Origin of the sequence: Mycobacterium sp. DBP42 (assembly GCF_005924235.1) — a bacterium.
Lineage (GTDB): Bacteria > Actinomycetota > Actinomycetes > Mycobacteriales > Mycobacteriaceae > Mycobacterium > Mycobacterium syngnathidarum.
The window spans coordinates 282,323-339,509 of record NZ_VCMY01000003.1 but is presented as its reverse complement, the minus strand read 5'-3'; the positions used below and the strand labels follow the sequence as shown (position 1 = coordinate 339,509).

Annotated in this window: 54 protein-coding genes and 1 pseudogene (2 of these 55 cut by a window edge); 15 read left to right on the top strand and 40 right to left on the bottom strand. The window is 67.7% G+C overall.

Features of this window, described 5'->3' with window-relative positions; genetic code table 11:
- Positions 1-1,003 carry the 5' portion of a chaperonin GroEL gene (groL, locus tag E0T84_RS05860; RefSeq protein ID WP_070184706.1) on the bottom strand. It extends 617 nt beyond the left edge of the window, so the window shows 1,003 of its 1,620 coding nt (coding positions 1-1,003); the start codon lies at positions 1,001-1,003; its stop codon lies off the left edge, out of view.
- Between the two features lie 86 nt (positions 1,004-1,089).
- Positions 1,090-1,392 carry a co-chaperone GroES gene (gene groES / locus E0T84_RS05855; RefSeq protein WP_036390082.1) on the bottom strand — a complete coding sequence of 101 codons (303 nt, stop codon included), beginning with the start codon at positions 1,390-1,392 and terminating at the stop codon, positions 1,090-1,092.
- A gap of 256 nt (positions 1,393-1,648) precedes the next feature.
- Between groES and E0T84_RS05850 the strand changes: the two genes are divergently transcribed.
- Complete coding sequence (locus E0T84_RS05850; RefSeq protein ID WP_070184705.1) at positions 1,649-2,938, top strand: HNH endonuclease signature motif containing protein; 1,290 nt, start codon at positions 1,649-1,651, stop codon at positions 2,936-2,938.
- Between the two features lie 36 nt (positions 2,939-2,974).
- Here E0T84_RS05850 and E0T84_RS05845 read toward each other — a convergent pair whose 3' ends face one another.
- The 11 genes from E0T84_RS05845 to E0T84_RS05795 form a co-directional block, all read right to left on the bottom strand.
- Complete coding sequence (locus tag E0T84_RS05845; RefSeq protein ID WP_138744010.1) at positions 2,975-3,400, bottom strand: nuclear transport factor 2 family protein; 426 nt, start codon at positions 3,398-3,400, stop codon at positions 2,975-2,977.
- On the bottom strand, positions 3,397-4,419 hold the full coding sequence (gene tsaD, locus E0T84_RS05840; RefSeq protein WP_070187126.1) for a tRNA (adenosine(37)-N6)-threonylcarbamoyltransferase complex transferase subunit TsaD: 1,023 nt from the start codon (positions 4,417-4,419) through the stop codon (positions 3,397-3,399). Before tsaD ends, E0T84_RS05845 begins: the two co-directional genes overlap by 4 nt.
- Entirely contained in the window at positions 4,416-4,877 is a 462-nt protein-coding gene (rimI, locus tag E0T84_RS05835) for a ribosomal protein S18-alanine N-acetyltransferase (protein ID WP_070187125.1), read from the bottom strand. The genes tsaD and rimI overlap by 4 nt, the downstream gene beginning before the upstream one ends.
- Entirely contained in the window at positions 4,874-5,512 is a 639-nt protein-coding gene (gene tsaB / locus E0T84_RS05830; RefSeq protein WP_070187134.1) for a tRNA (adenosine(37)-N6)-threonylcarbamoyltransferase complex dimerization subunit type 1 TsaB, read from the bottom strand. The genes rimI and tsaB overlap by 4 nt, the downstream gene beginning before the upstream one ends.
- Positions 5,509-5,976: a tRNA (adenosine(37)-N6)-threonylcarbamoyltransferase complex ATPase subunit type 1 TsaE gene (gene tsaE / locus E0T84_RS05825; RefSeq protein WP_070187124.1), complete on the bottom strand. Its 468-nt coding sequence runs from the start codon at positions 5,974-5,976 to the stop codon at positions 5,509-5,511. Before tsaE ends, tsaB begins: the two co-directional genes overlap by 4 nt.
- Complete coding sequence (locus E0T84_RS05820; RefSeq protein WP_070187123.1) at positions 5,969-7,057, bottom strand: alpha/beta fold hydrolase; 1,089 nt, start codon at positions 7,055-7,057, stop codon at positions 5,969-5,971. The genes tsaE and E0T84_RS05820 overlap by 8 nt, the downstream gene beginning before the upstream one ends.
- A complete protein-coding gene (alr, locus tag E0T84_RS05815; protein ID WP_070187122.1) occupies positions 7,054-8,223 on the bottom strand; it encodes an alanine racemase in 1,170 nt (389 codons plus the stop codon). Before alr ends, E0T84_RS05820 begins: the two co-directional genes overlap by 4 nt.
- Positions 8,224-8,396: 173 nt before the next feature.
- Positions 8,397-8,645, bottom strand: coding sequence for a hypothetical protein (locus E0T84_RS05810; RefSeq protein ID WP_131823131.1), 249 nt, complete (start codon positions 8,643-8,645; stop codon positions 8,397-8,399).
- Positions 8,646-8,846: 201 nt separating this feature from the next.
- Positions 8,847-10,241, bottom strand: coding sequence for a glutamate decarboxylase (locus tag E0T84_RS05805; protein ID WP_070187121.1), 1,395 nt, complete (start codon positions 10,239-10,241; stop codon positions 8,847-8,849).
- A gap of 14 nt (positions 10,242-10,255) precedes the next feature.
- On the bottom strand, positions 10,256-11,668 hold the full coding sequence (locus E0T84_RS05800) for an NAD(P)H-hydrate dehydratase (RefSeq protein WP_138744009.1): 1,413 nt from the start codon (positions 11,666-11,668) through the stop codon (positions 10,256-10,258).
- A gap of 50 nt (positions 11,669-11,718) precedes the next feature.
- Positions 11,719-12,378: a TetR/AcrR family transcriptional regulator C-terminal domain-containing protein gene (locus E0T84_RS05795; RefSeq protein WP_138744008.1), complete on the bottom strand. Its 660-nt coding sequence runs from the start codon at positions 12,376-12,378 to the stop codon at positions 11,719-11,721.
- Positions 12,379-12,443: 65 nt separating this feature from the next.
- On the opposite strand from E0T84_RS05795, the gene E0T84_RS05790 reads away from it, so the two are divergent.
- Together E0T84_RS05790 and E0T84_RS05785 are read left to right on the top strand one after the other, a co-directional pair.
- Positions 12,444-13,403: a PDR/VanB family oxidoreductase gene (locus E0T84_RS05790; RefSeq protein ID WP_138744007.1), complete on the top strand. Its 960-nt coding sequence runs from the start codon at positions 12,444-12,446 to the stop codon at positions 13,401-13,403.
- 7 nt (positions 13,404-13,410) lie between these two features.
- The gene (locus tag E0T84_RS05785) at positions 13,411-14,082 is read left to right on the top strand and encodes an MSMEG_1061 family FMN-dependent PPOX-type flavoprotein (protein ID WP_249383581.1); all 672 of its coding nucleotides are present in this window, start codon (positions 13,411-13,413) and stop codon (positions 14,080-14,082) included.
- Between the two features lie 2 nt (positions 14,083-14,084).
- On the opposite strand, the gene E0T84_RS05780 is transcribed toward E0T84_RS05785, so the two are convergent.
- Positions 14,085-15,164, bottom strand: a complete 1,080-nt coding sequence (locus E0T84_RS05780) for a zinc-dependent dehydrogenase (RefSeq protein ID WP_138744006.1) — start codon at positions 15,162-15,164, stop codon at positions 14,085-14,087.
- Positions 15,165-15,357: 193 nt separating this feature from the next.
- Between E0T84_RS05780 and E0T84_RS05775 the strand changes: the two genes are divergently transcribed.
- Together E0T84_RS05775 and E0T84_RS05770 are read left to right on the top strand one after the other, a co-directional pair.
- Positions 15,358-17,313, top strand: a complete 1,956-nt coding sequence (locus tag E0T84_RS05775; RefSeq protein WP_070187115.1) for a PTS mannitol transporter subunit IICBA — start codon at positions 15,358-15,360, stop codon at positions 17,311-17,313.
- A gap of 35 nt (positions 17,314-17,348) precedes the next feature.
- Positions 17,349-18,107 (top strand): DeoR/GlpR family DNA-binding transcription regulator, encoded by a 759-nt coding sequence (locus E0T84_RS05770; RefSeq protein ID WP_070187133.1) that lies wholly within the window; start codon positions 17,349-17,351, stop codon positions 18,105-18,107.
- Positions 18,108-18,116: 9 nt separating this feature from the next.
- Here the strand turns inward: E0T84_RS05770 and E0T84_RS05765 are convergent, their stop codons facing one another.
- Both E0T84_RS05765 and cynS read right to left on the bottom strand, forming a co-directional pair.
- Complete coding sequence (locus E0T84_RS05765) at positions 18,117-18,974, bottom strand: formate/nitrite transporter family protein (protein ID WP_138744005.1); 858 nt, start codon at positions 18,972-18,974, stop codon at positions 18,117-18,119.
- Positions 18,975-18,997: 23 nt separating this feature from the next.
- Positions 18,998-19,435, bottom strand: coding sequence for a cyanase (gene cynS / locus E0T84_RS05760; RefSeq protein ID WP_070187113.1), 438 nt, complete (start codon positions 19,433-19,435; stop codon positions 18,998-19,000).
- Positions 19,436-19,653: 218 nt separating this feature from the next.
- Here cynS and E0T84_RS05755 point away from each other — a divergent pair, with 218 nt between their 5' ends.
- Positions 19,654-20,430 (top strand): helix-turn-helix domain-containing protein, encoded by a 777-nt coding sequence (locus tag E0T84_RS05755; protein ID WP_138744004.1) that lies wholly within the window; start codon positions 19,654-19,656, stop codon positions 20,428-20,430.
- Positions 20,431-20,443: 13 nt separating this feature from the next.
- Here the strand turns inward: E0T84_RS05755 and E0T84_RS05750 are convergent, their stop codons facing one another.
- Both E0T84_RS05750 and glmS read right to left on the bottom strand, forming a co-directional pair.
- Entirely contained in the window at positions 20,444-21,361 is a 918-nt protein-coding gene (locus E0T84_RS05750; protein WP_138744003.1) for an alpha/beta fold hydrolase, read from the bottom strand.
- 28 nt (positions 21,362-21,389) lie between these two features.
- Positions 21,390-23,267 (bottom strand): glutamine--fructose-6-phosphate transaminase (isomerizing), encoded by a 1,878-nt coding sequence (glmS, locus tag E0T84_RS05745; RefSeq protein ID WP_070187110.1) that lies wholly within the window; start codon positions 23,265-23,267, stop codon positions 21,390-21,392.
- Between the two features lie 100 nt (positions 23,268-23,367).
- Between glmS and E0T84_RS05740 the strand changes: the two genes are divergently transcribed.
- The gene (locus E0T84_RS05740) at positions 23,368-24,219 is read left to right on the top strand and encodes a dienelactone hydrolase family protein (protein WP_070944356.1); all 852 of its coding nucleotides are present in this window, start codon (positions 23,368-23,370) and stop codon (positions 24,217-24,219) included.
- 7 nt (positions 24,220-24,226) lie between these two features.
- On the opposite strand, the gene E0T84_RS05735 is transcribed toward E0T84_RS05740, so the two are convergent.
- Entirely contained in the window at positions 24,227-24,943 is a 717-nt protein-coding gene (locus tag E0T84_RS05735; RefSeq protein WP_070187109.1) for an SDR family oxidoreductase, read from the bottom strand.
- A 71-nt stretch (positions 24,944-25,014) separates the two neighbouring features.
- Between E0T84_RS05735 and E0T84_RS05730 the strand changes: the two genes are divergently transcribed.
- Together E0T84_RS05730 and E0T84_RS05725 are read left to right on the top strand one after the other, a co-directional pair.
- Positions 25,015-25,899, top strand: coding sequence for a LysR family transcriptional regulator (locus E0T84_RS05730; RefSeq protein WP_070187108.1), 885 nt, complete (start codon positions 25,015-25,017; stop codon positions 25,897-25,899).
- 93 nt (positions 25,900-25,992) lie between these two features.
- Positions 25,993-27,033 (top strand): LLM class F420-dependent oxidoreductase, encoded by a 1,041-nt coding sequence (locus tag E0T84_RS05725; protein WP_138744002.1) that lies wholly within the window; start codon positions 25,993-25,995, stop codon positions 27,031-27,033.
- Here the strand turns inward: E0T84_RS05725 and E0T84_RS05720 are convergent.
- From E0T84_RS05720 to E0T84_RS05650, 15 genes and pseudogenes are all read right to left on the bottom strand, one after another.
- The gene (locus E0T84_RS05720; RefSeq protein WP_070187106.1) at positions 27,023-27,688 is read right to left on the bottom strand and encodes a TetR/AcrR family transcriptional regulator; all 666 of its coding nucleotides are present in this window, start codon (positions 27,686-27,688) and stop codon (positions 27,023-27,025) included. The genes E0T84_RS05725 and E0T84_RS05720 overlap by 11 nt on opposite strands.
- Positions 27,689-27,737: 49 nt before the next feature.
- Positions 27,738-28,016, bottom strand: a pseudogene (locus E0T84_RS32205) (ferredoxin).
- The gene (locus tag E0T84_RS05710) at positions 28,013-29,152 is read right to left on the bottom strand and encodes a Rieske 2Fe-2S domain-containing protein (protein WP_070187104.1); all 1,140 of its coding nucleotides are present in this window, start codon (positions 29,150-29,152) and stop codon (positions 28,013-28,015) included. Before E0T84_RS05710 ends, E0T84_RS32205 begins: the two are co-directional and overlap by 4 nt.
- Before the next feature lie 136 nt (positions 29,153-29,288).
- The gene (locus E0T84_RS05705) at positions 29,289-30,758 is read right to left on the bottom strand and encodes a hypothetical protein (RefSeq protein ID WP_070187103.1); all 1,470 of its coding nucleotides are present in this window, start codon (positions 30,756-30,758) and stop codon (positions 29,289-29,291) included.
- Positions 30,759-30,761: 3 nt separating this feature from the next.
- Positions 30,762-31,058, bottom strand: coding sequence for a type VII secretion target (locus E0T84_RS05700; protein WP_070187102.1), 297 nt, complete (start codon positions 31,056-31,058; stop codon positions 30,762-30,764).
- Between the two features lie 69 nt (positions 31,059-31,127).
- Positions 31,128-32,468 (bottom strand): phosphoglucosamine mutase, encoded by a 1,341-nt coding sequence (gene glmM, locus E0T84_RS05695; protein WP_138744034.1) that lies wholly within the window; start codon positions 32,466-32,468, stop codon positions 31,128-31,130.
- 140 nt (positions 32,469-32,608) lie between these two features.
- Positions 32,609-33,022: a hypothetical protein gene (locus E0T84_RS05690; RefSeq protein WP_239251639.1), complete on the bottom strand. Its 414-nt coding sequence runs from the start codon at positions 33,020-33,022 to the stop codon at positions 32,609-32,611.
- A gap of 330 nt (positions 33,023-33,352) precedes the next feature.
- Positions 33,353-33,790 carry a 30S ribosomal protein S9 gene (gene rpsI / locus E0T84_RS05685; RefSeq protein WP_110765051.1) on the bottom strand — a complete coding sequence of 146 codons (438 nt, stop codon included), beginning with the start codon at positions 33,788-33,790 and terminating at the stop codon, positions 33,353-33,355.
- A gap of 47 nt (positions 33,791-33,837) precedes the next feature.
- The gene (rplM, locus tag E0T84_RS05680) at positions 33,838-34,281 is read right to left on the bottom strand and encodes a 50S ribosomal protein L13 (RefSeq protein ID WP_070187101.1); all 444 of its coding nucleotides are present in this window, start codon (positions 34,279-34,281) and stop codon (positions 33,838-33,840) included.
- Positions 34,282-34,471: 190 nt separating this feature from the next.
- Positions 34,472-35,758, bottom strand: coding sequence for an HAD family phosphatase (locus E0T84_RS05675; RefSeq protein ID WP_070187100.1), 1,287 nt, complete (start codon positions 35,756-35,758; stop codon positions 34,472-34,474).
- Positions 35,759-35,769: 11 nt separating this feature from the next.
- Positions 35,770-36,543 carry an ethanolamine ammonia-lyase subunit EutC gene (gene eutC / locus E0T84_RS05670; protein WP_070187099.1) on the bottom strand — a complete coding sequence of 258 codons (774 nt, stop codon included), beginning with the start codon at positions 36,541-36,543 and terminating at the stop codon, positions 35,770-35,772.
- Positions 36,540-37,955 (bottom strand): ethanolamine ammonia-lyase subunit EutB, encoded by a 1,416-nt coding sequence (locus E0T84_RS05665; protein WP_070187098.1) that lies wholly within the window; start codon positions 37,953-37,955, stop codon positions 36,540-36,542. Before E0T84_RS05665 ends, eutC begins: the two co-directional genes overlap by 4 nt.
- On the bottom strand, positions 37,952-39,367 hold the full coding sequence (eat, locus tag E0T84_RS05660; protein WP_070187097.1) for an ethanolamine permease: 1,416 nt from the start codon (positions 39,365-39,367) through the stop codon (positions 37,952-37,954). The genes E0T84_RS05665 and eat overlap by 4 nt, the downstream gene beginning before the upstream one ends.
- A gap of 379 nt (positions 39,368-39,746) precedes the next feature.
- The gene (gene adh, locus E0T84_RS05655) at positions 39,747-41,270 is read right to left on the bottom strand and encodes an aldehyde dehydrogenase (RefSeq protein ID WP_070187129.1); all 1,524 of its coding nucleotides are present in this window, start codon (positions 41,268-41,270) and stop codon (positions 39,747-39,749) included.
- Positions 41,271-41,386: 116 nt separating this feature from the next.
- Positions 41,387-42,691 carry a GAF domain-containing protein gene (locus E0T84_RS05650; protein WP_110765048.1) on the bottom strand — a complete coding sequence of 435 codons (1,305 nt, stop codon included), beginning with the start codon at positions 42,689-42,691 and terminating at the stop codon, positions 41,387-41,389.
- 244 nt (positions 42,692-42,935) lie between these two features.
- On the opposite strand from E0T84_RS05650, the gene E0T84_RS05645 reads away from it, so the two are divergent.
- A complete protein-coding gene (locus tag E0T84_RS05645) occupies positions 42,936-44,342 on the top strand; it encodes a DEAD/DEAH box helicase (protein ID WP_070187096.1) in 1,407 nt (468 codons plus the stop codon).
- Positions 44,343-44,409: 67 nt separating this feature from the next.
- Here E0T84_RS05645 and E0T84_RS05640 read toward each other — a convergent pair whose 3' ends face one another.
- From E0T84_RS05640 to eccCb, 4 genes are all read right to left on the bottom strand, one after another.
- Positions 44,410-44,706: a WXG100 family type VII secretion target gene (locus tag E0T84_RS05640; RefSeq protein ID WP_070187095.1), complete on the bottom strand. Its 297-nt coding sequence runs from the start codon at positions 44,704-44,706 to the stop codon at positions 44,410-44,412.
- Positions 44,707-44,718: 12 nt separating this feature from the next.
- Positions 44,719-45,042 (bottom strand): WXG100 family type VII secretion target, encoded by a 324-nt coding sequence (locus tag E0T84_RS05635; protein ID WP_070187094.1) that lies wholly within the window; start codon positions 45,040-45,042, stop codon positions 44,719-44,721.
- A 78-nt stretch (positions 45,043-45,120) separates the two neighbouring features.
- Positions 45,121-46,275 carry a type VII secretion-associated protein gene (locus E0T84_RS05630; RefSeq protein ID WP_138744001.1) on the bottom strand — a complete coding sequence of 385 codons (1,155 nt, stop codon included), beginning with the start codon at positions 46,273-46,275 and terminating at the stop codon, positions 45,121-45,123.
- Complete coding sequence (eccCb, locus tag E0T84_RS05625) at positions 46,272-50,000, bottom strand: type VII secretion protein EccCb (protein WP_138744033.1); 3,729 nt, start codon at positions 49,998-50,000, stop codon at positions 46,272-46,274. Before eccCb ends, E0T84_RS05630 begins: the two co-directional genes overlap by 4 nt.
- 192 nt (positions 50,001-50,192) lie before the next feature.
- Between eccCb and eccD the strand changes: the two genes are divergently transcribed.
- On the top strand, positions 50,193-51,470 hold the full coding sequence (eccD, locus tag E0T84_RS05620) for a type VII secretion integral membrane protein EccD (protein WP_159437531.1): 1,278 nt from the start codon (positions 50,193-50,195) through the stop codon (positions 51,468-51,470).
- Complete coding sequence (gene mycP, locus E0T84_RS05615) at positions 51,467-52,807, top strand: type VII secretion-associated serine protease mycosin (protein WP_138744000.1); 1,341 nt, start codon at positions 51,467-51,469, stop codon at positions 52,805-52,807. Before eccD ends, mycP begins: the two co-directional genes overlap by 4 nt.
- Here the strand turns inward: mycP and eccB are convergent.
- Together eccB and E0T84_RS05605 are read right to left on the bottom strand one after the other, a co-directional pair.
- Complete coding sequence (gene eccB / locus E0T84_RS05610; RefSeq protein ID WP_138743999.1) at positions 52,760-54,163, bottom strand: type VII secretion protein EccB; 1,404 nt, start codon at positions 54,161-54,163, stop codon at positions 52,760-52,762. The two genes, mycP and eccB, sit on opposite strands and share 48 nt — an antisense overlap.
- Positions 54,164-54,228: 65 nt before the next feature.
- Positions 54,229-54,780 carry a CGNR zinc finger domain-containing protein gene (locus tag E0T84_RS05605; RefSeq protein WP_070944242.1) on the bottom strand — a complete coding sequence of 184 codons (552 nt, stop codon included), beginning with the start codon at positions 54,778-54,780 and terminating at the stop codon, positions 54,229-54,231.
- Positions 54,781-54,872: 92 nt separating this feature from the next.
- On the opposite strand from E0T84_RS05605, the gene E0T84_RS05600 reads away from it, so the two are divergent.
- The 3 genes in view from E0T84_RS05600 to E0T84_RS05590 are tightly spaced (at most 25 nt apart) and all read left to right on the top strand, a layout consistent with a single transcriptional unit that may run on beyond the window.
- Positions 54,873-55,916, top strand: a complete 1,044-nt coding sequence (locus E0T84_RS05600) for a DMT family transporter (RefSeq protein WP_138743998.1) — start codon at positions 54,873-54,875, stop codon at positions 55,914-55,916.
- 25 nt (positions 55,917-55,941) lie between these two features.
- Positions 55,942-56,610 (top strand): cutinase family protein, encoded by a 669-nt coding sequence (locus E0T84_RS05595; RefSeq protein ID WP_083284096.1) that lies wholly within the window; start codon positions 55,942-55,944, stop codon positions 56,608-56,610.
- 24 nt (positions 56,611-56,634) lie between these two features.
- Positions 56,635-57,187, top strand: partial view of a cutinase family protein gene (locus tag E0T84_RS05590; RefSeq protein WP_070186123.1) — the 5' portion only. It continues 113 nt past the right edge of the window; 553 of the gene's 666 nt are visible here — the first part of the coding sequence; its start codon is at positions 56,635-56,637; its stop codon lies beyond the right edge, outside the window.

Here is a 57,187-nt window from a genome sequence, read left to right as displayed (position 1 = left end):
CGCCGCCGTCGACGATCACGGTGCTGTCCTTGTTGACCACCACGCGACGCGCGGTACCCAGCACCTCCAGGCCGGCCTCACGCAGCACCAGGCCCACGTCGGGGTTGACGACCTGGCCGCCGGTGACGATGGCGAGATCGTCGAGGAACGCCTTGCGACGATCGCCGAAGAACGGCGCCTTGACGGCGACGGCCTTGAGCGTCTTGCGGATGGCGTTGACGACGAGCGTGGACAGGGCCTCGCCCTCGACGTCCTCGGCGATGATCAGCAGCGGCTTGCCGCTCTCGGCGACCTTTTCCAGCAACGGCAACAGGTCGGGCAATGAGCTGATCTTGTCGCGGTGCAGCAGCACCACGGCATCCTCGAGGACCGCTTCCTGGGAGTCGAAGTCGTTGACGAAGTAGGCCGAGATGAAGCCCTTGTCGAAGCCCACACCCTCGGTGACCTCCAGTTCGGTGCTCAGCGTCGAGGACTCCTCGATGGTGACCACACCGTCGTGACCGACCTTGGTCATGGCCTCGCCGACGAGCTCACCGATCTGCTCGTCGCGTGAGGACACCGTGGCGACCTGGGCGATGGCCGTCTTGTCCGACACCGGGGTGGCGGCGGCCAGTAGGGCCTCGGACACCGCGTCGGCGGCCTTGCCGATGCCCTGACCCAGCGCGATCGGGTTGGCACCGGCGGCCACGTTGCGCAGGCCGGCCTTGACCAGCGCCTGCGCCAACACCGTGGCGGTGGTGGTGCCGTCGCCTGCGACGTCGTTCGTCTTGGTGGCGACCGACTTCACCAGCTGGGCACCGAGGTTCTCGAACGGGTCTTCCAGGTCGATCTCACGGGCGATCGTGACGCCGTCGTTGGTGACCTGCGGTCCGCCGAAGGCCTTGGCCAGCACCACGTTCCGACCGCGCGGACCCAGCGTTACCTTGACCGCATCGGCGAGCTTGTCGACGCCGGCCTCCATGGCGCGGCGCGCAGTCTCGTTGAACTCAATCTGCTTGCTCATAAGTCTCTTTCATGACTCCTGACGCATACCGCCCCGGAAACCACCCGTGCTGAACACGGGGATCTCCGGGGCGGATGCACGAGTACTTACTTGGCGACGACAGCCAGCACGTCGCGAGCGGACAGGATCAGGTACTCCTCGCCGTTGTACTTGATCTCGGTGCCGCCGTACTTGCTGTAGATGACGGTGTCACCCTCGGCAACGTCCAGGGGGATCCGCTTCTCGCCGTCCTCATCCCAGCGGCCGGGGCCAACTGCGACGACGGTGCCTTCCTGCGGCTTTTCCTTGGCGGTGTCGGGGATGACCAGGCCGGAAGCGGTCGTGGTCTCGGCCGCGTTGGCCTGAACGAGGATCTTGTCCTCGAGTGGCTTGATGTTGACTGCCACGATGGAAGCCCTCCACTTGTTTGGGTATCGAGTCCCGGTGTTCTCCGGGGCCCTCGGGTTAACCAGGTGTTCGGCAGGCGTCCGTGCCCTTCGCTCCGTCGTCGCGGGTGCCGGCGCTGGGGGGTTGGCCGCGTGCCACCTAGCACTCTATACATGCGAGTGCTAGCACTCAAGGGTGGGTTGTGCCTGCCGCCCACTCCTTCGCGACGAAGACGGTCCACGGTTGCACCGCAAGCCCATTCCCACTACACTCGAACATGTGTTCGAACCGAGCTTCGCGATCGATCTCGACGCCACCGAGGAGGCGTTGGTCGATCAGCTCGCCGCGATGAACCGTGCCGCCGCGGGCATCGCGGCCGGGCAGGCACGAGTGACGGCAATGCTGGAAGCCAAGCGTCATGCCCGCAAGGCCGCCGAGGGCGTCCCTGCCGACCAGCGCGGCAGAGGTCTGGCCTCCGAGGTCGGCCTGGCCCGCAAGGCCTCGCCATGGCACGGAGCCAGGTATCTGAAGTGCTCCCGGATCCTGGTCGACCACATGCCTTTCACCCTTGCCGCGCTGGAGTCTGGGGTACTCACCGAGGTCCGGGCGATGATCATCGCGGACCAGGCCGCCTGCCTGACGCCGGCAGATCGACACGCGATGGACGCCGCACTGTGTGCCGACCCTGATGTGCTGGATGGCCTGGGAGACAGGAAGGTGGAGGCTGAGGCCGGGCGGGTGGCGTTTCGGCTCGACCAGGACGCGGTGATGGCGCGCATCAGCCGCCATCAGTGCGATCGCACCGTCACCGCACGGCCGGCCCCGCACGGCATGATGTACCTCACGGCGCTGCTGACCGCGGCCGAAGGCGTCACCGCTTATCAGGCGTTGCAGGCGGAGGCCGCCGCGGCCGCGGCCGCCTCGATCTCCGCCGGAGATGGATGCAAGGGTCGGGGCCCGTTGATGGCTGATGCCTTCTATCGACGCGTCACTGGGCGTGAGGTCGGGGCGGCGGTCCCCGTCGCGCTCAATCTGGTGGTCTCGGACGAGAGCTTGTTGGCCCACGGTCCCGACCCGGCGGTGCTGCAGGGATACGGCCCCATTCCGGCGGCGGTGGCCCGGCAGATGGCCTTGGCGGCGCTGCTGGATCCCCAGGTCGAATCCGCGGTGCGCAAGCTCTACGCCGATCCGGCCACCGGCAACCTGGTCGCGCTGGAGTCCACCGCCCGGGCGTTCCCCAAGGGGCTGCGCTGGTTGATCGCCTTGCGTGACCAGCGCTGCCGCACCCCGTACTGCGACGCGCCGGTTCGCCACATCGACCACATCACCCGGCATGCAGAGGGCGGCCCGACCAGCGCCGTCAACGGACAAGGGCTGTGTGAACGCTGCAATTACACCAAGGAATACGCGGGATGGCGCACCGCGACCGCCTACGACCGGCACGGCCGCCACACCACAGAACTCACGACCCCGACCGGGCGCACCTATCGAAGTACCGCCCCACCGCTACCCATCGGCGCGCGGGTGTTCACCAGCGACATCCACGTCGTAAAACTTCGCGCCGCATAGCGCCCAGCAGGTGACCGGTCGACCTGGACACCGGTGTTATATCGGGATGCTCAGATGTTCGGACACATCTCCCACCATCTCCACATCGACGGTGCGCTCGGTGAAGTACCACCCGTGGTCGTCACGGGCGAACACGTCGGCATAGCGCCCGACGACGATCGGCTGCAGCGGCACGCTGTCGGTCTTCTGCACCACACAGAACGTCGAGCGGGCCGTGGCATGGTCACCATCGACGTCGACGATCGGATTGAGCACCAGATGGCGGGTGCGCGGGGTGTTGCCGTGTTCGGGGAACCGACGGGTCGTCGACACGAACAGCTTGGCAATCGCCGACGGCCCCGACACCCCCATGAACGAGCCCCGGCCCAGCAGCTCCCCGACCCCGTCGAAGTCACCGGCGTCGATCAACTCGGCGTAGCGGTACAGCAGCTCGGTGACCTCCAGCTTGTCCACAGCGCTCACGCCACCTGCCCCTTGACCACCGGCAGCCCGGGATCGCTGGCCGCATCCAGCGGCGACGGCGCGGCGCCGGCCGCGATCAGGTGCGCGGCGAAGGAGGCGATCATCGCCCCGTTGTCGGTGCACAACCGCGGCCGTGGCACCCGCAGGGTCAGCCCCGCCGCCGCGCAGCGCTGCTCGGCGAGTTCGCGCAGCCGGGAGTTGGCCGCCACCCCGCCGGCGATCAGCAGGGTGGACACCCCCAGATCGGTGGCCGCCCGTACGGCCTTGGCGGTCAGCACGTCGGCGACGGCCTCCTGGAAGCCGGCCGCCACGTCGGCCTGCGACGCCTCCGGATGGGCTTCCACATAGCGGGCCACCGCGGTCTTGAGCCCGGAGAAGCTGAACACGTACGGATCGTCGCGCGGTCCGGTCATACCCCGCGGGAAGACGATGGCGCTGGGGTCCCCAGTGCGGGCCAGTTCATCGAGCACTCGTCCGCCCGGATAGCCCAAGCCGAGCAGCCGGGCCACCTTGTCGTAGGCCTCCCCGGCGGCGTCGTCGACGGTGCTGCCCAACTCGACGATGGGCTCGCCCAGCGACCGGACATGCAGTAGGTGGGTGTGCCCGCCGGAGACCAGCAGCCCCACGCTCTCGGGCAGCGGCCCGTGGTCGTAGACGTCGGCGGCCAGATGCCCGCCCAGGTGGTTGACCCCGTAGAACGGTACGTCCCAGCCGGCTGCGTACGCCTTGGCGGCGGCCACACCGACCAGCAGCGCCCCGGCCAGTCCGGGCCCGATGGTCGCGGCGACGACGTCGGGCCGCTCGATACCGGCCGCGTCCAGGGCCCGGCGCATGGTCGGCCCCAACGCTTCCAGGTGTGCGCGCGAGGCGATCTCGGGGACGACGCCGCCATAGCGGGCGTGCTCGTCCACGCTGGAGGCGACCTCGTCGGCCAATAGCGTGACGGTCCCGTCCTCGGCAAGCTCGGCGATGCCGACTCCGGTTTCGTCACAAGAACTTTCGATGGCAAGGATGATCATGTCGAGTTCCCTTGGGGAAGGCGTTGCATGGTGTAGGCGTCAGCCCCACTCGCGCGGTAGTACCGCTTGCGCAGGCCGATGTTGACGAATCCGAAGCTCTCGTACAGGCCGATGGCCGGCTCGTTGTCGGTGCGGACCTCCAGGAAAACCGTTCCGCCCGAGGCATAGTCGAGCAGGTCGCCGAGCAGCCGACGTCCTATCCCCTGCCCCTGGAAGTCGGGATCGACACCGATGGTGTGGATCTCGTACTCGTACGGACGCATTCGGCCCAGCCGCGAGATCCCGGCGTAGCCGACCAGCACCCCGTCGCTGCGGGCCGCGATGTACCGATTGTGCTTGGCGTCGAGTTCGGCCAGAAACGCCCGGGCCGGCCAGGGATCGTCACCGGCGAACAGCTTGGCTTCCAACTCCGCGCACCGCGCGGCATCGGCCCGGGTCAGCGCATCGAACACGGTCATTTCGGTGCCGCTGCAGAGGGTTTGGCGTCGGGCCGGCGCAGGTACAGCGGGACCAGCGGTTGCGGGTCAGCCCAATCGGCGACGGCGCGCACCAGCCCCGCGGGCGATGGAGACACCACGTCGAGCCTGGGCAGAGCGAACAGCGCGGCATGCTCGGGTGAACCGGCGACGGCTGCGACCGAGCTGGCCAGCACGGTCGCCACGTCGGCGGGAGCGTTGACCGACGGACCGTCCACCCGGACTCCGTCGCGGTAATGCGCCCAGTACACCTCGCGGCGACGTGCATCGGTGACCACCAATACGTCGCCATCGGTGTGGATCCCGATGCCGTCCAGGCTGCACACCCCGTGCACCGGAACGCCCAGCGCATGCCCGAACGCCGCAGCACTGGCCATCCCCACCCGCAGTCCGGTGAAGGGCCCCGGTCCGCACCCGACGACCACCGCATCGAGATCGGCCATCGTGATCCCGGCATCGGACAGCGCGCCGAGCACGTTCGGCGTGAGCTGTTCGGCGTGTGCCCGGGCATCGACGGTGACGCGTTCGGCGAGGGCGTGCACCGAACCGTCCTCGGCGCGACGGACCACACCGGCGCTGACCGCCGGGGTCGCGGTGTCGATGGTCAACACGTTCATGGGGTGCTCCACTGCCAGATCACCGTGCGTGTCTCGGTTTCGGTGTCCCGCTCGATGCGGATGTCCAGGTGGTGGTCGGAGAGGCGCTCCGCCAGACCCTCACCCCACTCCACCACGACCACGGCGTCGTCCAGGTCGGTGTCGAGATCGAGCGCGTCGAGCTCGCCCAGCAGGTCGACACCGGGGTGATCGAGCAGCCGGTACATGTCCACGTGCACCATCGCCGGCCGTCCGGCCTGTCGGGGGCGATGCACCCGGGCCAGCACGAACGTCGGCGAGACCACCGGACCGTCGACGTCCATGGCCTGGGCGATGCCCTTGGCCATCACGGTCTTGCCCGCACCCAACGGGCCCGACAGCACCACCACGTCACCGGCCGTGAGCCCGGCACCCAGCGTGGCGCCCAGCGCGATGGTGTCCTCGGCGGTGGTCGGCTGGGCCGTGCCGGCGCCGCGCTCAGCCACGGAACCGGACCCGATCGCGGACCCGACGGCTCAAGGTGACCAACTTGGACGGGGTGGCCCGCTCCACCAGGCGGACCAGTGCGTCATCGATCACCACGGGCTCCTCAAGCTGGACCAGATGACCCGCGCCCCCGACGATGACCAGTTCGGAGCGGGGTAGCTGTGCGGCCATGGCCTTTGAGTATTCCATTGGTGTGAGCAGATCCCGGTCACCGCAGGCAATCAGCGTCGGTACTTTCGCCAGCACCCGCAACGCTGCGGCTTCGTCGTGGACTTCCAGGGCGTGCAGGAACTCGACGAGCGTGGTGATCGAGGTGCCGTGCATCATCCGCTGGGAGAACTCGACCACGCTCGGGCTGACCGCCTCATCGCCGTAGGACGCCGCGCGCAGTACCGGCCCGATCACCGACCGGGCCGCACCGCGGGTGCGATGCACCGCGCCAGGCGCATAGCGGGCCACGAACCGCACCGCCTCCAGCGCCGGGTTACGCAGGATCTCCCCCAGGGGTGAGCGGGCCACGCCTTCGACCGCCGAGGAGATCACGGCGGCACCCACAACCTGCTTGGGATAGCGGTGCGGGAACTGCCGCGCATGCGACAGCACCGTCATGCCGCCCATGGAGTGGCCGACGAGCACCGCAGGTCCGCGCGGAACCGTAACGGCCAGAACAGCTTCCAGATCACGACCGAGTTGCTCGACGGTGTAGGTATCCGGCGACGCCGCTCCGGACTGACCGTGGCCACGCTGGTCGTAGAACACCATCCGCACCTGTGGGCCCCATTGCTCGGCCAGTCGGGTGCGCTGAAAGTAGAAGGCGCCCATACGCAGACAGAAACCGTGCGCAAACACCACCGTCAGCGGTGCGTCGTTGGGACCGACCTCACGCACTGCCAGAGGCACCCCGTCCTCGGTGGTCACCACTGAGCTGCGGTCTGCATCGAGGCGTTCGAAATCCTCACCCAGATAAGGATCATCGCCGGCTGCGCGGCGCGTCAGTGACCGCGCCACCGACCGGCCCGCCACCGTGCCCACGGCGGTCAGCCCGGCGGCACCGGCCAACCACTGAGCATTGCGACTCAACGCCCGCGACCTGCCTGCAGATAGGTCCGGGTGATCCGGCCGCGCGGGCTGGTCACCACCTCATAGTTGATGGTGCCCAGCAGTTCCGCCCAATCCTGGGCGGTCTCTTCGCCCTGAGTGCCGGGACCGAACAGGATCGCGTCATCGCCTTCGGTGACATCGGTGCGGTCCGGACCGAGGTCGACGACGAACTGGTCCATGCAGATCCGCCCGACCGCCGGGCAACGCCGACCGTTGATCAGCACCTCGATCTTGCCGCTCAACGAACGGAAGATGCCGTCGGCGTAGCCCACCGGCAAGAGTGCCAGCGTGGTGTCCCGGTCGGCGATCCATCGGTGGCCATAGGACACCCCGTCCCCGGCATGTACCGAACGCACCAGCGCCACAGGGCATTTCAAAGTCATGGCGGGAATCAGTCCCATGTCGCCACGCTCGGGGATGGGGGTCTGTCCGTAGATCGCGATCCCGGGCCGCACCATGTCGAAGGCCAGGTCCGGACGGGTCATCGCCGCAGGCGAATTGGACAGGTGTGCCAGTTCGAATACCACGCCCTGGGCTGCGGCCTGCTCTCGCATCGCGGTGAGGCGCTTGCCCTGCAGGTCGTTGAACGGATTTTCGGGCTCGTCACCGTGCACGAGGTGACTCATGATGCCGCGCGGCCGGATCGCGCCATCAGCCTGGGCCCGGCCGAGGGCGTCGATCAACGCCGGGAAATCAGCCGGGCTGACACCGTTGCGGCTCAGCCCGGTGTCGGCCTTGACCGTGACGGTCGCGGTGCGCCCGGTCCGATGCACCGCCGCCACCACATCGCCGACTTGGCGTACCGATGACACCGCGATCTGCAGATCGGCCTCAAGTGCCGGGGCGAAGTCCGTACCCGGCGGATGCAGCCAGCACAGCACGGGCGCGGTGATCCCCCCGGCGCGCACTGCCAGCCCCTCGGCGATCGTCACCACCCCGAGTTCGGCGGCCCCGGCGGCCAGGGCGGCCCGGCTCACCTCGACCGCACCGTGCCCGTAGCCGTCGGCCTTGACCACGGCCATCACCTGGGCGTTGCCGGCATGTTCGCGCAGCAGGCGCACGTTGTGGTCGATCGCGCCGAGGTCCACCATCGCGTGCGGCGATGCGTCCGGGCTCAGCGGTGTCACGAGTTCGGTCGTCTGCATGTCATATCACCGCCGACCATTGTCCCAGAGGTAGGTGGTGGTGCCTTGATGTGTCCGGCGCGGACGTCAGGCGCGGCCCGGTATTTCCCGCAATACGACGGGCAACCCGCGAAGGTGAGTTCGGTCACTGCTCCTTCGTACAGAGCCATAGCTACCGCGGGCCCGTCGAACCTCTACCCGAGAGGTGGCACATTGCCCCACGGTCCATAGGGGCCGTTGCTGCCGACACCCGCGTCGGGCGCCGTCGGCTGATCCGGATATACCTCGGCATTGCCCGGCGTCTGACATACCACCGTCCCGCCGCCATTCGAACAGTCCTGACCCGGCGTAGCAACAGCGCTTGGTGCGCCAACCCACGCCAGCATGATTCCGGCCGCAGCCGTACCGGCCAGCATCGAAACCTGCTTGGACCTCCTATTCATGTGCCTCACACTCCTTCACTTTGTGCTCCGACCCATCGGCCGTCATGCGAAGACCGAAGGTCATCAGCGCGAACCCCCTCCTGTACGGAGTAGCCGGGAAAGGCAGAGGCAAACATTCCCCACGGCATCGCCGGCTGTTCCGATCCGGCTGGGGAACATCGCCTTTCTGCGCGCAAGTCGCGAGGCGCCGATCAGGCGGGTCTAATGCGCAAATGGCTGCAGGTCGTTGAACGCTCCCCGCGGCTTGAGCGCGTCGAGCCGCCCGAGGACCGTGATCATGTCGTCTTTGAGTGCGCGGGCCAGGTCGGCCGAGAAGCCCTCGCGCACCACGACCCGCAACACCACGACATCGGCGGCGTCCTCGGGCATCGTGTAGGCCGGCACCTGCCAGCCGAAGGAGCGCAGCCCCTCCGACACGTCGAACTCGGTGTAGCCCGGGTTGCCCTTGAGCCGGAAGCTGACCACCGGGATGGCCGAGCCGTCGGTGATCAGCTCGAAGTGCTCGCTGTCGCGCAGCTCGTCGCCCAGCCATCGCGCCGTCTGCGCCAGGCACTGCATCACCTGGGTGTATCCGGCGCGGCCCAGGCGCAGGAAGTTGTAGTATTGACCGACCACCTGGTTACCGGGCCGCGAGAAGTTCAGGGTGAATGTGGGCATGTCCCCGCCGAGATAATTGACCCGGAACACCAGGTCCTCGGGTAGATACTCCTTGCTGCGCCACACCACGAAGCCGATCCCCGGGTAGGTCAGCCCGTACTTGTGCCCGCTGACGTTGATCGACACCACGCGCGGCAACCGGAAATCCCACTCCAGGTCGGGGTGCAGGAAGGGGACGACGAATCCGCCGCTGGCCGCGTCGACGTGCACCGGGATGTCCAGACCCTTTTCCTGTGCGAGGCCGTCGAGTGCCGTACAGATCTCCGCGATCGGTTCCAGCTCGCCGGTGTAGGTGGTGCCCAGGATCGCCACCACGCCGATCGTGTCCTCATCGACCGCATCGAGCACCTGCTCCGGGGTGATCACGTAGCGGCCGTCTTCCATTGGCAGGTAGCGCGGTTCGACGTCGAAGTACCGGCAGAACTTCTCCCACACCACCTGGACGTTGGACCCCATCACCAGGTTGGGCGTGCGCCCCTTCCAGTCGCCCTTCTTGCCGCGCGCAACCCGCTCGCGCCACCGCCACTTCATGGCCAGGCCGCCCAGCATCACCGCCTCGCTCGAGCCGATCGTGGATACACCGCATGCCGCCGACGCGTCCTCATCGCTCAGCCCTTCGGCGTGGAAAAGATCGGCAACCATGCTGACGCAACGACTTTCGATCGCGGCGGTGGCCGGGTACTCGTCCTTGTCGATCATGTTCTTGTCGAACGTCTCGGCCATGAGCTTCTCGGCTTCAGGGTCCATCCAGGTGGTGACGAACGTCGCCAGGTTCAGCCGCGAGCTGCCGTCGAGCATCAGCTCGTCGTGGATGAATCGGTACGCCGCAGCGGGTTCCATCGACTTGTCGGGTAGGCGCAGTGACGGGACGGGGGACATCGCCAGCCTGCCGGTGTAGGCCGGCGAAACGTGCGGGGTGTGACGGTGCTTGTGCGACATGACAATCCTTTTCGTTACAGTGCGGCGATCGCGGCGCGGACATGGGCGAGGATGCGGGACGCCGACGTGGGCGCCGGGTTGGGACCGGGATCGGCCGCCGACAGGTTGGCGGCACGGGCGTGAACGAATGCGGCCGCAGCCGCGGCTTCTCCGGCGGGCAGGCCGGCAGCCAGCAGGGCGCCGATGATCCCGGACAGCACGTCGCCGGATCCTGCTGTGGCAGCCCATGATTGGCCGGCTGGGTTGAGGTATGTGGTGTGCCCAGGTGTGGCGACGACGGTGACGTTGCCCTTGAGCAGTACCGTGGCACCGAGCCGATCGGCCAGGTTGCGGGTGGCAGCGACGCGGTCGGCACCGGGTGCGTCGCCGGCCAGCCGCTGGTATTCGCCGGCGTGAGGGGTGAGGACAGTCGGCGCGCTGCGGCCGGCGATCAAGCCGGGATCCGCGGCCAACAGCGTGAGGCCGTCGGCGTCGACGATGACGGGCAGGTCGGATTCGAGCGTGAAACGCAACACGGCCTTCGCGGTGTCATCGGTACCCAGCCCGGGTCCGGCCACCCAGGCCTGAACGCGACCCGCCTCCTGTGGGCTGGGCGCGGCGATCACCTCGGGCCACTGCGAAAGCACTTGCGGTCCAGCAGTGCCCGCGTAGCGGACCATGCCGGAGGTCGCGGCAACCGCGGCGCCGGTGCTCAACACCGCCGCCCCGGGATAGGTGGCCGATCCGGACACCACACCCGTTACCCCTTGGGTGTACTTGTCGTCGCGCGGGCCGGGGATCGGCCACAGCTCCCGGACATCGGCCGCCTCGAGCCCGGCCAGCTCTGTGGCTGCCAGGTCCAGGCCGATGTCGACGAGTTCGACACGACCGCACTCCCCCAGCGCGTGTACGGGTTTGAGGCCGCCGAACGTGACCGTCAGGACGGCGCGCACATGAGGGCCGTCGACGGCGCCGGTCTGCACATCGAGTCCGCTGGGAATGTCGACGGCAACCACGGGCGCCGTGTTGGCCTCGAACACCGCGGCGGCGTCAGGCCGCAGCGGACCGCGTCCGGAGATGCCGACGACGCCGTCGATCACCAAATCGGTTGCCGCAGAGATACCGGGCACCACGCGGCCGCCGGCACGCCGGAACGCGGCCAGCCCCTTGGCGTGAGTTTTCTCCGGGTTCAGCAGGACCGCATCGGCGGCTGCTCCGCGGCGACGCAGGAACGTCGCCGCCCACAGGGCGTCGCCGCCGTTGTCGCCAGAACCCACCACCGCACAGATCCGCCGTCCGGCAACACCGCCGGTACGCAGCTTCAACTCGGTGGCGATCGCCGTCGCCAGACCATAGGCGGCGCGGCCCATCAGCACACCGTCGGGCAGGGATGCCAACAGCGGCGCCTCGGCCTCACGGATCGCATCGGCCGAGTAGTAGTACCGCATCTGCTCCCGCTCCGCTCGATGTGCCGTCGACTTTGCCGTGCGCCAACAGGTTACGTGGGTTTGCTCGGGGCGTCACCGAAAGTGATGCCCACAAGCAGCAGATTCAGCCCGAAGTCGAACCTGGCATCGAAGTCGAGCAACTGCCCGACGGGGCTGGAGGCCAGGTGGGGATAGTCCCCTGCCCCGAGCACACCTTCGAGTGTCTCCAACTCACCGCCCCCGGCGCCCTGTTGTTCGAGGACTTCCCCCAAGACGAAGCAGAACAGTGAACTGGCTGCCCACAGGGCGTTCTCGCGCTCCAGACCGCTGTCCTGCATACAGCCGACGAGGGTGTCGACGTAGGTGAGGTTGGCCCGTTTGGCGGCGTAGTTTCCGCCGACGATGCGAGCGCCGTCGCGCTGCGCCAGCAGGGCCGAACGTAAGCCCGCGGCAAGGCTTTTGACCCGCAATGACCAGTCGGAGTCGTCGGGTGCGGAGTTTTCGAGGGCGTTGGCCAGAATCGTCTCGGCCATTTCGTCGATGAGCGCGTCCTTGCCGTCGACCAACCGGTAGATGGTCGGAAGGTGAGCCTGCAACCGGTCGGCGAGCCGCCTCATCGTCAGCGTTTCCAGTCCGCCCTCGTTGACCACCGCCAGGGCTTCGGCGACCACGCGCTCTGCCCGCAGGTTCGCCAACCCGACTCGGTCCGGACCTGGCGCAGCGGTTGACACGTTAACAACGTTATCAGTACGCTCTGACCTGGTATTAACATTGTTAATCCCAGGAAGGACGTGACGTGAGAACTGAACTTCCCGCAGACGGGATCGACGTGACGGTGCGGCAACTCCGCTGGGAAGCCCAGGGCGTGGTGTCCGTGGAACTGCAGCCAAGCGGCGGCGGGTTACTTCCGTCCTGGACGGCGGGGTCCCACATCGATCTGGTGCTGCCGACCGGCATCAAACGTCAGTACTCGCTGTGCGGTCCGGTCGGCGAGCGTTCGTACTACCGCATCGGAGTGCGGCGGGAACGGACCAGCCGCGGCGGCTCCGAGTATGTACACGCATTTCTGCGCCCGGGGCAGCGTCTCACGCTCGCCGGGCCACGAAACACCTTCGAACTACACGACGCCACGTCCTATCTGTTCGTGGCGGGCGGCATCGGGATCACCCCGATCCTTCCGATGGTCCGGCAGGCCGAAGTCCGGGGCCTGGACTGGCAACTCCTCTATGGCGGGCGCACCGCCACATCGATGCCGTTCCTGGACGAACTTCGGGGATACGGCCCCCGCGTGCGCTTTTACCCGTCCGACGCCGACGGCCGCATTCCCCTCGGTGCGCACTTCGCCAAAGTTCGCCCGGGCATGAAGATCTACGCCTGCGGACCGCAAGCATTGCTCACCGCACTGCAGGACGCGGTCGCCCACTGGCCGGCCGACAGCCTGCACCTCGAGCGCTTCAAGCCGCGCTCCCGCGGGCCGTCAACCGAAGACAAGGCAGTCGAGGTGGTGTGCGCAGCCTCGGGCAAAACGGTCAACGTCGAAGCCGGCCAGAGCATTCTGGCCGCGCTCGACGACGCCGGGGTCAAGGTGGCGTCGTCGTGCCGATCCGGAATCTGCGGGGCATGTGAAACGGCCGTCGTCGAGGGGGTGCCCGACCACCGGGACGACATCCTCTCCGAATCCGAGCGCGCCACCAATGACCGCATGTTCATTTGTGTTTCGCGTGCCCAGACCCCACGACTCGTCCTCGATGTGTAAGGCAACCATGCAAACGACTCACACCACGGCGGCAGATGCGTATTCACCCATCTCGATGGAGCGCGTCCGGGAGATCGTCGGCTTTCCGGAGCGGTTCATCGCGGAGAAGAAAGAGCCGAAACTCGGCGAGTTCTCGGCCCGGTTCATCGCGCACAGCCCGTTCTTCTGCATGGCCACGGTGGGCGCAGACGGCCAGCTGGACACCAGCCCCCGTGGCGACCCACCGGGCTCGGTGCGAATTCTCGATCCGTGGACGTTGGCCATCCCCGACCGGCCGGGAAACAAGCTGGCCGACACCCACGAGAACATCACCGCACATCCGGCGGTCGGGCTGGTGTTCTTCGTGCCCGGCATCCGAGAGGTGATCCGGGTGAACGGCGATGCCTTCGTCACCGATGATCCCGAACTACTCGAGATGCTCAGCGCCGACGGAAAACCCGCAGTACTGGCCACCGTCGTACGCATTCGCGAAGTGTTCGGACAGTGCGGCAAGGCGGTGATCCGCGCCAGACTCTGGGAAGGAGACAGCCGCGGACTCGCCGAGGCGGTGACCTTGGGCGGCGACTTCTACACCCTGTCGATCACCGAAAGTGCGGCGAAGATGGCCGAGAAACTCGGTGACCTGGCCGACTCCCTGCATGCGGTCATCGACGACCACTACGAAAACGAGCTGTACTGAGCTCAGGCTGACACTGTCGCAGCGGCAGGCTCGACCGTCACCTTGATGGCCTCACCGTTCTGCACGATCGAGAACGCGTCGAGCACGTCGTCCAGCGGTATGTGGCGCGTGATGAGGTCCTTCACGGGCACCTGGCCGGTCGAGATGTACTGCAATGCGCGCTTGTTGTGCTCCGGCGCGGAGCCGTTGGCGCCATGGATGTGCAGCTGCCGGTAGTGCACCACATTCGAATCACACGTGATGGTCGGGTTGGTCTTGGGTAGCCCGCCGAAGAAAGAGATGCGCCCGTTGCGGGCCGCCATGGCGATGGCCTGTTCCTGGGTGATGTTGGCCGCAGTGGCGGTGATGACGACGTCCGCGCCGCGGCCGCCGGTCAGTTCCATCACCTTCTCGACGACGTCGACCTCCCCGGCGTTGATCACCTCATCGGGATGCACGGCGTCGGCCGACATCTCGAGCCGGCTTTCGTTCACGTCGACGAGATAGACCGGGCCGCAGTTGTGTACACCGCGCGCGATGCGGATGTGCATGCAGCCGATGGGGCCGGCACCGAACACCACGACGGTGTCGCCCTCTTCGATCCCGAGCAGATCCTGCGCGTTGATGGCACACGCGAACGGTTCGGCCGCCGACGCCTCGTCGTAGCCGACGTTGTCCGGAATGCGGTTCAGCCCATCGACTTTGAGTACCTGGCGCGGAACGATCATGTACTCGGCGAAACCGCCGTCGTACTGGTAGCCCATCGATGTCTGGTTCTGGCACACGGCCATCCAGCCCTTGCGGCACTCGTGACATTCTCCGCAGGGCACCGCGGCGATCACCTGAACCCGGTCACCCTCGACCCAATCGGTGCCGTAGGTGGAATTCACGTCGGCACCCACCTCGATGATGTCACCGGCGATCTCGTGGCCGATGGTGCGCGGTGGGGTCAGGTTCTGGTGCCCGTTGTGCAGGATCTTGACGTCGGTGCCGCAGGTGGAGCAGTTACGCACCCGGATCTTCACCTCGCCGGGGCCGCACTGGGGCTCGGCCACATCCTCCAGCCGGACGTCTTCCGGGGCGTAGTAACGCAGGGCTTTCATGGCGGTCCTCTCGGCTCACAGGGACTGGCGGTAAGCGGTTGGTATCAGCACCCTAACGCCAATCCGGTCATAAAACCACAGTTTCGTACGCCCATTTACGCCCGAATTCTTGCGCTGATGCCCGGTTATGGGGTCTACTGGGTACTCATGTGACCGGCGTCACCCAGCAGCCGGCAAGATCGGAGGTCGTCAGATGTCCACTGTCGAAGCGCCACGCACCGGGGTTCGGGTGCACGTGCAGAAGCTGGGCACCTCACTGTCGAACATGGTGATGCCGAATATCGGCGCCTTCATCTCCTGGGGCCTGATCACGGCACTCTTCATCGAGCAGGGCTGGTTGCAGGCCATCTTCTCCGGACTCAGGGATCCCGACGGCTGGGTGGCCAGGATCGGCGGCTGGGGCAGCTACGACGGCGCGGGCATCGTCGGCCCGATGATCACTTACCTGCTGCCCGTCCTGATCGGATACACCGGCGGCCGGATCATCCACGGCAACCGCGGCGCCGTCGTCGGCGCAATTGCCACCATGGGTGTGGTCGCCGGCGCCGACGTCCCGATGTTCATGGGCGCGATGATCATGGGGCCACTGGGTGGCTGGGCGATGAAGAAGGCCGACGCCCTCTGGGAAGGCAAGATCCGGCCCGGTTTCGAGATGCTCGTCGACAACTTCTCGGCCGGCATCCTGGGCATGCTGCTGGCCATCCTGGGGTTCTTCGGCATCGGACCGATCGTGTCATCGTTCACCCGCGCCGCCGGCAACGCAGTCGACTTCCTCGTCAACAACGACCTGCTGCCCCTGACCTCCTTGCTCATCGAGCCGGCGAAGGTGCTGTTCCTCAACAACGCCATCAACCACGGGGTACTGACACCGCTGGGCACCACCCAGGCCCTGGAGACCGGTAAATCCGTACTGTTCCTGCTCGAGGCCAACCCCGGCCCCGGCCTGGGAATCCTGTTGGCGTTCATGGTGTTCGGCCGCGGCGCCGCCCGCGCCTCGGCACCGGGCGCCGCGATCATCCAGTTCTTCGGCGGCATCCACGAGATCTACTTCCCGTACGTGCTGATGAAGCCCAAGCTGATCGCCGCGACCATCCTCGGCGGCATGACCGGCGTCTTCGTCAACGTGCTGTTCGGTTCCGGATTACGCGCCCCGGCCGCGCCCGGCTCGATCCTCGCGATCTACGCACAGACCGCGGGCGGCAGCTTCCTCGGCGTGACGCTGTCGGTGCTCGGGGCCACTGCCGTCTCGTTCGCCGTCGCCTCGTTGCTGCTCAAGACCGACCGGGCCGCTGACGAACCCGATCTGGCCGCGGCCACCGCCGAGATGGAGGCCCTCAAAGGCAAGAAGTCCAGCGTCGCATCCGCCCTGGTGGGTGCGACCCGGGGCCCGGTGTCCAGCATCGTGTTCGCCTGCGACGCCGGCATGGGCTCCTCGGCAATGGGTGCGTCCGTGCTGCGCAAGAAGATCCGTTCCGCAGGCTTCGGTGACATCGCCGTGACCAACCAATCGATCGCCAACCTCACCGACACCTATGACCTGGTGGTCACCCACCGCGACCTGACCGACCGGGCCCGCCTGAAAACCGGCTCAGCCGTTCATGTCTCGGTCGAGGACTTCATGAGTTCACCCCGCTACGACGAGATCGTGGAGATGCTGGGGAACACGAACTCGGGGGCTGCGGCCGGCGAGGTGGCCGAGGAACAGCCCGGGAGCACTGAAAACGACGTGCTGCCGCTGGATTCGATCGTGCTGGCAGGCACCGCCACCTCGGCGGAGGGCGCCATCGACGAGGCCGGTGCCCTGTTGGTCGCCGCGGACGCCGTCGAACCGACCTACGTGGATGCGATGCACGAGCGCGAGAAGTCGGTGTCGACCTACATGGGCAACGGTCTGGCCATCCCGCACGGCACCAACGAGGCCAAGACCGCGATCCGCCGCACCGGGATCTCCTTCGTGCGCTATCCCGAACCGATCGACTGGAACGGTAAGCCCGCTGAGTTCGTCGTCGGCATCGCCGGGTTGGGCAATGACCACATGGCGCTACTGACCAAGATCGCGCACGTCTTCCTCGACAAGGACGAGGTGGCCCGGCTGCGGGCGGCGACCAGCGCCGACGAGGTGCGCGCGGTGCTTTCCGACAGCAAATAGCCGACGCCGCAGCCTGGTGCCCCAGAATGGCAAGCGTGGATTCAGATACCCGCCAGAGTCGCATCGTCGAGTTCGCGCGCAGCCGGGGCCGCGTCGATGTCCTGACGCTGGCCGAGGAACTCGACGTCGCGGCCGAGACCATCCGCCGCGACCTCAAGGCACTGGCCGGCAGGCGACTGCTCAAACGTGTGCACGGCGGCGCGATCCCACTGGAGACCGCCGCGTTCGAATCCACCGTCGAATACCGCAGCCAAGTGGACCTGGCTCAGAAGCACCGCATCGCGGCCGCGGCGGCACATCTGTTGCACGGCGCCGAAACCGTCTACCTGGACGAGGGTTTCACACCACGGCTGATCGCCGAACAGCTCGCCGAGCAGGAACTCACCGTGGTGACATCCTCGCTGCTGGCCGCCGAAGCGCTGGCGCACAGCGAAACCGTCACCGTACTGATGATCGGTGGGCGAATGCGAGGACGCACCCTGGCCACCGTCGACCAGTGGGCGGTGGAGCGACTGAGCAGCCTGGTCATCGACATCGCCTTCCTCGGCACCAACGGGATCACTGTTGAACATGGCCTCACCACACCTGATCCCGCGGTGGCAGCGGTGAAGCAGACGGCGGTGAAGGTCGCTCAGCGGTGTGTACTGGTGGCCGCACATTCCAAGTTCGGGGAAACGAGTTTCTGCCGATTCGCGCACGTCTCCGATTTCGAGTCGATCGTCACCGGCGCCGAGTTGCCCGCGGAAGAAGCGCGGCGCTATGAAGCGCTGGGGCCGTCGGTGATCCGCGCCTGACGGCCAGCGTCAGCCCTTGGCCGGGGCTGCGACCGTATCCACGGTGACCAGATCCGTCGGCCTGCGGCGGGACGGCGCGGGCTTGCCGTGGGTCGCGTAGATCACCAGTCCGACGAACGCGAGGCCGCCGACGAGATTGCCCAGTACCGTGGGGATCTCGTTCCAGATCAGGTAGTCACTGATCGTGAAGTCACCACCGAGCATGAGCCCGGACGGAAACAGGAACATGTTGACGATCGAGTGCTCGAAGCCGAGATAGAAGAACACCGTGATCGGCATCCACATCGCGATCACCTTGCCGGGCAGGCTGTCCGACATCATCGCTCCGACCACGCCGGTCGAGACCATCCAGTTGCACATCACACCGCGCAGGAACAGCGTCAACATTCCGGCGGCGCCATGATCGGCGTGTCCCACGGTGCGTCCCACACCGATCTGACCGATGGCCTGCCCGACGGCATCCGGCTCGACGCTGAAGCCATAGGTGAAGTAAGTCGCCATGAACAGCGCGACAGTGAGGGCGCCGGCAAAGTTGCCGATGAACACCAGGCCCCAGTTGCGGAGCAGCGCAGCGATATTCACCCCGGGACGTTTGTCGAGCCACGCCAACGGCACGAGTGTGAACACCGCCGTCAACAGATCGAATCCGAGCAGATGCAGGATGCAGAAACCGACCGGGAACAGGACAGCCCCCAGCAAGGGCTCGCCGGTACGCACGGAGATCGTCACCGCGAACGCCGCGGCGAGGGCGAGAATCGCCCCGGCCATATAGGCGCGGATGAGCGTGTCGCGGGTCGACATGAAGACCTTGGATTCGCCGGCATCGATGATCCGGGTGGCAAGTTCCTGAGGTTTGACGTAGGACATGGACGGGCTTCCTTCCTGACGGATTACCACTGGTAGGGCAGAAACTTGCCGTCGATGGTCACGACGACACGATCTCCATCCGGGTGTGCCCGCCGTTCGAACGAGACATTGCAGTTGATTGCGCTCATGATTCCGTCACCGAACTCCTCGTGGATCAACGCTTTGAACGCAGGGCCGTATACGTTGATCAGCTCCACGAAGCGATAGATCGTCGGGTCCGTGGATCGCGACGGATCAGCTGTCCGATACGGTTGCCGCTGCAACGCGGCCACCGATTCACCGCTCAGGGCGAGCAACTCCCCTACCGCCGCCGCCTCCTTCTGGTGTAAGGGGTGACTTCCCAAGAGTGCAGCGACAGTCCAGACGAGCGGTCGCTCGATGTGATCGGCGATCTCCTGCCAGCCGATGCCGGTCTCGATGCGACGTTCTTCGATCTCGGTGTATCCCGGGGTGCACGCCACGAAACGCCTCCTTGTAGGTGCCGAAAGTCATGCGATCGCTATCGACCGCCGTCCTTCATGTCACCGCTTCGGGGCCGCGCTGCCAATGGCAAAAGGCGCACGTAATACGGCATTTCGCGCACACTCCTGGATTAACCGGTGCGTAACGAGCGGGGAAACAGGCCGAAACGCCTGGCATCTACCTTTTTCGCAAACTCAGGGAAATTCAGGTGGGACCAATGGGCACCCGGACAAGCCACGCTACCAACCCCCTCGGCACCGCAGCCTTGTTGGCAGTGATCGACATCGCGCCGACCCCGCTATGGGTGATTGACGCCGACGGCACTGTCGCCCTGGCCAATCGAGCAGCACTCGACACTCTCGGTTACCGGTCTGCCGGTGAGGTGATCGGCGCGCCGAGCCACGACACCCTGCACGAGTGGCGGCCTGACGGGTCACGCTACCCATCACACTCCTGCCCGATCATGGAGGAACGCCTGTCCTGCACGCCGGATCACGAATGGTTCATCACCCGTGCCGGCCAGCCGATTCCGGTCACCTGGTCTGCGCGCCCACTCGGTATCGAAGGATCACGCCTACTGTCGTTTTGCGACGCGACGGAACGGGTGGCCGCCCAACATGCCGTCGCCGACGAACACGATGTCCGAGCCGCGGTCGAAGCTGCCGCTGTTCCCTCCCGCACTCAGCTGCGCGCGCGTCTGCTCGCTCACGTCCACGCCCGATTCCGGGACCCGGATTTCACCCCAACCACACTGGCCGCCGAGGTGCACCTCTCGCTGCGCTCGGTACAGCAATTGCTGGCCGAAGCCGGCCGCTCACCGGCGACCGAGATCCGGCACAAGCGCCTAGAACTCGCCAGTGCGCTGATCACGCAGGGCTCGTCGGTGAGCCAGGCGTGCCGGAGCAGCGGCTTCACCGACCCCGGCACCTTCAACCGCGCCTTCCGGCGGCGGTTCGGCTCCTCGCCGAGCGAATGGGCGCGACGGTCCGGCTGAGGACCGCGTACCGCTACCCAGGGCCCCAGAACCGGCCCGCCCGCTGCGCGATCTCTTCCGGGTATTCGCCGTTGATGGCATGGGAGGCCTCGGGCCACAGTTCGACCTGCCCGCGCCCCAACAGCCTGCGGGCGCGCCCCTCGGCGCGTACCGGGTCGAGCATGACGCTGCGTCCGGCGATCAAAGCCAGCACGGGCACGTCGAGGCCGCGCAGCTGCTCGTCGGTGAACAGTTTGGGCGCGGGCATACGTATCGTGAAATCCCTTGCTCCAGCTGAGATCAGCGCTGACTCGGTCTCGGCTTCGGATACGTCGGCGCCACCGGATATCCAGCTCAGCACCCGGCTGCGCCAACGTTGTGGCACCGGACCGAGCAATGCCATCGAGGCCAGAATTGCCTTGGCCGGGACCCCGGTGAAGGTGAACACCGGATCGATCAGGGTCAGCGAGGCTGCCCTTGCGGGCCGGTGCACCGCACAGTTGGTCGCTGTCCAGCCGCCGATGGACACACCGAGCAGATGCGCCTGGTCCAAACCGAGGCCGGCCAATGCCTCGTCGAGCCAATGCGCCTGGTCCGGACCACTACGAATCACCTTGTGCTGCACCGACAGGCCCGCCTCGCCGAGCAGGTCGATGCCGTACACGGTGCGACGCGCCAGCAACGGCCCGAGGTTGCTCCGGTACATCGGCGTCGACGCGTTGCGCCCCGGGAGCAGCACCACCGGCGCACCGGTGTCCGGCCCGGCGAAACGGTAGGCGCGCACGGACCCGAACGATGTTGGCACGTCGAACAATTCGAAGGGCGGCAGGGCTGCCATCCCGGTTCGGTAGACGCCCAGGAAATGCTCCAACGCGGCATCGGAGACAAAGGCTCCCAACCCGCCCCGGTCCCACCGCCCCGCGATGTTGACCGTGGGAACCCGCAGATCCATAAAGTCAGCCCAACCGAGGGTGCAGCGCCTATTCGACCGTGACGGACTTGGCCAGATTGCGCGGTTTGTCGACGTCATACCCACGTGCCCGGGCCACCCCGGCCGCAAACACCTGCAGTGGGATGGTCGACAGCAACGGCTGGAAAAGCGTTGACACCGCCGGGATCTCGATCAGGTGATCGGCGTAGGGCCGCACCGTGTCGTCACCCTCCTCGGCGATCACGATGGTCACCGCACCACGGGCCTGGATCTCGCGGATGTTGGACAGCAGCTTGGCGTGCAGCATCTGTGCGTTCTTGGGCGAGGGCATCACCACGATCACCGGCAGATCCTCGTCGATCAACGCGATCGGGCCATGTTTGAGCTCACCGGCGGCGAAACCCTCGGCGTGCATGTAGGCCAGCTCCTTGAGCTTGAGCGCGCCCTCCAGCGCCACCGGGTAGCCGACGTGGCGGCCCAGGAACAGCACGGTGGGCGACTTCGCGAACCGCTGCGCCAGCTGCCCCACCGAATCGATGCCGGCCAGCACCCGGTCGATCACCTCCGGCATGGCCTCAAGGTCGTGGTACTCGCGCTCGACCTCATCGGGGTACTTGGTCCCACGGGCCTGCGCCAGGGCCAGCCCCACCAGGTAGTTCGCCGCGATCTGGGCCAGGAACGTCTTGGTGGCCGCCACGCCGATCTCCGGCCCGGCCCGGGTGTAGAGCACCGCGTCGGCCTCGCGCGGGATCTGGCTGCCGTTGGTGTTGCAGATCGCCAGCACCCTGGCCTTCTGCGTCTTGGCGTGCCGCACCGCTTCCAAGGTGTCGGCGGTCTCGCCGGACTGCGAGATCGCGATCACCAGGGTGCTGCGGTCCAGCACCGGATCCCGGTAGCGAAACTCGCTGGCCAGCTCGACCTCGACGGGCAGCCGGGTCCAGTGCTCGATGGCGTACTTGGCCAGCAGACCCGAGTGGTAGGCGGTGCCGCACGCGACGATGAAGACCTTGTCGATCTCGCGCAGCTCCTGATCGGACAGGCGCTGCTCGTCGAGCACGATGCGGCCGTCGACGAAATGCCCCAGCAGGGTGTCGGCGACCGCGGCGGGCTGCTCGGCGATCTCCTTGAGCATGAAGTAGTCGTATCCACCCTTTTCGGCGGCGTCGAGATCCCAGTCGATGTGGAACTCGCGGTAGTCACGGCCGGCCTGCAGATCGTCGCGGCCGAAGAAGTCGGTGATCCGGTAGCCGCCGGCGGTCAGCACCACGGCCTGGTCCTGGCCGAGCTCCACGGCGTGCCGGGTGTGTTCGATGAATGCCGCCACGTCGGAGCCGACGAACATCTCGCCGTCACCGATGCCGACCACCAGCGGGGTGGACCGGCGCGCGGCCACGATCGTGTCCGGATCGTCGGCGTTGGCGAAAACCAGGGTGAAGTGGCCTTCCAGGCGCTGCAGCACCGCCAGCACCGATGCCGGGAAATCGCCCGCGGTGTTGCCCCTGGTGTACTGCCGCGACACCAGGTGCACGGCAACCTCGGAATCGGTATCGCTGGCGAACTCGACCCCGTCGGCTTCCAGTTCGGCGCGCAGGACGGCGAAGTTCTCGATGATGCCGTTGTGGACGACGGCGATCTTGGCCGCCGCGTCGCGATGCGGGTGGGCGTTGCGGTCGGTGGGGCGGCCATGGGTGGCCCAGCGGGTGTGGCCGAGGCCGGTACTGCCGGTCAGCACGCCATCGTCAGTCTCGGCGAGGGTGGTCTCCAGGTTGGCCAGCCGGCCCGCGCGGCGGCGCACCGTCAACCCGCCGTTGCCATCGATCAGCGCGATTCCCGCGGAGTCGTAGCCCCGGTATTCCATGCGGCGAAGCGCGTCGACCACGATGTTGCGGGCCGGGCGCGTCCCGACGTAGCCGACGATTCCACACATAGGGTCCCAGGGTAGTGCAGTCGGAGCCCTGGCCCGATTTCCGCGCGACGCCGTTTGACGCATATCACGCGCAGCGGTGGCCCTGCGCTACGGTCAACCCGTGGCCAGCACAAAGAAGCTCTTTTCAGGGTTGACCCGTCGCGGACCGCATCGCGTCTTGCGCGGCGACCTGGCTTTCGCCGGTGTGCCCGGCGTCGTGTACACGCCGGAGTCCGGCCTGAATCTGCCCGGTGTGGTGTTCGGCCACGACTGGATGGCACAGGCGGGCAACTACGCGCACACGCTGGAGCACCTCGCGTCGTGGGGCATCGTGGCCGCGGCACCCGACACCGAGAAGGGCGTGGCACCCTCGGTGCTCAATTTCGCCTTCGACCTGGGCGCGGCCCTGGAGATCATCACCGGGGTGCGGCTGGGTACCGGCAAGATCAGCGTGCACCCGGGCAAGCGGGGTGTGGTGGGCCACGGCTTCGGCGGGTCGGCGGCGGTGTTCGCCGCCGCGGGCATGGGCGGTGACGCACACCACCCGAAGGCCGTGGTGTCACTGTTTCCCACGGTGACCACGCCGCCGGCCGAACAACCCGCATCGACGCTGAAGGTGCCGGGCCTGGTCCTGACCGCCCCGGGCGACCAGATCACGTTGCGCTCGAACGCCGTGGAACTGGCCCGGGCCTGGGACGGCGCCACGCTGCGGACGGTCAGCAAGGCACAGGCCGGTGGCCTGGTCGAGGGACGCCGCCTAGCCCGATTCTTCGGACTGCCCGGCGCCGACAAAGACACCCAGAAGATCGTGCGCGCGCTGCTCACCGGATACCTGCTGGCCACGCTGACCGGCGACAAGACCTACCGCGATTTCGCCGACCCCGACGTTGCGCTGCCCCACACCGAAACGGCCGACCCGAATGCCGATCCGGTGGCCCTGGAGGACAAGGTGGTGGCGCTGCTCAAGCCGTGACGGGGCGTCACACCAGGGTGGCACCGCCATCGACCGTCAGGACCACACCGGTACCGAACCCCTGTTCCATCAGGTAGGCGTAGGCCAGCGCCGTGTCGGACGGTTCGCCGATCCGGCCGACGGGGAGATTGCTCGCAAACTGTTCGTACACGGCCTCCCGATCCGCCTCACCGAGCGCCGACCACAGCGGTGTCCGGATCGGACCGGGCGCCACGGTGTTGACGCGCAACGGCGCGAGTTCGACGGCGAGCGCTTTGGTCATGGCGTTGATCGCGCCGCAGACGGCGGTGGGCAGCACTCCCAGGCCGGGCTTGTCGGCAGCCGTGCCGCTGGTGAGCGTGATCGAGCCGCCCGGCGTGATCGTCGGTGCGAACACGCGGACCGCCTGCAACTGCCCGATGAAACGGGTGCCGAGAAACTCGGTGATCGTCGCAGGGGTGAGATCAGCCAGTCCGACCATTGTGAGTGGCTCCCCCGCACTGAACACCAGGTGCTCGATCGGTCCGACCTCGTCGACGAGGTGGCCGAGCGAGGCGGGGTCGGTGAGGTCGACAGTCATCCCGCGGGCGTTCTCGCCGAGTCCGGCAATCGCCAGATCGACGTTGGACTGGTTGCGCGACACCACGATCGGGATGCCGCCTCGGTCGGCGACCGCTGCCGCCACACCCAGTCCGATGCCGGAGGTACCACCGATGATCAGGACCCGCGCGTTCTTGAGGTTCATGAGTCCACTGTGGGTGCGATCGACCACCGTCGTCCAAGACTCTTTTCGTCGTCCGGCGATACCCTCGGGGTATGAGCACGCCGGACCTCGACCTGCGCAAGCTGCGGTATTTCGTCGCGGTCGCCGAGGAGCTCAATTTCGGCCGGGCAGCCCGGCGTCTCCACATCGCGCAACCCGTGCTCTCGCGCCAGATCCGCACGCTCGAAAGTGAGCTCGGGGTTCAGTTGCTCGTCCGCGGCTCGACCGGTACCCAGCTGACGTCCATTGGCGCGCAGCTTCTGCAGGACGCCAAGGTTCTGCTCGACGACGCGCACGCGCTGCGGCGGCGCTTGTCTCGCGCCGCCGGACACCCGGTGACCGTGACGGTCGGAGTGATGGCGGGGTTGCGGGCAACAGCCGCAGCCGCGGCGTTCGAGGCGGGCGACCCTCGCCGCCGTGCAGTCGTGCGTCAAATCCCGTGGCACGAGCAGGCCGAGCTAGTCAGGTCCGGCGAGGTGGATGTGGTCTACGCGCGTGAGCCCGTCGACCACCGCGGGTTGGGGAGCGCCCCGCTCCTGGAAGAACCGATGGACGCGGTGCTGCCCGCCGACGACGATCTGGTGGGGCGCGCATCGGTGCGGTTGGCGGATCTCACGTCACGGGTGTTGTTGCTGCCGGATCCCGCGATGGTTCCGGGGTGGCAGACGGACCTCGTCGGGCCCGGCCAGCGTTGGGCACCACCGCGCGAGGAGTTCCGTTCCGTGGAGGACAAGCTCGAACATGTTGCCGCGCATGAGGGTTTCGTCATCCTGCCCCGATCGACCACCGCCTACTACCGTCGACCCGACGTGAAGGCCGTGCCGATCGAGGATGTGGGGCCCTCCCGGGTGACGCTCATCTGGAAGGCCGACACGGACAACCCGTTGCGGGATGAGTTCGTGGCGGCAGCCCTGGCGTGCCGGGACGAGACGATCTGACGCCCGACGGAGTTATCCGCGTATCCGTAACTGATCACATAGCCGCGGAGACACCCTCACCCAACCAACTGGTTGGGTTGCTACACTCCTGCGATGCGCACTGGCATCTTCCTGAGTTATGCCGGCGGCTTCAAAGAAGCAGCCGACCAAGTCGTCGAACTGGAGAAGGTGGGCGTCGACATCGCCCTGGTCGCCGAGGCGTACTCCTACGATGCGATCAGCCAGCTCGGCTACCTGGCCGCCAAGACCTCCACGATGGAGCTCGGCACCGGCGTGGTCCCGATCTACACCCGCACGCCGGCCCTGATGGCCATGAGCGCGGCCGGCGTCGACTATGTGTCCGACGGCCGGTTCCGCCTCGGCCTCGGTACCTCCGGCCCGCAGGTGATCGAAGGTTTCCACGGGGTGCCGTTCGACGCGCCGCTGGGCCGCACCCGCGAGGTCGTCGAGATCTGCCGCAAGGTGTGGCGCCGCGAGAACCTCGACTACGACGGCAAGTACTACCAGCTGCCGCTGCCCGCCGACCGCGGCACCGGCCTGGGCAAGTCCCTGCACCTGATCAATCACCCTGTCCGGGAGCGCATCCCGATCACGATCGCCGCACTGGGGCCGAAGAACGTCGAGCTGACAGCCGAGATCGCCGAGGGCTGGCAGCCGGTGTTCTACCTCCCGGAGAATGCCGACGACGTCTGGGGCGACGCCCTGCGGGCCGGGACCGCCAAGCGTGATCCGGCGCTGGGACCGCTCGACGTCATGGTCAGCGCCAGCCTGGCGATCGGCGACGACGTCGACGACCGGCTCGCCTGGGCGAAACCCCAACTGGCACTGTACATCGGCGGCATGGGCGCACGCGGGCAGAACTTCTACCACAAGCTGGCCACCCGGTACGGCTACGGTGAGGTGGCCGACCACATCCAGGACCTGTTCCTGGCCGGCAAGAAGGCCGAGGCCATCGCGGCGGTGCCCGACGACCTGGTGCGCAACATTTCGCTGGTCGGGCCGAAGGGTTTCGTCAAGGACCGCCTGGCCGCCTACGCCGAGGCCGGGGTCACCACGATGCTCGTGCACCCGCTGGCCACCGACAGCGCCGAGACCGTGAAGTTCTGCGAGGAGCTGGTGGAGCTCACTCGCTAGAACCCACAGACCTGGCAGCTGGGCGATTGCGGGCCTCGGCGTTCAGGAGCAGCGATTCGAACAGCCGGTTCACGCCATCCATCTCTGCCGGTTCCGTGACGGCCGCTGCATGGGCGAAGCCGTCGACGATCGCACTGATCACCCGGGCCACCTGAACCGGGTCGTACTCGGCGGAGATCAGCCCGGCGCGCTGTCCCTCGACGACCGACCGCGCGAGCGCGTCGGTCATCCGGGCTCCCTGGCGCGCAAAACCCGCGGTCAGCTCCTGGTGCCTACGGGCGTCGATCGGAGCGGTGGCGACGAAACCGGCGAGGTCGGGATGCTCGCGGTTGATCCTGATCGATTCGGTGAGCGCCGCGCGCAGCAACTCCTCCATCGAACGCGGCCCGGCCATCGCCGGTGCGGCGCTGGCCAGGATCTTGCCGTAGACGTCGTCGCAAACTGCTTCGAACAGCTTGTTTTTCGTACCGAAGTGGTAATACACCGAGCCGGCCGTGACGCCGGCCGTCTCGGCGATCTGGCTGTTGGTGGCCGGACCGTAGCCGAATTGGGCGAAGCACCGGCAGGCGGCGTCGATGACCCGTTGCCGGGTGTCACCACTGTCGATACCCGCGGGCCGACCGGGCCCGGTCTTGACGGTCTTGGTCGCGCTCATCGAACCATCTTGACCCAGAAATCGGGGCGTCGGGTGACCACGTTGGTTGTCAACGCCGACCGTCTGCCACCGGCAATGCACCGTCCCTCGCGGCGGCCGAGACCGAATCCCGCATCGAATCGCAGCCGAGGAACAGACCGCGGTCGCTGTGGCCGGCGAGCGCGGTCGCGTCACGACGCTGCCGGCACAGTCCGGTCGCCGCGGCATTCCACTACACGCTGGTCTGCTGCCAACTGCTCTTCCGTGCCAGTACGACGGCTCCGCAACGACCGCACGACACCGGCATCATCGGCATTTCAACGAGCCGCGGATCTGAGCGGACGGTCATGGCACCGACTGGGTGGCGACGCCGGCAGCGATGTTGTCCTCGATCTCCTGGTTCCAGGCGTGCTGCGCACTCGTGGTGTCGATCTCGTATTCGAACCGGTCGACCATGTCGGCGGCCACATCCGCGGCGTCGACGTAGAACTGCTCGTACCATCGGCGCAGCTGATAGACCGGTCCGTCTTCCTCGCACAGCAGCGGGTTGTCGATGCGGGCCTTGGTTTTCCAGATCGCCACGTCTTGTTCGAAGCCGATCTTGACCCAGTCGCCGAGCGCGACGGCGCTCTGCAAAGCCAGCTCGTCGGACACTCCTTCGGGTTTCTTCACGATGATGCCGTATTGCAGGACAAACGAATTCGCGTCGATCGGATAGTGACAGTTGATCAGCACGCTGTGATGGTCGGCGTCGGGATAATGGTAGGTCAGATCATCGATCATGAAAGCCGGCCCATAATAGGACGCCACCGAGGTGGTGCCGAGCATGGTCGATCCGCCGACATCCCCGCGGTCGGACCGGGTATCGGCGTTCATGTACTGCGTTGCGATGTGGCCTTCGAAGATGTTCTTGAAGTGCGTTGGCAGTGATCCGTGCACGTAGAAGAAATGGGCCATGTCGACCACGTTGTCCACCAACTCGCGGCAGTTGGCGTTGACGACCGTTGTGTACCAATGCCAATCGGTCCACTGATCGCTGGTGGCGCCTGCGATGCGCGGGATCGTCACGTCGGCCGGCGGCGGTTTGCCCTCGGGGTCGTTCCAGACGAACAACATCCCGTCCTGCTCAAGGGCCGTCCAGGAGGCGGTGCGGGCCAGACGGGGAGTGCGTTTGGCGTACGGCACGTTCTTGCAGCGGCCGTCACCGCCCCACCGCCAGTCGTGGAACGGGCAGGCGATCTCGTTGCCTTTGACCTGGCCTTGCGACAGGTCACCGCCCATGTGCCTGCAGTATCCGTCGAGCACATTGATCCTGCCGTCACCACCCCGGAAGACCACGAGCTTCTGGCCGAACACGTTGATCCCGTGAGGTTTCCCATCGCCGAAATCGCGGGTCAAGCCCAGGCAGTGCCAGCCACGGGCGAAGCGTCCCGGAGGCGCTTCGGCTTCTATCTGGCGCACCTCACACTCGGATTCCATCGTCATCGAAAGACCCTCCGATATTTTCGCGGCAACTGTGCTTCACGTCACAACCAGGTCTAACACCCCGGGCAGCACCCTGACTCCCGGAGTCCCACTGGCAGGGATCGAAAATCCCGCGCAGGACGCGGCGCAGCCCGGGCTAGCCGCCGACCTGCGGTAGCTCGTCGGCGGCGATCGCACACGGTGTCCCGCCGGCCGGTGCCACCGCCTCCCCGGCAGGCGGGACCGGGACGCCGGGGGCAGCGGCGGCGACAGGCGGCGGTTCGGCCGCATCATCGACGGTGGTCTCAGCGGGCACAGAACCGGGCACGTCAGCCGAAACCGCCTCGACCTCCGGGGCGGCAGGGTCCTCGTCGGACGTCTTGTCCTCTTCAGCCGCAACATCTTCCGTTGTTGCGTCGTCGTCCGGTCCGACGTCTTCCTCGTCGGGATCGTCCGCACCGTCCGCGTCGTCGACCGCGTCAGAGGTTTCTGGTGGGTCCGGCCGCTCAGGCAGCGCGGTGTCGGCGCTCGACCCCAGCGAGCCCTCTGTTGAACCGATCAGCCCGCCGAACAGGTCGGCGAGTTGCCGGCCAAGGCCCGACGTCCCGGATCCCAGGCCCGACAACCCGGCCCCGGGCAGTCCGCCGCCCAGTGGCGAACCCCATCCAGCCGCCGGATCAGCCGCTGTGGGACTGCCGGCCGGCGGCACGGCAGAGTCCGGCACCGCGGCCGAGCCAATCGTCGGTGGGGTGAGGGCCGGTGCAGTAGAGGGCATCTGACCGATCGGCGGCGCGGTGCCCGTCGAGCCGACCGGCGATACCCACGGCGCTGGGCCGGAACCGGACGACGGTACGAACCCCGCCGGAACGGTGCGGGCACCGCCCACGGGTCGATCCACCGGCACCGCCGCGCCGATCCGCGGCGTCCATGACGGGCCGAGATCGCCGGGGATCTCGAACGCCGGAGCCGGTCTGTGGGAGAGCGCGGCGACTGCCGCGGCGTAGGCGTCGGACACCGCGGCGGTCGCCGAACGCATCGCGGATACCCAGTCGGCGCCGATGTCGTTGGCCACGAAGGGTTTCACCTGCGCGTCGATCAGTTCACTGGCCAGGTCCCGGTCGCCGATCCCCGTCCGCACGGTGCGCGCCGCGGCCAGCCAGTCCTGGCGCTGGGCCGCGCATCGCGCCTCGATGCTTTCCGTTGCGGCCACCTTGGTGTCGACCGCCCGCCACAGCTGCTCACGCAGCGACGCCAGGGTATCGGCAGCTCCTCGCACAGCGGCGACGGCCTGTCCGGCCGCGCCACCATGGCGGTGCAGAAACTCACGCGCGGCCTGCGCACCGCGCCCCTGCCACGCCTGGTCGAGTGTGGTCAGCTGAGCGTCCTGCAGCCGCAGTGCCTGCTCGGCCGCCGCAGCAGCCGCCGTCAACGCTGCGCAGTCCGACTCCAGGGTCCGCAGATCCAGGCCATCCTCTGTGGCGTACCAGTCGTGCACCTGACCGGCATGCAGCGTGAGGTCGGGATGCTGATAGCCCAAAAGCGCGCAGGCCCAGACGAACTCGGCAAGAGTCTCGACCGCAGGCTGCCCCTGATCCAAACGCCCTGCGACATCACCGGTTTGAACCACGCCTCAGCCCACCCGCGCCGCCGCGCAGGCGTCCGCGGCGAGATATCGGTCGGTGGTGCTTCTCAGGACCGCGGCAACCTCCCCCGCCGCCCGGGCCCACTGGTGAAACGACGTGATCCGTTCATCGAGTGCCGTACGCAGCGAGTCACCCGACGCGATGTGTTCCCGGCCTGCCCTCGCGCCGTCGAACCGAAGCCTCACCTGGGCAGCGGACTCGATGATTTCGGCGGCGGCACCGTACTGTCGCGCCACCTGCAGCAGCGCCTCAGCGTCGACACGCGCGGCGGTTACATCTCCCATGCCCGGTTTAGACGCAGCCGACCCATATCGGGTTCCCTCGGGGCTGAATGTTCCTCGCGCGAGCGCTCGTCAGGCCGACTGACCGCTTACCGACTCGGCCACCCGCACCGCGAGCAGCCGGGCCGTGTTCTCGTCGGCAGCCTCGACCATCACGCGAACCACCTGCTCAGTGCCCGAGGGCCGCAACAGGATTCGCCCGGTGTCGCCGAGTTCGGCCTCGGCCTGGGCCACTGCGGACTGCACGGACGGCGCCTGGGCCACCGCAGCCTTGTCGTCCACCTGGACGTTGATCAGAACCTGCGGCAGCGTATGCATCGGCTCGGCCAGGGCGGCCAAGGTAGAACGGGTCTGCGCCATCCGCGACATCAGCCGCAGCCCGGTGACGATGCCGTCCCCCGTGGTGCCCAAACCGGGCAACACGATGTGGCCGGACTGCTCACCGCCGAGCGAGAACTCGCCGGCCCGCAGTTCCTCCAGAACGTAGCGGTCCCCCACACCCGTGGTGCGGACGTCGATCCCGGCCGCACGCATGGCCAGGTGCAATCCCAGATTGCTCATCACCGTGGCCACCAAGGTGTCCGAGGCCAACTCGCGGGCTTCCTGCATCGCCAGCGCCAACACGACCATGATCGCGTCGCCGTCGACGACCCGGCCTGCCGCATCCACCGCCAGGCAGCGATCGGCGTCGCCGTCGTGGGCCAGACCCAGGTCGGCGCCGTGCTCGACCACAGCGGCCTGCAGCACCTCCATATGGGTGGACCCGCAGCCGTCGTTGATGTTGAGCCCGTTGGGCTCGGCGTTGATCGCGATGACGTTGGCTCCAGCGGCCCGGTAGGCCTGTGGAGCGGCGGCGGACGCCGCACCGTTCGCGCAGTCGACGACGACGGTCAGGCCGTCCAGCCGGGTGGTGACGGCCTTGCCGACGTGGCGCAGGTAGCGGTCCAGCGCGTCGTCGGCGTCGAGGACCCGGCCGATGCCCGCGCCCGTCGGACGCAGCCCCGGACCGCCGTTCACCAGCTCCTCGATCCGGTCTTCGGCGGCGTCGTCGAGCTTGTGCCCGCCCGGACCGAAGATCTTGATGCCGTTGTCGGGCATCGGGTTGTGCGAGGCCGAGATCATCACGCCGAAATCGGCGTCGTAAGCACTCGTCAGATAGGCCACCGCCGGGGTCGGCAAGACGCCGACCCGCAGGACGTCGACCCCTTCACTGGCGATGCCGGCCAGCATCGCTGCCACCAGCATCTCGCCGCTGGCCCGTGGATCCCGGCCCACCAGGGCGAGCCGACGGCCACTGCCAGTGGAATTGCCGAGACGCCGTGCCGCCGCCGAACCGAGTGCAACTGCCAGTTCAGCAGTCAGATCGCGATTGGCGACTCCGCGCACCCCGTCGGTGCCGAACAGTCGACCCATGCCCTTAAACTTCTCATAATTGGCTGCCTGAAACACAACCGACGAGGTCAGCGTCCATCCCGCGGCCAGATCGATACCTGTTCGTGACACCGAATCCCCGCCCGCGGTTGCACTCGCGGGCGGGGATCAGTGAGAAATCGCTAGCTGCCGTCAGCGCTTCCCGGCGCCTCCGTGGCAGGTGTCATCGTCGGAGCCGGGCTGTGCGGTGTCATGCCCTGCGAGGCGCTACCCGGCCGCTCCGTGGGGCCGTTCTGGCTGAACGAGATGGTCCCGAGGTTGTTGGTGCAGACCACATGGTCGGTGCCGTTCGTGTCGACCCCTTGAACGGCGGTGGTCAGCGATGCGGTGTCGGTGTTCTCGCACACCCCCGCCGCGATCTGGGCGGCCGCGGCGTCCTCGACGTTCTCCAGGACCGAGACATTGCCGAGCGTGAGATTCACCTTGCCGTCGCCGACCGTGTCGGGCACCGCATGGGCGATTCCCAGGCCGACGGTAAACAGCAGCGACCCGCCGAGCATCGCGCCCGCAGTCGCCGTCTTCACGAAGTTCCCCACAATTACTCCTTCCGATGAGAAAGCGGCACCCGGCCCCCCGACGTCGACACGACGTCTACCGGTGGCAGGAAGGTCCTGCGGGCACAACTCTGCTGACACAAAGCGGCCCCGCCTCTCCGGGCAGTGGGCTTCCACGCGATCGCGAAGCTCAAACCTCGAATCCGCAGAAAAGTTGGGGAAGGAAAGCGCCGGTTTCTCCCGCAGGGTCGTCGAAACCGAGCGTGAACAGCCCCGACGTAGAAACCGATGCAAGTTTCGGGGCCCAAAACAAACCCGCCGGGTGTGTACGCGACACACCCGGCGGGTTCGTTCGGCCGTAACGGCGACAGATCAGCGCTTGCTGTACTGAGGCGCCTTGCGGGCCTTCTTGAGGCCGTACTTCTTGCGCTCGATGGCACGCGGGTCGCGGGTCAGGAACCCGGCCTTCTTCAGTGCCGGACGATCCTCGGGCTGAACCAGGATCAGCGCACGGGCGATGGCCAGACGCAGCGCGCCGGCCTGACCCGAGGGGCCGCCACCATCGAGGTGGGCGAAGATGTCGAACTGCTCAAGGCGGTCGACGGTCACCAGCGGGGCCTTGATCAGCTGCTGGTGCACCTTGTTCGGGAAGTAGTTCTCCAGGGTGCGGCCGTCCAGGTTGAACTGACCGGTGCCGGGAACCAGACGCACCCGGACCACGGCTTCCTTGCGGCGGCCCACGGTCTGGATCGGACGGTCGATGATGACCGGCTCGCGGTGCTCCTGCTCCACCTCGACGCTCTCGGTCACGGCTTCGACGACCCCGGTGTTCTCACTGCCGTTCTCAATCGTTTCGGTCACTGGGCCACCTGCTTGATCTCGTACGGAACCGGCTGCTGCGCGGCATGCGGATGATCCGGGCCGGCGTAGACCTTGAGCTTCTTCTGGATCTGCCGACCGAGCTTGGTGTGGGGCAGCATGCCGAGGATCGCGTTTTCGACGACGCGGGTCGGGTGCTTCTCCAGCAGCTGACCGATGGTGCGCTTGCGCAGACCGCCCGGGTAACCCGAGTGGCTGTAAGCGAACTTCTTGGTGAGCTTGTCGCCGCTGACGGCGATCTTCTCGGCGTTGATGACGATGACGAAATCGCCACCATCGACATTGGGCGTGAATGTCGGCTTGTGCTTGCCGCGCAGCAGCTTCGCTGCTTCGACGGCGAGCCGGCCGAGCACCACGTCTTGGGCGTCGATGACGTACCACTGGCGCGTGGTGTCACCCGCCTTCGGCGTGTACGTAGGCACAGCGCTTACCTCTTATTCTCGGGTTTCGGGTGCCGGTCAGGTGAGTGTGCTACCGCATCCCGGCGACCGACGTTGACCCGGGACCCGCTTGCCCCACAAAAGGCAGCGCACACCAACGGAGCAGCTTACCGGTGCGCGTCCGTGCAGGTCAAAACGCGGCTTGTCGGCCTTGTCAGCACCTGGCGTCGGCCTACGAGACCGAGTCCTGCTGGTCGGGCACCACACTGCCATCGGCACGGTGCAGCGGTCCTTCCTTACCGCTGGGCTCGATGTAGCCCTCGGTCGCGCACTCGTACGGTTCATCCTGCTTCTTCTTCGGATCGATGAACATCGGATTGACCAGCCAGCGACCGTCGGCGTTGTCGTAGGCCGTGCACATCAACTCGGTCTTGTTGCGGTTGAGCACCAGGCGCAGCGCCGTCGCGTCGGTCAGGAACGTGACATCGGTGTCGGAGTCCCCGGCGGCGAACGCCGCGCGCTCGGCTTCGGACTGCTGCTCGAACGCAGCAGACCCCGTGACGCCGAAGACGTCCTCGTTGACCCGGCACCGCTTGCCCTCGATGTACGGGATGGCCGTCTCGCCGCCGCACGGCACCAGCTTGGACGTCAGGACATCGCCGTCACGCTCGGTGCGCACACCCATCACCTTGTCCGGGGTGAAACCGAGCTCGGCCGCCCACACCCGCACCACCGGCTCCGCCGACGCGGAGATGATGCGCACGTCGAAACCGTTGGCGCGCAACGTTTCCACCAGATCGCGCATCTGCGGGTAGTACCGCACCCAGCCGGTCTCGTCACCGCTGCCGACCTTCTGCTCGGCGCCCTCGGGCGCTTCGAGATTCTCCTTGCGCGCCGCCTCGATGAAACCCGTCAGCTCCGATTCGGGCCAGCCGGCCAGCATCTGCGCCGCCCACGCGTACGACGGCTCGAACCGGCGAGCGTTGAACCCGGCGAACGCCGGCTCGTCGGCCCGCGTCTCTGCGTCGGTGTAGACCGACACCAGTTCATCGGCGCAGCCCAGGTCGGTATCGGTCGGCATCGGCCGGCCGGGCTCGGCCGCAGCGCACGCCTTGGACAGCGCGGCCGCCGCCTGCGGGGTGAGATAGGGGCTGGTGGTGGACCAGTCACCGCCGGCAGGCGCCCGCAGCTTGCCGTTGCGCACCATCCAGAAGAACGTGGCATCGCCGATGTCGTTCTTGACCACGGTGTTGTCCCAGTCGAACAGCGCCAGCGGCGCGCCGTCGGTGGCCGAGCCGGCGGCCCCGCAGGTGCCCAACTCCGCGAGCATGGCGTCGATGCGGTCCCGGTTGTCGCCGTACCAGCCGGGGTTCTCGGCCAGGGTTCGGCAGCCGGCAGCCGGGGTTGCCGAAGCCTTCTCGGAGGTGTCCGACGGCTGCGGCGACTCGGTCCCGCACCCGGAAATGGTCAACGCGGTTACCGCGGCGACGAGAAGGGACAGCGGTGCGCGTGCGGGCATCAGGGCTCCTGTCAGGTGAGTTCGGCGATGGTCGGATCGGTGAGCGCCGAGGTACGGGAGGTGTCTTTCAGGTCGACGCCGGAGCGACCCAGCGCCAGCGCCCCGTCGACCAATCCGGCTGCCACCCGCGCTGCTTCGGCGTAGCCGAGCCCGTCGGGCGGATGGATGTTGGAGATGCAGTTGCGGTCGGCGTCGGTGCGGCCGGGCATCGGCAAGTGGGTGAGGTAGATGCCGAGGCTGTCAGCGACGCTCAGACCGGGCCGCTCCCCGATGATCACGAGCACCGTCCGCATGTGGGCCTGGGCTGCTATGTGATCCCCGAGCGCGACCCGGGCCTGCGTCGCGATCACCGGTGGCGCCAGGGAGTAGCGGTCCTGTAACTGGGCCACCAGTGCCTTCAGCAGCGTGGCGCCGTGGTGGTCCAGCGCGGTCGGCGACAGCCCGTCGGCCAGCACGAAGCCGATGTCGGCCGGGGTGTCGGGCACCTGCATGCCGTCGGCGGGTTCGCGGCCCAGATCCGGGCGCCGCAGATACTCGTCGCGTGAGGCGGCGCGGCTGGTGACCACCGCCGGCTCACCGATGCCGACGGTACGGACAGCCGTCACCAGTTGGTCGGTGTCCAACGGCACGTGCACGGCGTCGCGTGCCGCAGCATGCGCCGCGGCCAGTTCCAGCACCCGGCGGGTGGGCAGCGCGGTGCCGGCCCGCCCCAGCCCGATCCTGGCCTGCGTCGTCTTGCGCAGTTCATCCCAAAACTCTTGAACTGCAACCTCGTTCGCGCTCATGACGGCTCCGCGGAGGTCAGCGATCGCAGCACCGAACGCTCCAGGTCGAACGGGGTGAGCTTGCCGGAGTCGTCGACCATGCCGACGCTGCGCAGCCACTCCTCGAACTCGGCGGCCGGTCGCAGACCGAGCGTGCGCCGGGTGGTCAGCACGTCGTGAAACGACAGGCTCTGATAGCCGAGCATGACGTCATCGGCGCCCGGCACGGTGATGACGAAGGCCACTCCCGCCGCGGCCAACAAGGTCAACAGGTTGTCCATGTCGTTCTGGTCGGCCTCGGCGTGGTTGGTGTAGCAGACGTCTACCCCCATCGGCAGGCCGAGCAGCTTGCCGCAGAAGTGGTCTTCGAGACCGGCCCGGATGATCTGCTTGCCGTCGTAGAGGTACTCCGGCCCGATGAACCCCACGACCGTGTTGACCAGCAGCGGCTGCAGGTCGCGGGCCACCGCGTAGGCCCGGGCCTCCAGGGTCTGCTGATCCACCGGCTTGCCGCCGACCCCGAGGTGCGCACCGGAGCTGAGCACCGAGCCCTGCCCGGTCTCCAGGTACATGACGTTGTCGCCGACAGTGCCGCGGCGCAGGCTGCGCGCCGCTTCGTTACCCTCCCGCAGCAGCTGCAGGTTCACCCCGAATGCGGAGTTGGCTCCCTCGGTGCCCGCGACGGACTGGAACATCAGGTCCACCGGCGCCCCGGCCTCGACCAGCCCGATCGTGGTGGTGACATGCGACAGCACACAGGACTGGGCGGGGATGTCGTAGCGGGTGCGGATCGAATCGAGCAGGTACAGCAGGTCAGCGGTGGCCTGAGGCGAGTCGGTGGCAGGGTTGATCCCGATCACCGCGTCACCACAGCCCAGCAGCAGCCCGTCCAGCACCGCCGCCGCGATCCCGCGCGGGTCGTCGGTGGGATGGTTGGGCTGCAGCCGGGTGGCCAGGGTGCCGCGAGCGCCGACGGTGGTCCGGAACGCCGCGGTCACCTGCGCGGCGGCCGCCACCGCGATCAGATCCTGGTTGCGCATGATCTTGCTGACCGCCGCAACCATTTCCGGGGTCAGCCCCGGGGAGACGGCGGCCAGCCGCTCGGGGCTGTGATCGTGGGCCGCGGTGTCCATCAGCCAGTCCCGCAACCCGCCGACGGTCAGGTGCGAGATCTCCGAAAAAGCTTGGCGGTCATGGCTGTCCATGATCAGCCGGGTCACCTCGTCGGTGTCGTACGGCACCAGCTCCTCGTTGAGGAAGACCTCCAACGGCAGGTCGGCGAGCACCCAGGCGGCCGCAGCGCGCTCACCGTCGTGCTCGGCCGCGCAGCCGGCGAGTTGATCGCCGGAGCGCAGCGGGGTGGCCTTGGCCATCACCTCGACCAGACCGTCGAAGCTGTAGTTCACCCCCGAGACCTGCTGGTGGTACTTCATTTCAGGTCACTCTCCGCCTCCGCGAGCATCGCGAACTCTTCGTCGGGCGAGTTGGCCACCAGGCGGTGGCGGCTGTAGAACGCGAAGTACAGCATGAACGCGCAGAACACAGCCAGGCAGAGACCCGCGGCCACCGGGCTGACCACGAAGGTCGCGATCACCGCCACGACCGCGATGACCAGGGCGAAGCCCGTGGTGACGATGCCGCCCGGGGTGCGGTACGGGCGCGGCATGTTGGGCTCGCGCACCCGCAGGGTGATGTGGCTGACCATCATCAGCACGTAGCTCAACGCCGCGCCGAACACCGCCATGTTCAGGATCAGGTCGCCTTGTCCGGTCAGCGACAGCAGGAACGCGACGACACCCGGGACGATCAAGGCGAGCGTCGGGGCCTTGCGCTTGTTGGTCACCGACAGCGAGGTGGGCAGGTAGCCGGCCCGCGACAGCGCGAACGTCTGCCGGGAGTAGGCGTAGATGATCGAGAAGAAGCTCGCGATCAGCCCGAACAGACCGATGTAGTTGACCGCCTTGGCGGCAAACCCGCTACCGCCGAGTGCCTGCACCAGCGGATCGTCGACGGTCGACATCGCGTCTGCGCCACCGGCTCCCGTGGTCAGGAACAGCACTGCGACGCAGGTGATGATCAGGACCGTCATGGCGGCGATGATGCCGCGGGGCACGTTGCGCTCAGGGTTGGCGGTCTCCTCGGCGGCCAGCGGCACACCCTCGACGGCCAGGAAGAACCAGATGGCGAACGGGATGGCAGCCCAGATGCCCAGGTATCCGTGGGGCAGGAAGCTGCTCGCGCCTGCGGCCGCGGCGTCGGGGGCGATGTCGGTCAGGTTGGCGACGTCGAAGCTTCCGATGGCGCTCACGGCGAAGATGACCAGACCCAGCAGGGCGATGGCGGTGATGACGAACATCAGCCGCAGTGCCTCACCGACACCGGCGAGGTGGATGCCGATGAAGATGACGAAGGCCGCCAGGTAGATCCACCAGCCCTTGTGGATGCCGAACAGGCCGAGCGACTCGATATAGCCGCCGATGAAGGTGGCGATGGCCGCGGGCGCGATCGAGTATTCGATCAGGATCGCGGTGCCGGTGGCGAAACCGCCCCACGGCCCGAGGGCACGGCGGGCGAAGGTGTAGCCGCCGCCGGCCGCGGGCAGCGCCGAGGACAGTTCGGCCAGGCCCAGCACCATGCAGAAGTACATGGCGGCGATGACCACCACCGCGATCAGCAGCCCGCCGAAGCCGCCGTGGGCGAGGCCGAAGTTCCAGCCCGAGAAATCGCCGGAGATCACGTAACTCACGCCGAGGCCGGCCAACAGCAGCCATCCGGCGCTTCCGGATTTGAGCTGACGTTTGTTCAGATAGTCAGCACTCTCCAGGTGTTCGTCCACACCCGCCATTTCAAACTCCTTCATTGACAAAGCTGTTCGCATGTAGGCCCGGCTTCGTGCAGCCTGACCGGTCAACCGTCGACACGACGTTAAAGGTAGGTTTCTCAACCTTTGACTAGATGAGTATCACCCTCCGCCACCACTCTGTCCACCCCAACGGGAAACTGGTTCGAGCGAGCGAAGACACCTTGGCTATAGACTGCGCCACAAGGGATTTCGCTCCACCACGTTGATCGAGACACCGGCGGACACAGCGAAGCCGCCGTCGGATGGCCGACGGCTTCTGCCGTATTCAGTTGTTCCACAACAGGTACCGCGAGTGTGGAGCCGTTGCGGGCGTGCGGGTCAGATGCCGCAACAGCTCCACACTCGATGGCAGATCGGGGGTCTAGAAGAAGCCCTGCGCCTTGTTGGCGTAGCTCACCAGCAGGTTCTTGGTCTGCTGGTAGTGATCGAGCATCATCTTGTGGTTTTCCCGGCCGATGCCGGACTGCTTGTAGCCACCGAACGCCGCGTGCGCGGGGTAGGCGTGGTAGCAGTTGGTCCACACTCGCCCGGCCTTGATGTCGCGGCCCGCGCGGTAGGCGGTGTTGCCGTTGCGGCTCCACACACCGGCACCCAGACCGTAGAGGGTGTCGTTGGCGATCGAGATGGCGTCGTCGTAATCGGTGAACGAGGTCACCGCCACCACGGGGCCGAAGATCTCCTCCTGGAACAGCCGCATCTTGTTGTGCCCGGTGAAGATCGTCGGCGCCACGTAGAAGCCGCCGCCCAGATCGCCACCGAGATCGGCCCGTTCACCACCGGTGATCAGTTGAGCACCTTCGGTTTTCCCGATCTCGATGTAGGACAGGATCTTCTCCAGCTGATCGTTGGAGGCCTGCGCACCGATCATCGTCTCGGTGTCCAGCGGGTCCCCCTGCCGCACGGCCTTGGTGCGGATGGCGGCCAGTTCGAGGAACTCGTCGTAGATGTCGGCCTGGATCAGCGACCGCGACGGGCAGGTGCACACCTCACCCTGGTTCAGGGCGAACATGGTGAACCCTTCCAGGGCCTTGTCCTGGAAGTCGTCGGCGGCGGCCAGCACATCGGAGAAGAAGATGTTGGGGCTCTTGCCACCCAACTCGAGCGTCACCGGGATCAGGTTCTGGCTGGCGTACTGCATGATCAGCCGGCCCGTGGTGGTCTCACCGGTGAAGGCGATCTTGGCGATCCGGTTGCTCGAGGCCAACGGCTTGCCGCACTCCACACCGAACCCGTTGACCACGTTGACCACACCGGCGGGCAGCAGGTCACCGATCAGCGACATCAGGTAGAGCACCGAAACCGGGGTCTGCTCAGCAGGTTTGAGGACCACGGCGTTGCCGGCGGCCAGTGCCGGGGCCAGCTTCCACACCGCCATCAGGATCGGGAAGTTCCAGGGGATGATCTGGCCGACGACACCGAGTGGCTCGTGGAAGTGATAGGCGACGGTGTCCTCGTCGATCTGCGAGAGCGAGCCCTCCTGAGCGCGCAGCACACCGGCGAAATACCGGAAGTGATCGACCGCCAGCGGAATGTCGGCATTCAGCGTCTCGCGGATCGGCTTGCCGTTGTCCCACGACTCGGCCAGCGCGACGGATTCGAGGTTCTCCTCGATCCGGTCGGCGATCTTGTTGAGGATGACGGCCCGCTCGGCCGGCGAGGTCTTACCCCAGGCCGGTGCGGCCGCGTGGGCCGCGTCCAGCGCCTTTTCGACGTCAGCCTCGGTGGAGCGGGCCACCTCGCAGAACACCTGGCCGGTGACCGGCGTCGGGTTCTCGAAGTAGCGGCCCTCGGCGGGAGCCACCCACTCGCCACCGATGTAGTTGTCGTAGCGGGCCTCGAACGACATCAGGGCGCCTTCGGCACCCGGACGTGCATAAACAGTCATGGCAATCTCCTGCATCGGACACCAGATGTGTCGGTCGTCACTAAAGGTAGTCAGCAGTAGGTTGCAGCACAGTTGCACCGTTCGAAAGTGACGTTGCAGGCGGCCGGCCGGCCGGGTTAGCCCAGCTCAGAGTCGATGCCGGCCAGGTGGCCGCGGGCCTGTGCCCTGGCCACCGGATCGGCCTGGGCATGGTCGTGCAACATTCGCCAGCCCTGTCGGTCGTCGCGGCCGTCGGGCAACGCCAGCCACCGCCGCAAAAGACCCAGGTCAGCACCGGTCAGCACCGCTTCGCGCACACTGGCGCTCAGCTCGGTGCGCAAGCGCGCGATGGCCGGTGACACCGACTGCGGCAACAACGCCCCCGAATACGCGTCCAGGGCAGCCGCGACATCGCCCGCCTGCAGTGCGCCGAACACGTCGCCCATGTCGCTGGCGACCGGCGCCATCAGGCGGTAGGGCCGCGACTCGATGTAGGTGCTGCCGATGACCCGGCGCAACCGCGACACCTCGGCCCGCACCGTCACCACATCGAGGTCCTTGTCGTCCAGCAGCATCGCCAGGTGATCGGCACTGAGCCCCTCGGGGTGGCGGATCAGCAGGACCAGGATGTCGGCGTGGCGCCCGGTCAGCACACTGTCCTGGGCCCCGCCGGCGACGTCAGGCACCCGCCAGCGCGGGCGGTCGGCGCCCAGCACCGTCAGCCGCGCGCTTTCCTCCGCGACGAGGGCGACGGGCGCGGTGAGCCGCAGCAGGGCCAGCTGGTTCTCCACCGCCGCCGCGGTGGCTCTGACCAGCGCCAACGTCTGCGGCGACGCCACCTTGGAACCACCGGTCAGGTCGATGGCGCCCAGCAGCACCCCGGTGGCCGGGTCGTGTACGGGCACCGCGGTGCAGCTCCAGGAGTGCACGGTGCGGGAGAAGTGTTCGGACCCGAGGATCTGCAATTCGCGATCCAGGGCCAGCGCGGTGCCGGGTGCGTTGGTCCCGGCAGTCCGCTCGCTCCAGTCGGAACCCGGCACGAAGTTCATCGCCTCGGCCTTGCGCCGCGCGCCCGCGTCACCTTCGACCCAGAGCAAGGTGCCGTCGGCTGCGGTGATTGCCACCAGCACCCCGGAGTCGACGGCGTCATCGACCAGGAGGCGACGGATCAGCGGCAGGGTGGGGGCCAGCGGATGGGTGTTGCGCAGCTCGGTCAGTGCCGCGGCGGCCGCCGCCGCCCGGGTGCCCAGATCAGGGTCGACGCCGGTGGCCAGGCTGCGCTGCCAGCTCTCGACGATGACGCGGCGCACCGGCGTGGCATCCAGGGAATCGGCATCTACCTGACCTTCCACGAAAAGGTCGTGGATGGCACGCACCTTCGCGGGCAGTGCCCGGGTCGAAATCCGGCCTCCCGCGTTCCTCGATGCGGCCACGGCGATCATCTCTCCCGGCGTCGGGCCATGGGTATGGCATTCACCCGCCAGGATAGTTGACCGGCCTGACCTGTGATGGAAACCACCCGCAGGTCAGCCGCCAGAAATCTCCGGATTCCACCCCCACCCGGTATGGTTGGGGTCGTCGCGGCTTGCCTGTTCTGCCTCTGCCGCAATCTCGATCATCATTTCAGCGCCGTGGGATTCACCCGCGCCGGGCAGGACAACCGCCCACTTTCTTCGGAGTTTGTTTTTGTCTGCCCAGACGTCTTTTGCTGACCTCGGCCTGCCCGCACCCATCGTGGCCGCGCTGGCCGCCAACGGGGTGCACAGCCCGTTCCCGATCCAGGCCGCCACCCTGCCCGACTCGCTGACCGGCCGTGATGTCCTCGGCCGCGGCCGCACCGGTTCCGGCAAGACCTATGCGTTCCTGCTGCCGCTGGTGGCCCGCCTCGCCACGAGCGGCACCGGCCGGGCACCGAAGCGGCCCCGCGCGCTGATCCTGGCGCCCACCCGCGAGCTGGTCACCCAGATCGAGGCCTCGCTGGCCCCGCTGGCCAAGGCCACCGGACTGCGCTCGATCAACGTTTTCGGCGGAGTGGGCCCCAACCCGCAGATCGCCGCGCTCAAGCAGGGTGTCGACATCGTGATCGCCTGCCCGGGCCGTCTCGAGGACCATGTGAAGTCCGGCCACGCCGACCTGTCCTCGGTCGAGATCACCGTGCTCGACGAGGCCGACCACATGGCCGACCTCGGCTTCCTGCCGGGTGTCAAGCGACTGCTGGACCGGACCCCGAAAAACTGCCAGCGCCTGCTGTTCTCGGCCACCCTCGATGCCGGGGTGGATGTCCTGGTGGACCGCTACCTGCACAACCCGGTGGTACACAGCGTGGACTCCGCCCAGTCCCCGGTCGCCGCGATGGTGCATCACGTGCTGCACGTGGACAATTCGACACGGATCAGCGTGGTTGCCGACCTGGCCGCCGCGCCGGGACGCACCATCGTCTTTGCCCGCACCAAGTACGGTGCCAAAAATCTCACCCGGCAACTCAATTCACGCGGCATCCCGGCAGTTGAGTTGCACGGCAATCTTTCCCAGAATGCCCGCACCCGCAACCTGACGGCGTTCTCCGACGGCTCGGCGGGGGTGCTGGTCGCCACCGACATCGCTGCCCGCGGCATCCATGTCGACGACGTCAGCCTGGTCGTGCACGCCGATCCGCCCGTCGAGCACAAGGCGTATCTGCACCGGTCCGGCCGGACCGCCCGGGCCGGCAACGAGGGCACCGTGGTGACGCTCATGCACGATGCGCAGGTTTCGGATGTGCGCAGCCTGACCCGCAAGGCCGGGGTCAAGCCGACCATCACCCGGGTGCAGGGCACCGACCATCCGGTGCTACGTGAGATCGCCCCCGGCGACCGGGTTTTCGGTGACCCCATCCGTCCCGAGCCGGTTGCCCAGGCCGCTGCGGCGCCGCGGCGCACCGGCGGCAAGTCCGGCCAGCCCAGCAAGTCCGGCCAGCCCCGGCGCAACCGTCCCGGCGGGTCTTCCCGCAACGGCGGCGGTGCGCCGACGGCCCGGTCCGGGTCCGGCGGCGGCGGACAGCGCGGCGGCCACCGCCGTCCCCGCCGTTCGAACGACTCCGGCTCGGGCCGCTAGACCGCAAGTGTGCGGTCCCGATCGTCCTCTCCTCCGACCGGGACCGCACAGGTTCTTCCCGACCCCCTCACGCTCCCCACGCGTTGGCTGCGCTGCGGTCGGTGGCCGCCACTTCGTCGGCACCGTCACGCACCGCATTGCCGAGCGAGAACAAGATTTCGTTGAGCGCCGCCGCGGCCCGGTTCCAGCGAGCCTGTTCGACGGCATAGGCCTGCGCCGCCTCACGGGTCCACACCTGCTGCAGAGGTGCGATCTGCGCACGTAATTCGTCGAGTGCGGCGTTGAAGCGGCCGGAGGTGGTGTGGATCTCCTGGCGGACCGAGTATTCGATCTCACCGAAGTTGTATGACAAGACGTTGTCCATCGTGGGCTCCGATCAGATACCGTCGCCGACGGTGCCGAGGCGCTGCGCGTGGGCATCGGCCGCGGCGCGCAACGTGCGCTCGTTGGTCCGGATGGTCTCGGCGATCCGGCTCAGTGAGGTGTGCAGCGTCAGCGATTCGCCGTTCCAGCGGTCGACCACATCGCGGAACCGCACCGCGGCCACGCCACCCCACACCGACGGCGGCACGCTGCTCATCTTCCCGATGAACGTCTGCAGCATGGCCCGGACGTCGTCGTTGAGGCCCTCGATCCGGCCGGCCACGCTGGTCATTACATCGAAGTCGGTGCCCAACGGCCCCGTTGGTCCTGGTGACATGTCCTGTGAGTCCTCCGATGTTGTCTTGCGGGATATACCAATTCGACGCACGCCGGCCCAGTTCGGTTCCATCCGATTTCAGAATGTCGCCCGCGCCGAGCGGGTGGCCGCCTCGCAGGCCGGCCACACGGCTTCGGTGTGTCCCGGTGCGCTCTGGCACCCGATCGCGATCCGCACCGGACCGTCGGCGAACACCGCCCAGCGGATCTCTCTGCCGCCGCGGACTTCCCGGTAACTGACCACAGGACGCGCGGCGACGACCGCGGACGGGTCGAAGTCGAAAAAGACTCCAGATGGCTGCTCCTGGAATGCGCGCTGCAGCGTGTCGGCCACCGCACCGTCGCCGATACCGGATTGGGTGAGGTGAATCATCACCTGTGGGTCGGTCGGGGAAACCACCTGAACCCGTGCCGATCCCGGCCCATCGGTGACCCGGTGCACCGTCCATCCCGACGGGATCTGCACACCGACCCGCCCCTCGACGAGAACCGTCATCGCCATGTCGTCCGCGGACCCGCCGGGCCCGGCGAACGGGATTGCGCCCAACACCACGGCCAAAACCGTTGCCGCACCGAGCATGACCCGGCCGGCCGGTGCCCGCGCCTCTGTCGGATGACGGGCGGCCGGGACGTCCGGAGCTGTGGAAGTGTCACGCCACATCCGGGCGTCAACCGGGGTCACACACACGCCGCGACGGCGCAGCCCGGCTATCACCGCATTGCCCAGATCCACCGCCCCGGCAACCTCCGCAGGGGCATCGACGGCGACCTCAGCCGATGGCCCGGAGAGTGCCAATACGGTGCGTACCACCGCCTCCGGATCCAGATCCTCCTCGGCGTGACGGGCCAAGGTATCGCTGCGGGCATCGGCGCTCGAGATCATCACGAGCTCGTCAGCGATCTCGACCACGGCCCACGACGCCCCGGTCAACGCGCTGCCCACAGCCTGAACCCGCGGCATCACAACAACTTCGGCGCCCGAGACCGCGGCAGCAGTTCGCACCCGGTCACAACGTTCGGTGCTCCACCAGGTCGGGCAGACGAGGGTCAGCTTCCTTCTCCCCGCAGCCGCGGTCTCGAGCACCTCCACCCACAGCTGCGAAACCGGCACCGGCTGGTCCCCGACCAGGGTGAGCTCGTCGTCGATGCCGGCTACCGCCGTCACGGCAAGGTCAGACAGCGGACCCGGCCCACGCACGGTCACCGGACCCGCCTCGACGACCGCCCCTGTCACGACGGATCCGCCCCGTCGGACAGCGCGACCTGAACCAGCTGATCGGGTGCCGCACGGGTGATCAGCGTTGCGCGCCCGGGCGGAAGCCGATCCGGGCGCGCCGCCCCCAGCAGCACACCGTCATCTGGGTTCGCGCTCATCATCAGGCCCATGCAGCCGAGGTCTTTGACGCTGGCCAGCACCGGATCGAACATTGCTCGCGCCGCACCCCCGGAACGCCTCGCCAGCAGCAGGTGCAGTCCGAGGTCACGGGCATGCGGTAGGTAGGGCAACAGCGGCGAGAGCGGATTCGTCGCGCCGGCGGCCACCAGATCGTAATCGTCGACCACGACGTAGAGCTCCGGGCCACACCACCACGAGCGGTCGCGAAGCTGTTGCTGGGTGACCGCGGGACCGGGCATCCGGCTGCGCAGTGTCTCAAGCACTCTCGGCAGCACGGCATCCAGGGCGCCGGCTGAAGGCGCATACCCGGCCAGGTGCCCCGATTCGACAACTCCCAACAGCGCACGCCGAAAGTCCACGATGAGCAGTTGCACGCCGGACGGGTCGTTGGCATCGACGAGATTGCGACACAGGGTGCGCAATGCGGTCGACTTGCCGCAACCGGTGTCACCGAGGATCACCAGATCCGGCTGAGCGGCGAAATCGAGTACCACCGGGGCCAGTTCGCGTTCACCCAGACCCAGCAGCACCTCGGTCGCGGGCCGGACCCGCGACGCCGGCTGCAGCCCGGACCGGTACACGTACGACGGCAGCAGCCGCACCGCGGGCGCTCGGGCATCTCCGTACTGCAGGCGCAGCACATCACCGATGCGTGCCAGGGCCGTACCGATCCCGGTGTCGCACGGCTGGCCGTCGAGCCGTGGCAGCGCAATCAGGAACTCGCGACCCTCACGGGTCAGACCACGCCCTGGTGCGCTGTGGGCCAGCTGCCGGGCGCGTTTTCGGTCCATCTCGGATTCGGCCGGATCACCGAGGCACAACTCGATGCGGGTTCCCAGCTGGTCCTTGAGTGCCGGCCGGAACTCAGCCCACCGCGACGCCGTCACCACGACATGGACACCGAGCGAAAGCCCCTGTATCGCAAGCGCGGTGATCGACGGCTCCAGAGATTCGAACGCGGCGCGAAACGTCGACCACCCGTCGATGACCAGGAACACATCTCCGAAGGGATCGTCGATGTCTCCATCGCGACGACGTGCCCGGTACTCCGCCATGGAGCCGACACCGAAGGCGGTGAAACGCGCTTCGCGAGCGCTGACCAGCGTGTGCAACTCGGCCACGGTGCGTCGGATCAGATCGCTGTCAGCGCGCCCGGCCACCGCCCCCACATGCGGCAGCGCCTGCGCTGCGCTCAGCGCTCCCCCGCCGAAGTCCAGGCAGTAAATCGCCACGTCGCGGGGATGATGTGTGGCAGCCAGCGCCACCACCAAAGCCTTGGCCGCCGTGGATTTCCCGGACTGTGGACCTCCGACGATGGCCACGTTGCCGTGCGCGGCCCCCAACGCGAGCATCAGTCGGTCCCGACGCTGCTCGAATGGACAGTCGACAAGTCCGAGCGCGACCGTCAGCGGCTCGGGATCGGACAACAGCACATCGCTGAGTGGGACGGCACCCGGCAGCGGCGGCAGCCACACCCGGTGTGCCGGGGTGCCGTGTCCGGTCAACCGGTTGACCACCTGGTGCAGCACAGTGGTCGTGGCCGGTGCGGCAGTCCGGGGATCGGTCCCCGCCTCGAGCCCGGTGAAGCGTCGCGGCCGCAACCGACCCTGCGGTGACGGCGAAGGCAGCTTGTGCACCGGGCATTCCGCGGAGACGAACGCGGTCTGAAACTGGACGATCTGTCCGGATGGAGCCTTCAGATAGGCCGCTCCCGGCGTTGCGGGCAACTCGTACGCATCGGCAATCCCGAGCACCGAACGGGATTCGCCGGGTGAGAACGTCTTGAGACAGATCCGGTAGGACAGGTGGCTCTCCAGCCCCCGCAGCCTGCCCTCGTCAAGGCGCTGGCTGGCCAACAGCAGATGGATGCCCAGCGACCGACCGAGCCTGCCGATCGCCACGAACAATTCGGCGAAGTCCGGGTGCTGCTGTAGCAGTTCGGAGAACTCGTCGACCACGATCAGCAGAGCCGGCAGCGCAGGTAGATCAGTCCGGCTCCGATACTCGGCGATGTTGGCCAGATTCCCAACTGCCCGCAGCAGCTCTTGGCGGCGCGTCATCTCCCCGGCCAGCGCGTCGGCCATCCGGCTCACCAGCGGCGCCTCCTGCGCCAGATTGGTGATCAACGCGCTGATGTGATTCACCTTGTTCAACCCGAGAAATGTTGCCCCGCCTTTGAAGTCGATGAGGACAAGGTTGAGCGCCTCGGGAGGATGTGTGGTGATCAGTCCCAACACCAACGTCCGCAGGAACTCCGACTTCCCTGAGCCGGTGGCCCCGACGCACAGCCCGTGCGGCCCCATGCCGTCATGTGCGGCTTCCTTCAGGTCGAGATACAGCGGCGTGCCGTCAGCACAGCGGCCTACCGGAACCCGAAGGAACCGCTGCGGATCCGATGACAGCCAGACACTGCGCGGATCGATGCGTCCCGGGTCTTCGATCCCGATCAACGCCGGCCAGGCGGAATCGTCAGCCGTGTCGGTGAAACGATGGCGCGCGAGCCTGCGGGCACATGTGACGGCCTGCTCGTGGGTCATCTGGTCCGGTTGCACAGCGGCGCCGTCGCAGAGCACTACACCGGAATCCAGCTCCAGATGCAGATCGGCTCCGCTCGTGTCGGGGCCGCCTGGACCCGCGGCGACCAACAGCGTGACACCGGCACCGGGAGCGGGCACACCGGCCGAGGCGGAGTCGACGATGACCACGGTGTGCACCGTGGGCGCCGCGGCCGGACCGCTTCCGCCGGTAATCACATGGTGGCCAAGCCATTTCAACCATTCCCAATGGGCGGCGGTGGACCCGTCGACGACGGCTGCGATGCGCAGGTACCGCGGGCTGTGTGCGGTCACCAGCTGACAGATCATGGCGCGTAGCAGGGCACGGACCGCGTCGGCGGCACCGCCGACGGTGACATGACTCAGCCCGCACAGCTTGAGCGTCACCGGCGCATCGGTCACCGTCGACCGACGCCGGATCAGTTGGACCAGAGCCGATACCGTGACCGGATCCGCATCTCGTCCCGAATCGGCAGCACCGGCCACCAAGCGCATGGACAGCGGACGCTCCCCCACGCCGATCCGCACCTCACCGAAGTCAGCGGCACCGGGGCGGCGCGTCCACATTCCCTCACTGCCGGCGAGGGCCCAGAGTCGTGCGGGCTCGGGATGTGCCGCGTGCAGGCTCGACCACTGTGCGCGGCCCGCTTCACCCGTCACGGCGTCGATACCATCGAGATAGCGCAGGTACTCGCAGCGGTCCCGGTGTATCTGCTGGGCCCGACCGTTGCCCTTCAAACTGTAGGCCGCTGTTCCGATCGCCGACATCGCCATCATGATCGGGAACATCGTGGCCGCCGGTCCGCGGGTGGCAACCGCCCCCGACGTGACATACACCGCGATCATGCCGACCACCGCCACCACGAGAACCAACGGCAGCAACCTGGTCAGAGGGCCGGCCGGGGTGTGGAGCGGCAACGCGGGTGGCGCGTCGATCACCATCTCCGCGGTCGAAGGCTCCACCGCCGGGAGCCCGCGGGCGGTGTGCGTTGTGTGGCTGGTTCCCATCGACATTTGGACGCACGCCGGACCCTTCGGGTTCCCTTTTCTGACCGAAATTTTGGTGCACAGTGACCCCGGCCCGGTCGGTTAGCGTGACATGTGTCGGTGTCAACCGGGGGGGGTGATGCGATGCCGGATTCCTTGCGCCATGTGTCGGTTCACTGCGGGCCGCCGCCCGGAGTCGAGCGGGGCGCCACAATGGATTTGGCACTGCCCGCCGCCATGACCGTGGGCGAACTGTTGCCCTGGATCGTCGACATGCTCGGCGCCGGGGACGGCACACCACGGCACTGGCAGCTGGCACGGCTCGGCGGTGATGACCTCGACGCGTCAGCCACGCTGGTACAGAACGATATTCATGACGGCGACCTCCTGATCCTCACCGGATCTCACGATCAGCCCGCGTTCGAGCGGCCGCTGATGTCCATACTGACCGCGGGCTCGGACGATGAAGCCGTGCCTGCCGGGCTGCGGGTCGCTGCCTGTCTGTGGGCCTGTGCGCTGGGTCTCGTGGCCGTGGCGTGGGCTGGGATCGGCAGCCTCGGATGGAACCGCATCGCGGTCGCCGCGGCGGTGGCCATCACCATGGCCGGTATCACGGTGTCCGCACCGCGTGTGGGACTGAGCCCGACCGTGATCGCGACACTCAACGTTGTCGCCGTGGCATGCGCGGGGGTGCTCGGCTTCCTCGTGGTTCCGGCCGGGCCTGCGTCGGCGAACTTCTTCCTGGCTGCCATCGCGGCGGCGTCATCGGGCACACTGTTGATCTGGGCGTCCGACTGCGGCAGAGAGATCTTGCTCGCGGTCGTGACCGTGGCCGTGGTGCTCGCCACGGCGACCGGGGTGTCGGCGCTGTGGCCGGTGCCCACCCCCGCGTTGGGCGCGATGGTGAGCGCCCTCGGGCTGGGACTGCTGCCGCTGACCCCGCGGTTGTCCATCGCGCTGGCAGGCCTGACCCCTGCGGTGCCGGGATATCCCGACACCGAGGAAGACGCGTTGGGCAGCAGCAGATTCGACGACGATCCGCGAGCGTTGCTCGGGTTTCAGAACCTGGTGGGCCTGGTCGCCGGATGCGCGGCCGCGAGCGCGCTGGGAACCACGATCGTGTGCCTGTCCAGTGTTCGTCAGGTCAGCGCCACCGAGGTCGCGTTTGTCGCCGCTGTTGGTGTGGCACTGCTGTTTCGCTCACGCACCTATGCCTGCGGCCGCTGCCTCGCGGTGACAATGATCTGCGGAACAGTTTCTCTCACGGCAACTTTTGCGCTCACGGTGGCATGGGCTCCCGCGCACGGCAGTTGGATCGGCGTACTCGCCGTGGGCGCCGGAATCGCCGCGATCTGGCCGGCTACCGTCCGAGGACCCGTGGCGGCTCGGCTCGCCGACGTCATCGAATACGGCGCGCTGGCCGCAGTGGTGCCCCTGGCATGTTGGCTCATCGGCGCATTTGATCTCTTGGACGGTCTGGGGTTGCGGTGAACCACCCAGCGCGATTGGCTGCGGCGCTGATCACCGGGCTTCCGCTGCTGGCCGGCGGACCGGCCTCAGCGGTCGCGCCACCGACCGTCATTCCGCCCGCGGTGGATTCCACCTTGCTGCCTCGGCCGGCGCCGCCGGCACCGGTCGAGCCCACAGAACAACGCCAACCCTGCTACCAATCGGCAACCGAGGCCTCGGGCGCCGAGGGTGGCCCGCTGAAACTGGACGCGGTCTGGGCGCTCACCCGCGGAGCTGGCCAGAAGATCGCGGTGATCGACACCGGGGTGGCCCGGCACCGACTGTTGCCGCGCCTGATCGGCGGTGGTGACTACGTGTCCGGGAGTGACGGGACGGCAGACTGCGATGGGCACGGCACGATCGTCGCCGGAATCGCCGCCGGCACACCGAGCGCCGGATTCAGCGGGGTTGCGCCCGATGCCACCGTCCTGGCCATCCGGCAGTCCAGCAACAAGTTCGCCGCTGACGGCGCGGCGCGCGGGGTCGGGGACGTCGACACCCTCGCCATGGCCGTCCGCACCGCCGCCGACCTCGGCGCCACGGTCATCAACATCTCGTCTCCTGCCTGCGTGCCGGCCGCCGCCGCACCCGATGACGGCACCCTCGGCGCCGCACTGAGCTACGCCGTCGACGTGCGCAACGTCGTGGTGGTCACCGCGGCAGGCAACGTGGGCGCAGGCTGCACCCAGCAGGACGGTCCGGTCGGACAGTTCGGCGAACCCGACTGGAACAGCGTGCGCTCGGTGTCCAGCCCGGCCTGGTACGACGATCTGGTGCTGGCCGTCGGATCTGTCGGATCCGACGGCACCGCATCGGCTTTCAGCTTGGCAGGCCCGTGGGTGGATGTGGCTGCTCCCGGCGAGAACCTGGTGTCGCTGCATCCCGACGGCGAGCGGTTGATCGACACGGTCGGACGGGATGCCCCGATATCGGGAACCAGTTATGCCGCGCCGGTGGTCGCGGGCATCGCCGCACTCGTGCGGTCCCGCTTCCCGCAATTGAGTGCGCGAGAGGTGATGCGTCTGATCGAAGACACCGCGCACACCCCCGCCGACGATTGGAATCCTTACGTCGGCCACGGTGTGGTCGACGCCCTGGCCGCGGTCAGCGGCAGCACTTCGCCGCCGGCCTCCACGCCGACCAATCCGGCATCGGTAGCACCCACGATGCACCCGCCGACCGATTCCGCGCCCCGGCGTGTCGCCTTCGGTGGCGCCGCAGTGTGTGTCGCTTTGACGGTGCTGACCGCGGTAACGCTGGCAGCCAAGCGATTACGCCGGCGCGGCTGCGGTGGCGGGGAATACGTCCCGCACAATTGAGGCCGCGTCCGGGTTGAATTCGGGACCGCGCGGCAGCATGGCCAGCATGGGCCACGGTGCGGGGACGACGCTGGTTCCCAGGCCGGCGCGTTCGGCAGTCTGCACGTCGCGGATCCCGTACAGCACACCGAGATCGCCCAGCAGATACAGCGGTCCACCTACGGTCGCGCCGCGGACCACACCGCCGGCCTGGAGCAGAACGCTGCGGCCGACCGGGATGTGCACCCGGTCGATGTTCGGCCCGGCGCCGTCTGCCTGGGCCAGCGCAATACCGGCGGCGGCATATGAATCAGACACCACCACAGTGGTGTTCGTGCCAGTTCCGGCCTGTCTCGGGTCCCAGCGGGCGCACACCGCGGCCCGCCCACGAGGCAGGACCCGCTCCGGGAACCGGGCCACCGCGAGGCTGCCGGCGACCGGTACGTCGGCCACCACATCGGCGGGGATGACGGGCGGTTCGTCATCGGACTGCGTCACGCTGAAGCGGATGACATCGGCCGCCACCCTGTCGATGCGTTGCAGCCCGTCGGCCAGTACCACATAGAACTCGGTGGGGCCGGCACGCACCACGCGGACCACGGTGCCCACGGGGAGCCCTCCCAATACGGCCGGTCCTCGAGCGCCCACGCCCGCGATCAACGGTGCCTGCAGGGCGGGAGCCTCGGGCACAGAGTCCAACAGGGCTTGCGAAACCCGTTGGACCGGGACACCTTCCAGGTGTAGCGCGCGAACGACGGCGATGTCGCGAAGGTCGACCCGGGCCCGCCACCCGTCGACCAGCAGATAGGTCGGGGCTCCCACGGCGCGTGCCGCCACCAGCAGCCCCTGGCCCGCGCGCAACGGCGAGGTCTCACGATCCGATCGGCCCGCCAGCAGCACGGTCTCGGCAGGCTCGGCGAGATCACATATCTCCCAGCCGGACTCGTCGAGGCCGAGCGGTCGACCGATCTGCTCGGGAGCCCCCGGGATGCCGACCAGCGGCCCGCGCCGTAACTTCGCAATCACCGCCTCGTCGACCACAACCGGTTTGGCCGGAGTTCCGACGATGAGCCGGGCCGAGACGAGGTTGGCCACCGGATGCGCTGTGTCGTCGATGCGTACGTAGAGCGCGCCGGTGTCGCGCGCCATCAGGATCGGCGCATCGCCGGGCGGCGAACCCGGCCGTACCAACGTGAACACCGCACACGCCCCGACCGCGACAGCCGCCAGCACACACCCCGCGCCGTATGCGACAGCTTGTGCGCGCAACGGATCGTCGAGCATGCGGGCATCGCCGCGAACCAGCGCGTGAGCCATGCGCCGCAACAGGAATCGATGCCCGCTGAGCTGTAAACGAGTGGCCGGTCGCCGTGCCATATGTCCCCCGTGGGCAACCCTAACCCGACCGGGGACAGCCTGATGACACAGAATCGCGCAGCGCGCTAGTCCGCACGCCGACGTTGCCGATAGGCCGCGACGTGCTGGCGGTTGCCGCAGTTGCCGGTGTCGCAGAATATGCGGGAACGGTTGCGTGACAGATCGGTCAGCACGGCCTCACAGTCCGGTGCGGCGCAGATCTTGAGACGGCGCAGTTCTCCGCCGCGGATCAGATCGGCGAACGCCATCGCCATCTCGGCACCCATCCGCTGCGCCAGCGGGTCGTCGACCGAGGCGAGATGCAGGTGCCACTCGGGCATCTCCCGGTGTCTGGTCAGCCAGGGCGCCGCCTTGGTGTCGCTCAGGAGGGCATTGACCCGGTGCACCGTCTGCTCCTCGTCCCCGGCCACCGCCCAGATCTCCCCGATGCGGCCGCGTAGGTCGCGCACGGCCTCCAGCTCGGCGTCGTCGCGGTCCCGCCGTCCGGTCCAGCCGAACTCATCCAGGTAGGCGTTCAAGGCCGCCTGGTCGGCCAGTTGTTCGCCTTCTACCCGATCGGTGTTGACCAACACCATCGCGGCCCGGATGGTGAGCTCCGTGTCATAGGTAAAAAGCATTTGACTCATGACCTCCTGCCCCAGTAGCGTCCACCTCAATGTCACTACCATAGTTGCTTTTACTAATGACATGCGCCAGGGGAGGTGCACCGATGACTGCCGAAGCCCAGCTCACCCGCGCGACCGCCGACAACCACTTCCGGCTCGGCCTACTGTTCGCCGTCAGCTCCGCGCTCGCGTTCGGCTCCTCGGGCCCCTTCGCGAAAGCCCTGATGGAATCCGGCTGGAGCCCTACCGCGGCGGTCACGGCCCGACTCGCCGGCGGCGCGGTCATGATGGCCGTCTTCGCCGGCATCGTCCGGCCCGGCTGGATCCACGAGGTGCTCGCCCACGCCAAGACCGTCATCGGCTACGGCCTGATCCCGATTGCCGGCGCGCAGCTGTGCTACTACAACGCCGTCGCACATCTGTCCGTCGGTGTGGCCCTGCTGCTGGAGTACACCGCACCCATCCTCGTCGTCGGCTGGATCTGGGCCACTACCCGTCACCGCCCCAGTGCCATGACCTTCGGCGGCGTGGCGGTCGCGATCGCAGGCATCGTCCTGGTGCTCGACGTGTTCAGCGGCGCCGAGATCAACGTCACCGGCGTGGCCTGGGGTCTGGCCGCCGCGGTGTGCGCCGCCTGCTACTTCATGATGTCCAACCAGGCCGGCGCCGACGGCGACGGATTCAGCCCGATCAGCCTGGCCGCCGGCGGCCTGATCATCGGCACCGCGGCCGTGGCGTTCCTCGGCGTCGCCGGCGTGATGCCGCTGACATTCACCACCAACCCCGTCACCCTGGCCGGCCACACCACGGCATGGCTCGTGCCGGTGATCGCCCTGGGCCTGATCCCCACCGCCCTGGCCTACACCCTGGGCATCGTCGGGATCGCCAGGCTCCAGCCGCGCTTCGCCTCCCTGGTCGGGCTGTCCGAAGTGCTGTTCGCGGTCCTGATCGCGTGGATCATGCTCGGCGAGGCCATGTCGGTGAGCCAGGCGATCGGCGGGGCGGTGGTGCTGGCGGGTCTGGCTGTGGCCCGCCAGGGCGACCGCAGCGAGCAGGCGAACCCGGAGGCGGACGCCGCCACCCAGGTCGAGCTCGCGACCTGGCCCGATCTGGCCCTGCAGGAGACGACGGACCAGGCAAACGATTAGCCGCGGCTAACGATTTTGTGTGAATATGTCCCCCGTGAGTCTCCTCCGGAAGTCGGCCCGGGTGGCCGCGATCGTCTCAACCCTGGTCAGCGCAGCTTTCCCGCTGGCGCTCGCCGCGCCGGCCGCGGCGGCACCCTGCTCGGACGTCGAGGTCATCTTCGCCCGCGGCACCAACGACGCCCCCGGACTCGGCCGCCCAGGTCAAGCCTTCGCCGACGGGCTGAGCTCGCGGCTGGGAGGCCGCACCGTCAGCACCTATGCGGTGAACTACCCGGCCAGCTACGACTTCCTGGCCGCCGCCGACGGCGCCAACGACGCCGCCAATCGCATTGCCACGCTGGCGTCGTCCTGTCCCTCCACCCGAGTCGTTCTCGGTGGTTACTCACAGGGCGCCGCGGTCGTGGACATGCTGGCCGGCATCCCGCCGCTCGGCAACAAGGTCGGCGAGATCGGCTCAGCCCCGCCGCTCGCCGGCGACCTGGTGCCCCAGGTCGCCGCCGTGGCCGTGTTCGGCAACCCGTCGGCGAAGTTCGGCCTCCCGATCACTTCGTCGGTGTTCGGCGGCAAGGCGATCGATCTGTGCAAGGACGGCGATCCGATCTGTTCCCGCGGCCGGAACCCATTCGCACACAGCGACTACGTGACCTCCGGCATGGCGGATCAGGCCGCAAACTTCGTCGCGGGAATCGTCTAGTCCCGGGAGACGTTAGGATTCGGTGTGGCCATTGATCTTGTTCGTCGCTGCACCGTGCTCCTGGCGGCCGGGCTGACCGCCGCCGCCGCGTTCGTCGCACCGGTCGTGGTGCCCGCCATGTCGCCGGCGCTGCCGACGGCCTCGGCAGCCTGCCCCGACATCGAGGTGGTCTTCGCCCGCGGCACCAATGACACCCCCGGCCTGGGCCGGATCGGCAATGCGTTCGTCAGTTCGCTGCGCAACAAGGTCGGCGGCCGTTCCGTCGGCGCGTACGCGGTGAACTATCCCGCCAGCTTCGACTTCCTGGCCGCGGCAGGCGGCGCCAACGATGCCTCCGGCCACATCCAGTGGATGGTGGACAACTGCCCCGCCACCCGCCTGGTGCTCGGTGGCTACTCCCAGGGCGCGGCCGTGATCGATGTGATCGCCGCCGTCCCCTTCCCGGCCGTCGGCTTCACCGCACCACTGCCGCCGAACGTCCCCGAACACGTCGCCGCCGTCGCGGTCTTCGGCAACCCGTCGGCCAAGCTCGGCCTGCCGATGACCGCCAGCCCGGTATACGGGTCTCGGGCGATCG

What these genes read in the sequence shown, in the direction of transcription:
- glmM (WP_138744034.1), bottom strand. Translation starts at nt 32,468, where the DNA reads ATGGGTCGACTGTTCGGCACCGACGGGGTGCGCGGAGTCGCCAATCGC.
- E0T84_RS05700 (WP_070187102.1), bottom strand. Translation starts at nt 31,058, where the DNA reads ATGGGAGATGTAACCGCCGCGCGTGTCGACGCTGAGGCGCTGCTGCAG.
- E0T84_RS05750 (WP_138744003.1), bottom strand. Translation starts at nt 21,361, where the DNA reads ATGGATCTGCGGGTTCCCACGGTCAACATCGCGGGGCGGTGGGACCGG.
- E0T84_RS05665 (WP_070187098.1), bottom strand. Translation starts at nt 37,955, where the DNA reads ATGAAGTACCACCAGCAGGTCTCGGGGGTGAACTACAGCTTCGACGGT.
- rimI (WP_070187125.1), bottom strand. Translation starts at nt 4,877, where the DNA reads ATGACCGTGTTCGATGCGCTGACCCGGGCCGATGCCGCGCGGTGCGCG.
- tsaD (WP_070187126.1), bottom strand. Translation starts at nt 4,419, where the DNA reads ATGATCATCCTTGCCATCGAAAGTTCTTGTGACGAAACCGGAGTCGGC.
- E0T84_RS05735 (WP_070187109.1), bottom strand. Translation starts at nt 24,943, where the DNA reads ATGAACCTCAAGAACGCGCGGGTCCTGATCATCGGTGGTACCTCCGGC.
- E0T84_RS05600 (WP_138743998.1), top strand. Translation starts at nt 54,873, where the DNA reads ATGACTGCCGAAGCCCAGCTCACCCGCGCGACCGCCGACAACCACTTC.
- E0T84_RS05595 (WP_083284096.1), top strand. Translation starts at nt 55,942, where the DNA reads ATGTCCCCCGTGAGTCTCCTCCGGAAGTCGGCCCGGGTGGCCGCGATC.
- E0T84_RS05765 (WP_138744005.1), bottom strand. Translation starts at nt 18,974, where the DNA reads ATGTCCTACGTCAAACCTCAGGAACTTGCCACCCGGATCATCGATGCC.
- E0T84_RS05675 (WP_070187100.1), bottom strand. Translation starts at nt 35,758, where the DNA reads ATGCCCGCACGCGCACCGCTGTCCCTTCTCGTCGCCGCGGTAACCGCG.
- E0T84_RS05730 (WP_070187108.1), top strand. Translation starts at nt 25,015, where the DNA reads ATGAGCACGCCGGACCTCGACCTGCGCAAGCTGCGGTATTTCGTCGCG.
- E0T84_RS05775 (WP_070187115.1), top strand. Translation starts at nt 15,358, where the DNA reads ATGTCCACTGTCGAAGCGCCACGCACCGGGGTTCGGGTGCACGTGCAG.
- adh (WP_070187129.1), bottom strand. Translation starts at nt 41,270, where the DNA reads ATGACTGTTTATGCACGTCCGGGTGCCGAAGGCGCCCTGATGTCGTTC.
- E0T84_RS05810 (WP_131823131.1), bottom strand. Translation starts at nt 8,645, where the DNA reads ATGAATAGGAGGTCCAAGCAGGTTTCGATGCTGGCCGGTACGGCTGCG.
- tsaB (WP_070187134.1), bottom strand. Translation starts at nt 5,512, where the DNA reads ATGAACGTGTTGACCATCGACACCGCGACCCCGGCGGTCAGCGCCGGT.
- E0T84_RS05710 (WP_070187104.1), bottom strand. Translation starts at nt 29,152, where the DNA reads ATGACGATGGAATCCGAGTGTGAGGTGCGCCAGATAGAAGCCGAAGCG.
- glmS (WP_070187110.1), bottom strand. Translation starts at nt 23,267, where the DNA reads ATGTGTGGAATCGTCGGCTACGTCGGGACGCGCCCGGCCCGCAACATC.
- E0T84_RS05650 (WP_110765048.1), bottom strand. Translation starts at nt 42,691, where the DNA reads ATGATCGCCGTGGCCGCATCGAGGAACGCGGGAGGCCGGATTTCGACC.
- E0T84_RS05755 (WP_138744004.1), top strand. Translation starts at nt 19,654, where the DNA reads ATGGGCACCCGGACAAGCCACGCTACCAACCCCCTCGGCACCGCAGCC.
- E0T84_RS05725 (WP_138744002.1), top strand. Translation starts at nt 25,993, where the DNA reads ATGCGCACTGGCATCTTCCTGAGTTATGCCGGCGGCTTCAAAGAAGCA.
- eat (WP_070187097.1), bottom strand. Translation starts at nt 39,367, where the DNA reads ATGGCGGGTGTGGACGAACACCTGGAGAGTGCTGACTATCTGAACAAA.
- E0T84_RS05640 (WP_070187095.1), bottom strand. Translation starts at nt 44,706, where the DNA reads ATGGACAACGTCTTGTCATACAACTTCGGTGAGATCGAATACTCGGTC.
- E0T84_RS05785 (WP_249383581.1), top strand. Translation starts at nt 13,411, where the DNA reads ATGCAAACGACTCACACCACGGCGGCAGATGCGTATTCACCCATCTCG.
- alr (WP_070187122.1), bottom strand. Translation starts at nt 8,223, where the DNA reads ATGCAGACGACCGAACTCGTGACACCGCTGAGCCCGGACGCATCGCCG.
- eccCb (WP_138744033.1), bottom strand. Translation starts at nt 50,000, where the DNA reads ATGGGAACCAGCCACACAACGCACACCGCCCGCGGGCTCCCGGCGGTG.
- E0T84_RS05635 (WP_070187094.1), bottom strand. Translation starts at nt 45,042, where the DNA reads ATGTCACCAGGACCAACGGGGCCGTTGGGCACCGACTTCGATGTAATG.
- eutC (WP_070187099.1), bottom strand. Translation starts at nt 36,543, where the DNA reads ATGAGCGCGAACGAGGTTGCAGTTCAAGAGTTTTGGGATGAACTGCGC.
- E0T84_RS05805 (WP_070187121.1), bottom strand. Translation starts at nt 10,241, where the DNA reads ATGTCGCACAAGCACCGTCACACCCCGCACGTTTCGCCGGCCTACACC.
- E0T84_RS05720 (WP_070187106.1), bottom strand. Translation starts at nt 27,688, where the DNA reads ATGAGCGCGACCAAGACCGTCAAGACCGGGCCCGGTCGGCCCGCGGGT.
- eccB (WP_138743999.1), bottom strand. Translation starts at nt 54,163, where the DNA reads ATGGCACGGCGACCGGCCACTCGTTTACAGCTCAGCGGGCATCGATTC.
- E0T84_RS05800 (WP_138744009.1), bottom strand. Translation starts at nt 11,668, where the DNA reads ATGCGGTACTACTACTCGGCCGATGCGATCCGTGAGGCCGAGGCGCCG.
- E0T84_RS05780 (WP_138744006.1), bottom strand. Translation starts at nt 15,164, where the DNA reads ATGAAAGCCCTGCGTTACTACGCCCCGGAAGACGTCCGGCTGGAGGAT.
- E0T84_RS05605 (WP_070944242.1), bottom strand. Translation starts at nt 54,780, where the DNA reads ATGCTTTTTACCTATGACACGGAGCTCACCATCCGGGCCGCGATGGTG.
- eccD (WP_159437531.1), top strand. Translation starts at nt 50,193, where the DNA reads ATGGATTTGGCACTGCCCGCCGCCATGACCGTGGGCGAACTGTTGCCC.